Source organism: Sphingomonas sp. GW821-FHT04B01 (assembly GCF_059420425.1).
Window position 1 is genome coordinate 1 of the sequence record NZ_JBWKTR010000001.1, and the last position, 54,340, is coordinate 54,340.

The following is a 54,340-nucleotide window of genomic DNA, read 5'->3' on the forward strand; positions in this document are numbered from 1 at the left end:
CTTGAAACGCCGTAGACCGGAGCCGCCGCCCACATGTCCCTTCATCTGTTCAACAATGTCAAAGAGCCGACAAAAACCGACGCTTCGTCCAACCCTCTTTTTGGGAGGGCGACATCAGCGCCTTGATTTCGGTGACCGTAGAAGCGAACCGTGTGGTCCGTCGCTGCGGTGACGTCCCTCTAGGCGGGGTGTTCCGAGCCGTCAAACGCTTTTTGCATTTTTCCTGTCACAAATCTTCAAGCCTCGGATTTCCGGGGGTTTACGAGATGTGAAGAGCAAGGTCTGTACCGCCCCGTCATGGCGACCCCCCCCCCTCCCCGCACAGACGCCGCCGAATCGTTCGGTACGCAGGTGCGCCGTGCGGTGATCTGGCGCTCGGGAAGCCAGATCGGCGCGCAGATGGTGCAATGGGCGGCGACCTTCCTGGTGATCCGCATCCTCGATCCGCGCGACTACGGGCTTTACGCGATGACCGGGGTGATCCTCGTTTTTCTCAATATGCTCAACGGCTATGGGCTGGCGAGTGGATTGATCCAGCGGGACGACGTTTCGGCGCGGCAGGTGCGGCAATCGTTCGGGATGCTGATCGCGCTCAACCTCGTGCTGGCGATCGCGCAGGTCTCGATCGCGCCGCTCGCCGCGGCCTATTACCGGCAGCCGGAGGTCGCCGCGCTGCTGCGCGTCCAGGCGCTGATCTATCTCATCACCCCGTTCGCCGCGCTCCCTTATGCGCTGCTCAGCCGGGCGATGGAGTTCCGCAAGCAGGCGGCGGCCAATCTCGCCGCCTCGCTCGCCGGCGCGGGCGCGGCCTTGGGCGGCGCGCTGGCCGGATGGGGGGTGTGGACGCTCGTCTGGGCGCCGATCGCGCTCTACGCGGTGCGTGCGATCATGCTGACCTGGGCGGCGCGGTCGCTGATCTGGCCGAGCTTCGACTTCCGCGGCGCCGGTCATCTCGCGCGCTATGGCGGGATGATGGCGGCGGGACAGTTCTTCTGGTTCCTGCAGAGCCAGATCGACGTGTTCATCGCCGGCCGCCGGTTCGACCCGCACCAACTCGGCATCTACACCACAGCGCTGTTCCTCGCGCAGATCTTCGTCTCGAAGTTCGTGCCGCCGCTCAACGAGGTGGCGTTCAGCGCCTATGCGCGGATGCAGCATGACGAGGGCGCGGTCGCCCGCGCCTTCGTGCGCGCGGTGCGCGTCATCATGGTGCTCGCCTTGCCCTTCTACCTCGGTCTCGCGGCAACCGCCGAACCGCTGGTGCTGACGATGCTCGACGCCAAATGGGCGGAGGTGACGCCGGTCGTCCGGCTGATCGCGCTGGCGATGCCGTTCATGACGCTGCAAGTGCTCTATGCACCCGCCTGCGACGCGCGCGGCCGGCCGGGGATCGGCGCGCGCAACGGTGCGGTCGGCGCAATGCTGCTCGGATTCGCCTTCCTGATCGGCGTGCGTTGGGGACCGGTCGGGCTTGGCTGGAGCTGGATCGCCGCCTATCCGCTCTATCTGCTCGCAAGCAGCCGGCGGTCGTTGCCGGTGATCGGCGCGAGCGGTCGCGATCTCGTCGGCGCGATCGCGCCGTCGGCATGCGCCGCGATCGGCATGGCGCTGGTGGTGACGCTGGTCGACCGGCTGCTGCCGGCGCTGCCGCCGCCGCCCCGGCTGGCGGCGCTCGTCGCGGTCGGCGCCGCCACCTATGGTGCGTGGCTGGCGCTGTTCGCGCGCGGCACGATCCGCGAACTGATCGCCCTCGTCCGCAAACGGCCGCTGCCGGCGGCCTGATCAGCCGTGCTGGATATAGTCGCGCATCGCCGCGGCTTCCGCCTCGATCCGGTCGATGCGATATTTGACGAGATCGCCGATCGAGACGAAGCCGACCAGCCGCGCGCCCTCGACCACCGGCAGATGGCGGATGCGCCGCCGGGTCATCAGCGACAGGGCGCCGATCACCGGCTCGCCCGGCACGACCTGCTGCACCGGCTGCGTCATCACCTCGGCAAGCGCGAGATCGAGCGCCGCGACGCCATGCGCGGCGAGCGAATAGACGACGTCGCGTTCGGAGACGATGCCGACCACGCTGCCCGCGTCGATCACCGGCACCGCGCCGATCCGGCGTTCGGCGAGCAGCGCCACCGCCTGCCCCAAGGTCGCATCGCGCGGCAGCGAGACCACGTCGCCGCCCTTGTCGCGCAGGATTGCCGCGATCGTCATGCCATTCCTCTCCTTCGTTCCGACTCCGTACGATGCGAAGGCGGTTGCCGGCAGGAGACCACGTTTGCAGCGACTTGGCAAAGCGTCGGAAACGACGAAAGCCGGCTCCTCGCGGAACCGGCCTCCGGATCAGATCAGAACGATCCGCTCACTCCGCGGCGGGAACGTCCGCGGCGGGGGTGCGCACGCGGCGGCGACGCGGCTTGGGCGCCTCGTCCCCGGCGTCGTTGGCGGCGGAGATGTTGAGCGACGGCGGCAGACGATCGGCATCGACGCCATTGCTCTCCGGCGCCTCGGCGACCGGTGCGGCCGGCGCCTCGGGTGCGACAGCGGCCTCGGGCGCAACATCGGCCTGCGCGTCGCGGCGCGGACGGCCCCGACGCGGGCGCGGTGCGAGCACCGGCGAATCCGCCTCAAGCACCGCTTCGGTCCGCTCCTGCAGATTCTCGCCCTCGGCGAGCGGATCGGCACGGCGCTGGCCGGCGACTTCGACCGGCTGTTCGGCCGCCTCGAACCGGGGGCGGCGGACGCGATCCTCGCGCTGCGGGCGATCCTCGCGCTGCTGCTGCGGACGATCCTCTCGGGCCGAGCGCTCCTCGCGCTGCTGCGGGCGATCGTCGCGGCTGGCGTCGCGGCCGGAATCGCGATTGCCGTCGCGCTGGCCGCGGTCGTCGCGATTGCCGCGGTCCTCCCACTGACGTGCCTGGCGCTGCGGCCGGTCGTCGCGATTGCCGCGGTCGTCGCGCTGCTGGTCGCCGCGCGCCTGACCCTGCTGGTCACGCTGATCGTTGCCGTCCTGCTCGCCGGCGCGGATCGGTTCGCCCTCGTCGCCGTAATCGTCGTCGTCGTTGAGATCGAACGGCTGCTGGCGCTTGGGCTGGCTGTTGTCCTCGAACCGGCCGCGCTGGTCGGCGATCACGCGGAAATAATGATCCGCGAACTGGAGGTAATATTCGGTGGTGACGCGATCGCCCTGGCGCTGTGCCTCGCCGGCGAGGTTCTTGTACTTTTCGAACAACTGGTTCGCGTTGCCGCGTGCGCGGCTGTCGATGCGGTTGCCGTTGTCGGGCCGACCCTGGCCGCCCTGACGGGGACCGTTATTGCCACCATTGTTACCGCCACGACCGCGACGGCGGCCGTTCTGCTGCCGATTGTTGATCAAGCTACTGTCCCATGATCAGAGTATAAATGGTCCCTGGAAAACCAATCCGGTCGATCGCGGCCAATCCCGCATCGACCTGCCCGACCCGGCATCCGCCAGCCGAACAACGCGCCCTTCCGGGTCGCCGCGTGCCATAAGCGCCGCTCGAGCCTGCCACGGCCACCGATGGTCGGTGGCGACATGACGAAGGATGCGGGTCACCGCGTGCCGATCAACCTGCCAATGCTGATGCTGCGTGCCCCGGCCCGACCAATAGCTGGCGTGAGGCAGGTCCGACAAGCGAAATATGAGGGCCGGCCACGCTTCTTTCAACCCCGAGGCGCGAGCCGGACGAGCAGGCAGCGGTCGCGCCCGCCGAGATCGCGGTGGATCTGGCTGGTCAGCCCCTGGCGAGCGAACAAGGCGGCGACCGATTTTGCCTGGGTATGACCGATTTCCACGGCGGCGCAGCCACTTGGCGCGATCAGCCGCGGCAGTTGCCGGGCGAGGACGCGATAGTCGTCGAGGCCGTCGGCACCGGCGAACAAGGCGCTGGCGGGCTCGTGCGCGCGGACCTCGTCGGGGAGGGTTTCGCCGGTGCCGATATAGGGCGGATTGGCGAGGACGAGGTCGAAACGGGCGTCGAGCGCCGCCGCCCAATCGCCGCGGACGAAGCGCGCACGGTCCGCCATGCCGAGCCGCTCCGCATTGCGGCGGGCATAATCGAGCGCCACCGCCGAACGGTCGATGCCGAGGCCACGCGCCGGCCATTCGTCGAGCGCGGCGAGCAGCAGCGTGCCGGGGCCGGTGCCGAGATCGAGCACCGTCGTGGGCGCATCGCCGCCGAAATGGCCGGCGGCCGCGATCAGCAGCGTCTCGCTGTCGGGGCGCGGCACCAGCGCGCCGGGACCGACGGCGAGGTCGATCGTCCAAAAGCCGCGCGTGCCGGTGATATAGGCGACCGGCTCGTGCGCCGCGCGGCGGTCGACCAGCGCGGCGAAGCCGGGCGGAACGGCGCGCGCCATGTCGAGCAGCAGCCGGCTGCGCTCGATGCCGAGCGCGTGCGCCATCAGCAGCTCGGCGTCGAGGCGTGCGGTCGGAGAGAAAGCGAGGCGCGCGGTTGCTTCGGCGAGCGCGGCGCGCATGGCGGCGGGGTTGGGGGTGGTCACGCCGTCATGGCCCCTTCCTCAGTCATGTCGGAGCATGCCGGAGGACATGATTGCGGGCGACCGATGGCGCGCAGCCATGTGGACGACATCGCATCCATGGGTCCCGGCATGCACCGGGATGACGATCGGGGTGGGGTGAACGCACGGGCGGGACGAAAGGCGGAGTCGGCAGTACCCCTCCCCTCGTCATCCCCGCGCAGGCGGAGATCCATAAACGCTGACGGTATCGATAGATGCGCGGCGTCAGCGGGTATGGATCCCCGCCTGCGCGGGGATGACAGCGGAAGGTGGGGAGGCGCGCCATATGCGCGATACGTTGGCCGAGTAGTTGGCAGGGCGGTGAGCGGTGGACGAGGGCGGACGGCAGCGCTCATCCACGTGGACATCGCGTCCATGCGTGCCGGCTTCCGCCAGGATGACGAAGGGCATCCGCAGCGGTCCGCCCGCATCACCCGTCGAGCGAGGCCAGCCGCTCCGCCTCGTCCTGCGCGATCAGCGCGCCGATCAGTTCGTCCATCTCGCCTTCGAGGATCTCGGGCAGGCGGTGCAGCGTCAGGTTGATGCGGTGATCGGTCACCCGCCCCTGCGGAAAATTGTAGGTGCGGATCCGCTCCGACCGGTCGCCCGAGCCGACCATCGCGCGGCGCGTCCCCGACCGCTCGTTGGCGAGCCGCTCGCGCTCCGCCTCGTAGAGCCGGGTGCGCAGGACCTTCAGCGCCTTGGCCTTGTTCTTGTGCTGCGACTTCTCGTCCTGCTGGATGACGACGAGGCCCGTGGGCAGATGGGTGATGCGCACCGCGCTGTCGGTGGTGTTGACCGACTGGCCGCCGGGGCCGGACGAGCGATAGACGTCGATGCGCAGGTCCTTCGCCTCGTCGATACGGACGTCGACGTCCTCCGCCTCGGGCAGCACCGCGACCGTCGCCGCCGAGGTGTGGATGCGCCCGCCCGCCTCGGTGGCGGGGACGCGCTGGACGCGGTGGACGCCCGCCTCGAACTTGAGCTTCGCGAACACGCCGGTGCCGGTGACCGAGGCGACGACCTCCTTGAAGCCGCCCGCATCCGACGACGAGCCGCTGATCAGCTCGACGCGCCAGCCCTGCCGCTCGGCATAGCGCTGGTACATGCGGAACAGGTCGCCGGCGAACAGCGCCGCCTCGTCGCCGCCGGTGCCGGCGCGGATCTCGAGCATCGCGGCGCGCGCATCGGCGGCGTCGCGCGGCAGCAGCGCCAGCGCAAGCCGGCGGTCGGCGGCGTCGAGCGCGGTGCGATTGTCGCGCAGCTCCTCGGCCGCCATCAGCCGCAATTCCTCGTCGCCGGTGTCCTCCGCCATATAGGCTAGGCTGTCCGCTTCCTGGCGCAGGCGGCGCACCTCGCCGGCCGCCGCGGCGACGGGTTCGAGCTCGGCATATTCCTTCGACACCGCGACGAAGCGATCGGACGGCAGGTCGCCGGTCGCCATCAGCGCCTGCAATTCATCACGCCGCGCCTCGATCTGCGCGATTCGTTCGGGGGAGATGGTGGTCATCCGATCCTCCCCGACACCGGGAGGATTGCGAGCGCGCTCATCGCAGCGCCTCGGCGAGAGCGGCGAAGGCGACCTGCCGCTGATCGCCGCTGGCGAGCGTCTTCACGGTCGCGACGCCGGCGGCGAGTTCGTCGTCGCCGATGATGAGCGCATGACGGGCACCGAGCGCGTCCGCCTTGGCGAGCCGCTGCTTCATCTTGCCCTTATAGGCCATGTCGACCGCGACGCCGGCGCGGCGCAGCTCGGCGACGAGGCCGAGCACGCGCGCTTCCGCCGCCGCGCCCATCGGCACGACCACCGCGTCGATCGTCGGCGCCGCCGGCTCGTCCAGCAGCATCGCGAGCCGCTCGACCCCCGCCGCCCAGCCTACGCCCGGGGTCGGCGCGCCGCCGAGGCTCTCGACCAATCCGTCGTAGCGGCCGCCCGCCAGCACCGTCCCCTGCGCGCCGAGCCGGTCGGTGACGAATTCGAATGCGGTGTGGCGGTAATAATCGAGGCCGCGCACCAGCCGCGCGTTGCGCGTCCAGGCGACACCCGCCGCATCCAGTCCCGCCGTCACTGCATCGAAGAACGCGCGCGCCGCATCGGTCAGATAGGCGTCGATGTCCGGCGCAGCATCGGCGATCGGCCGGTCGCGCGGGTCCTTCGAATCGAGGATGCGCATCGGGTTCTTGTCGAGCCGGGTCAGGCTGTCCTCGGACAGTTCGCTCCGGTGCGCCTCGAAATGCGCGACCAGACCGGCGCGCCATGCCTCGCGCGTCTCGGCATCGCCCAAGGTGTTGAGCTGCAACGTCACGCCATCGGCGATGCCGAGCTCGCGCAGCAGCTGGTCCGCCATCACCAGCAATTCGACGTCCGCCGCCGGCTCCACCGCGCCGAGGATCTCGGCGTCGATCTGGTGGAACTGGCGGTATCGCCCCTTCTGCGGACGCTCGTAGCGAAACACCGCACCGCTCGTCGTGATCTTGAGCGGCGCATATTGCTGCCAGCCCTCGGTCAGGAAGGCGCGGGCGATCCCCGCGGTGAACTCCGGGCGCAGCGTCAGCGAATCGCCGCCGCGATCGGGGAAGGTGTACATCTCCTTCGACACGACGTCGGTGGTCTCGCCGATCGAGCGCGCGAACACCTCGGTCGCCTCGAAGACGGGCAGGTCGACGCGGCCGAAGCAATACAGATGCCGCACGCGCTCGAACGTCGCGAGCACATAAGCGAAGCGGCGCTGGTCGTCGCCGAAGATGTCCTGGGTTCCGCGCACCCGGCGCGGCGTTTCGATACGGGCCATATGCGGGCGCTATCTAGGCGAGCCCGCGGCCAAGCGCTAGCACCCCAACGATGACCGACCGTCAAGCCTATTGGGGAATCGGCAGCCGCATCGCGCCGCCGCGGTTCGCGCTGTTCGCGATCGTCTTCGTCGCGGGGCTGGCGGGGCTGATCCCCGTGCTGGGCCGCGGCCGCGGGCTGATGGCGGCGTTCGACATCGCCGCGATCGTCTTCCTCCTCGCCGTCTCGACGCTGTTCCGCCACGGCGAGGCGGCACGGATGCGGCGTTCGGCGCGCGACAACGACGCCAATCGCGCTGCGCTGCTGGCGGTCACCGCGGCGACGATGGTGGTGATCCTGGTCGCGGTCGCCGGCGAACTGAAGGGGCGCAACGACGCTTATGCGATCGTGCTGGTGATCGCGACGCTGGCGCTGGCGTGGCTGTTCGTCAACATGGTCTATGCGATGCATTACGCGCATCTGTTCTACAGCGCGGGCGAGGACGGGAAGGACGAGGGCGGACTCGACTTCCCCGACTGCAAGGAGCCCGATTACTGGGACTTCCTCTATTTCAGCGCGACGCTGGGCATGACGTTCCAGACGTCGGACGTGCAGATCGGCTCGCGGCGCATCCGGCGGGTGGTGCTGGGCCATACGCTCGCGGCGTTCGTGTTCAATCTCGGCGTGGTGGCGTTCACCGTCAACGTATTGGGCGGCGGCGGCGGGTAAAGGACTGGACGGGTGACCTTTCGGCCGCTTACACATTGCCGCAACATTCTTTCGTCGAAAGCCCTCCATGATCCGCAAGCTCGTCGTCGCGTCCCTCTTCCTGTCCGCCGCCGCGCCGGCGCTGGCGCAGGTCCCCGCCGGCAATAGCGCGCCGCAACCATCGCCCTTCGTCGACACGATCCCGGCGCCGCGCGACGTGCCCTATCCCGGCACGCTGAAGGTCGAGGTCGACGCGACCGACACCGAGCGCGGCATCTTCCGCGTGCATGAGACGATCCCCGTCGCCAAGGCGGGCGCGATGGCGCTGCTGTTCCCCAAATGGCTGCCCGGCGCGCATTCGCCGCGCGGCGAGATCGAGAAGCTCGCCGGTCTGGTGATCCGCGGCAACGGCCGCATCCTGCCGTGGACGCGCGATCCGGTCGACGTCTTCGCCTTCCACATCGACGTGCCCGCCGGCGTGCGCACGCTCGACGTCGAATTCCAGTTCCTGTCGGCCACCAAGCCCGACCAGGGCCGCATCGCGGTGACGCCCAACCTGATCAGCCTGCAGCCCAATTCGGTCAGCCTCTATCCGGCCGGCTATTTCACCCGCCAGATCCCGATCCAGATGACGGTCAAGTTCCCGACCGGCTGGACCGCGGCGGGCGCGGTGCCCGCCAAGGCGGTCGGCTCGACCTACGCCTATGACAAGACCAATTACGAGGTGCTGGTCGATTCGCCGATGCTCGCCGGCCGCTACGGCAAGACCTGGCCGCTCAGCGACCGGGTGAAGCTCAACGTCTTCGCCGATTCGCCCGAGTTGCTCGCCGCCAAGCCCGAACAGATCGACGCGCACAAGCGGCTCGTCGAACAGGCGGTGAAGACCTTCGGTGCGCAGCATTACGACCATTACGAATTCCTGCTGTCGCTCTCCGACCAGCTTGGCGGCATCGGCCTCGAACATCATCGCAGCTCGGAAAACGGCTCGCGGCCGACCTATTTCACCGAATGGGACAGCAACGTCGCCGCACGCAATCTGCTGCCGCACGAATTCACCCATAGCTGGGACGGCAAGTTCCGCCGCGGCGCCGATCTGTGGACGCCCGATTACCGTACGCCGATGCGCGGCTCGCTGCTCTGGGTCTACGAGGGACAGACGCAATTTTGGGGCTATGTTCTCCAGGCGCGCTCCGGGCTGGTCAGCAAGCAGGACACGCTCGACGCTTATGCCGGCATCGCCGGCCTCTACGATCTCGCGCCGGCACGCCAGTGGCGCGATCTGGTCGACACCACCAACGATCCGGTGATTTCGGCCCGCCGGCCCAAGGGCTGGACGAGCTGGCAGCGGTCGGAGGATTATTACAACGAAGGCCTGATGGTCTGGATGGAGGTCGACGCGATGCTCCGCCAGCAGTCGGGCGGAACCAAGTCGATCGACGATTTCGCCCGCGCCTTCTTCGGCGTGCGCGACGGCGACTGGGGCGAGCTGACCTATCGCTTCGAGGATGTCGCCGCGACGCTCAACGCGATCCAGCCCTATGACTGGGCGGGCTTCCTGCGCAAGCGGATCACCGAGACCGGCCAGCCCGCGCCGGTCAAGGGCTTCGCGATGAACGGCTATACACTCGTTTACGGTCCCGAGCCGACCAAGTATTTCACCAATGCCGAGAAGAGCGGCACGATCAACGTCACCTATTCGATCGGTCTGTCGATCGGCAAGGACGGCGAAGTCGGGCAGGTGATCTGGGATTCGCCGGCATTCAAGGCGGGACTCGATGTCGGCACCGTGATCCAGGCGGTGAACGACACCGCCTATAGCGGCGATGCCATGAAAGCAGCGATCGTCAATGCCCAGACGTCCAAGCAACCGATCCGATTATTGCTCAAGAATGGGCCACGGTACCGCGAAGTCGCCATCGACTATCACGGCGGCCCGCGGTATCCGCACTTGCAGAAGACCGGCACGGGCGAGACCGGGCTCGACAAGCTGTTGGCGCCGCGCTGAGGGGCGGCGGCCAAGAATTGTGAAGGACATGCATGCGTATTGATCTGATTCCGGTCGGCAAGAACCCGCCCGACGACCTCAACGTCATCATCGAGGTGCCGACCGGCGGCGAGCCGGTGAAGTACGAATTCGACAAGGCGTCGGGCGCGTTGTTCGTCGATCGCATCCTGCACACGCCGATGCGCTATCCGGCCAATTACGGCTTCGTGCCGCACACGCTGTCGCCCGACGGCGATCCGCTCGATGCGCTGGTGATCGCGCGCTCGCCGTTCATCCCCGGCTGCGTCGTCCGCGCCCGGCCGATCGCGGTGCTCAACCTCGAGGACGAGGCCGGCGGCGACGAGAAGCTCGTCTGCGTCCCCGTCGACGAGGTCTTCCCTTATTATTCGAACGTCGGCGGCCGCGCCGACGTGCCGGAGATCGTGTTCGAGCAGATCGAGCATTTCTTCACGCACTATAAGGACCTGGAGAAGAAGAAGTGGGTGCGCGTCGGCACCTGGGGCGACCGCGAAGAGGCGCGCCGCATCGTCCGCGAGGCGATCGAGCGCTACGACGACGCCAAGGCGCAGGGCGAAGAGCCGCACGAATATGAGGTTCCGGGCCGCGACTGAGCGACGCGGGGCGCGGCCGTCGGTCGCGCCCCGATCTGCCCCCTGAGAGACGACCCGTACCCCAACCGTTCGCCCTGAGCCTGTCGAAGGGCAGCTTGCGATCGGGACCATGGGCTTCGACAGGCTCAGCCCGAACGGTGGTGGCGACGGACGGGTCAATCGACACGCCGGCGGGGCGCCTCGCGTCAGCCGCCGCTTGCCGCCAGCCGCTTCAGCGCGTCGCCGCTGACCCGCTGGATCGTCCAGTCCTCCATCCCCACCGCGCCGATCCGGCGATAGACGGCGATGGCGTCGGCGTTCCAGTTGAGCACCGACCATTCGAACCGCGCACAGCCGCGCGCCACCGCCAGCGCGGCGAGATGGCGCAGCAAGGCGCCGCCGACGCCCTTTCCCCGCGCGTCGGGCGTCACGTACAGATCCTCCAGATACAGCCCGCGCCGTCCCGCCCAGGTCGAGAAATTGTGGAAAAACACCGCGAAGCCGAGCGGCCCGGTGTCGTCCTCGGCGATCACCGCCTCCGCGGCCGGCTGCGCGCCGAACAGCGCCTCGTGCAGCGTCGCCTCCGTCGCCTCGACCGCATCGGGTTCGCGCTCGAACGCAGCGAGCTCGCGGACGAAGCGCAGAATGACGGCGATGTCGGCAGGCGTGGCGGGGCGGATCATAAGGCGGCTTCCGTTTGCGGGCCCGGCGCGGGCTTGCGGATCGCGACGAGGCAGCCGGCGATGATGAACAGCGCACCGGCGACCGTATAGGGCGAGACGCGCTCGGCGAAGGCCAGCCAGCCGAACAGCGCCGACCAGACGAAGGCGGTATATTCGGTCGGCGCGAGCACCTGCGCCTCGGCACGGCCATAGGCCCAGGCGAGCGCGACCGCCGAGATCGAGCCGAGCAGCGCCGCACCGAACACGACGGGCAGTTGATCGGTCGTCGGCACGCTACCGAACCACGGCGCGGCGACCAGCAGGAGCACGCTCAGCACGACGCTGGTGAACAGCGCCACTTCGAGCGGATCGGCGGCCTGCGCCTGCTGACGCAGCAGGATCAGGCTGACCGCATAGATCACCGAGGCGGCGAGGATCGCGACGCTGCCCATCACCACCGCATCGGAGGCATGCGCCTGCACCTGCCCGGCGGCGATGATCAGCACGCCGAGGCTGGCGACGAGCGACCCGCCGATCGCGGCGCGGCGGATGCGCTCGCCCAGCGTTAGCCCGGCGAGGAACAAGGCGATCAGCGGCGCCAGGAATGTCAGCGCGACGCCCTGCGCCATCGGCACGCGTGCCAGCCCCCAGAAGAACAGCAGCACCGACGCCCCGCCGGTCGCGCCGCGCGCGACGTGCAATCGCAACGCCTTCGCCCCGGGCCAGCGCATCCGCCGCGCGAGGAAGACCGGCAAGAGCAAGGCGACCCCGGCGAGCGATCGCCAGAGCACCGCGGCATAGGCGCCGCTTGCGATCGACAGCCCCTTCATCAGCGTATCCATCGCCGAATAGACGGCGATGCCGGCCGCCGCGACGGCGAAGGCGGCAGGCGGCGAAACCTCGCGCTTCATCGAATCAAGCAGATGTCGAGATCCAGACCCAGCGCGCTCCACTTCGTGTCCGCGGTCAGTACCGCACCCCCTGTCGCCAGAGCGAGCGAAAGGCACGCGCGATCCGCAAAGGACGTATCGGTGCCGTGCAACCGCGGGTGCAAGGCAGCGGAGACCCGTGCCTGACCGGCATCGAACGGCACGACGATGATCTGCAATTTGGTCAGTTGCTCCTCGATCGCCGCTGGATCGAGTCCGCGGCGTGCGACCTTGTGCAGGATCTCATCGAGATTGACCGCGCTGAACAGCGCACCGCGACAGTGCGCCAATACCATCGCACTGCCGGGCTCTTCAAAGATCATGGCCAGCACCGCCGACGCATCGACGACCGTCACCGCTGGCGCGCCTGCCAAGCCTCGTCCCGGGCGGCCTCTCGGCGTGCCTCGTCGCGGCGATCGGCGATCAGCTCGTCGACCACGCTGCTGCTGCCCGCCCCGTCCCCACCGCGCATATCACGGAACCGCTGCTGTGCTTCGCGGGCAACCTGCGCATAGGTCTTCAAGACGATTGCACCTGCCGCATCACGCTCGACGACGAGCGAGTCGCCCCGCTTGATGTCGAGTTCGCGACGGATGTTCGCCGGGATGACGACCTTGCCGCCATCGATCACCTTGGCCTGTTGGGTCATGCCGAGTCTCCTGATACCCGGCCCGTACCACAGGACCTATTCCGCCGCCACGACCTGCGGCGCCTGCGCCGCCGCGTCCGCCGCCTCGATCTCCGCCGCCTTGGCCTCGACCAGCCGGACGATATGGTCGATCATCCCCTCGTCCTGGACGTGATGGTCGGTGACGCCCGACAGATAGACCATGTGCTTGCCGTTGCCGCCGCCGGTGATACCGATGTCGGTCTCGCGCGCCTCGCCGGGGCCGTTGACGACGCAGCCGAGCACCGACAGGCTCATCGGCGTGCGGATATGCTGGAGCCGCTCCTCCAGCGCCTGCACGGTGCGGATCACATCGAATCCCTGCCGCGAACAGCTCGGGCAGCTCACCACGCGCACACCGCGGTTGCGGATGCCGAGCGCCTTCAGCATCTCGAACCCGACGCGCACCTCGTCCTCGGGCTCGGCCGACAACGAGACGCGGATCGTGTCGCCGATCCCGTACCAGAGCAGGCTGCCGATGCCGATCGCCGACTTGACCGTGCCGCCGACGAAGCCGCCCGCTTCGGTGATGCCGAGGTGCAGCGGGCAATCCACCGCCTCGGCGAGCTGCTGATAGGCGGCGACCGCGAGGAACAGGTCGGACGCCTTCACCGCCACCTTGTATTCGTGGAAATCGTGGTCCTGGAGCAGCTTGATATGATCAAGCGCGCTTTCCACCAGCGCATCCGGGCACGGCTCGCCATATTTCTCGAGCAGATCCTTCTCGAGGCTGCCGCCGTTGACGCCGATGCGGATCGAACAGCCGTTCGCCTTGGCGGCGCGTACCACCTCGGCGACGCGCTCGCTGCTGCCGATATTGCCCGGGTTGATCCGCAGGCAGGCGGCGCCCGCGTCGGCGGCTTCCAGCGCGCGTTTGTAGTGGAAATGGATGTCGGCGACGATCGGCACGTTCGAGCCGCGCACGATCTGCTTCAGCGCGGCGGTCGAATCGACGTCGGGGCAGGAGACGCGGATGATGTCGACCCCCGCCTCCTCGCACCGCCGGATCTGGTCAAGCGTCGCGCGGATATCGGGCGTCGGCGTATTGGTCATCGTCTGCACGGTGACCGGGGCGTCGCCACCCACGGGAACGTTGCCGACCATGATCTGGCGGCTCGGACGGCGGACGATATCGCGCCACGGACGTAAGGACATGGGGCTTATATACAGCAGCCGGGTTGCGGTTCAAAGGCGCTGGTGTAGGGCGCTAACCACTTACGATGTCGCGCGTCCCGATCCCCCGCCATTACGGCCTCGACTGGCTGCGCGTCGCCGCCTTCGCCATATTGATCGTCTATCATGTCGGCATGGTCTTCGTCCCCTGGGGCTTCCACGCCAAGAGCGCGCACGGCGCCGCCTGGGCGGTGCTGCCGATGCTTGCGGTCAATGCGTGGCGATTGAGCCTGTTGTTCGTCGTCTCGGGCTATGCGAGTCGCGCGCTGCTGACCCGCGCGCCGGGGGTAAGCGGCTTCCTGCGCCAGCGTACGCTGCGGCTGCTGGTGCCGCTCGCCTTCGGCGTCGCTCTGGTGGTGCCGCCGCAATCCTGGGTCGAGCTGGTCACGCAACATGGCTATGCCGGCGGCTTCCTCACCTTCTGGACGCACGATTATTTCCGCTTCGGCACGCTCGGCGGGATCGTGCTGCCGGCGCTCAACCATCTGTGGTTCGTGCTGTATCTCTGGCTCTATACGGTCGTGCTCGCGCTGCTGGTGCCGCTGGTCCGCTGGCGCGGCGCGCAAGGGGCGTTCGACCGGCTGTTCGCCGGGCCGGCGCTGCCGATCGTGCCGACCGTATGGCTGGTGTGCGTCCACGGCTGGTGGTTCCCGATGGGCTATGAGACGCAGAATCCGTTCACCGACGCGATGGCGCATCTCATCTATCTGCCCGCCTTCCTGTTCGGCTTCGCGCTGGCGGGGTCGACGCCGGTGCTTGCCGCGTGCGTGCGCTGGCGCTGGGCCGGCGCAGCGATGGGCGTGCTCGGCTATGGCTTCATCCTCGCGGTCGAGCTGGGGCTGAACGGCGATGCGCCGCGCTGGCTCTACCCGATCTACGGCGCGGCGCATGCGGTGCAGCAATGGGGGACGATCCTCGCGCTGATCGGCTTTGCCGAACGGCATTGGAACCGCGATGCGCGCTGGCGGCCGCTGCTCACCGAGGCGGTATTCCCCTTCTACCTCGTCCATCAGACGATCATCGTCGTCGTCGCCTATTGGCTGATGCCGGTCGGCCTGTCCGGCGGCGTCGAATGCGCGCTGCTCATCGCCGCGACGATCCTCGGCTGCCTCAGCTTCTATCTGGTCGGCCGGCGGATCGCGCCGCTGCGGCCGCTGATCGGGCTGCGCCCCCTGCCCCATCCCACGCATAAGGCTGCATCATGACCGATACGCCAGACTGGTCGCTCGTCCTCCACGGCGGCGCCGGTTCGATCGAACGCCACCGCCTCACCCCGGCGCAGGACCACGGCGTCCGCGCGGCGCTCGCGCTGGCGCTCGACACCGGCGCCGCGATCCTGTCCGAGGGCGGGGGCGCGCTCGACGCGGTCGAGGCGGCGGTGCGCGTGCTCGAGGAGGATCCACATTTCAACGCCGGCCGCGGCGCCGCTTATACCCGCGAAGGCACGATCGAGCTCGACGCGGCGATCATGGACGGCCGCACCCGCGCCGCCGGGGCGGTGGCGGGCCTCACCGCGACGCGCTCGCCGGTCGGCCTCGCGCGCCGCGTGATGGAGGCGAGCCCGCACGTGCTGCTCAGCGGTGACGGCGCCGAACGCTTCGCCCGCGAACAGGGGATCGCGGCGCAGGACCCGGCCTGGTTCGCCACCGACGAGCGCCGCCGCCAGCTCGACGAACTGCTCGCGCGCAACGCCGACGCCTTCGACATCGACATGAAATACGGCACCGTCGGCGCGGTCGCGCGCGATGCCGCGGGGCATCTCGCCGCGGCGACCTCGACCGGCGGCGTCACCGGCAAGCGCTGGGGCCGAATCGGCGATTCACCGCTGATCGGCGCGGGCACCTATGCCGACGATCGTTCGGCGGCGATCTCCTGCACCGGCTCGGGCGAATTCTTCATCCGCGTCGGCGTCGGCCACGAGATCGGCGCGCGCATCCGCCTGTCGGGCGAGACGCCGCAGGCCGCCGCCGATGCGGTGATGGCGGAGGTGCGTGCGCTCGGCGGCACCGGCGGCGTCATCGTCGCCGCACCGGGCGGCGAGGCGGTGTGGAGCTTCACCACGCCCGGCATGTACCGCGCCCGCGCCACCACGGCGGGCCTGCGCGAAGTGGCGGTCTACGGCGACGAGTAAGCGTCACGATACTGCCACGATCCGCGATCAGCATCGCACGATGCTCCGCCGTCTTGCGCTCGCCGCCGCCGCTTTCCTCGCCACGGCGGAGGCTGCGCCGGCGCCACCACCGGTGCTTGCGCCTTATATGAGGGGCGAGACGTTCGATCCGGGTGATTATGGCTGGATGCGGGGCGGGTTTGACGGGGCGACGCCCGCGCAAGCAGCCGCATGGACCGGACTACAGAAATGGCTTGAGCAATGCCGCACGGTCAGTACCGCCTCCGTACGCGTCGAATTGATTGCCGCAGGGATCACCAATCCCGCGCTTCGTACTGGCGCCTATGGTGGAGCACTATGTGGCGCGGTCGCAATGGCCTTCCCCCAAGGCGACATGGGTAACGACTGGACGGTGTTTCAGAAAAAGTTGACGAGCGCCCACCGGATTGCGTCGACGCTCGTCTGGTCGGCTGCGTTGGCGCAGGCGGTCGGCGACGAGGCTGGCAACCTCCTGCCCGCGCAGCTGATCGCCCGCCCGATCACCGATCAGGTATTGCGTAATTCGCTGTCGTGGAACGCGGGCGAAACAAAGGGCGCGCCGCTGCTAGATTCAATGGAGGCAGGGATCGTGCGTGGTCTGACGTGGTCAGCGATCCGGGCGCGCGACCACGCCAATACCGCATGGATGAAGACCGTGGTGGCGCGGCACGGCTGGCCCACCATAACGATGGTCGGGGCGCAAGCCTCGAGCAGGGCTTGGATGCTGGTCCAGCATGCCGACGACGATCCCGTCTTCCAGTTGAAGATGCTGCGGCTGATGGAGCCGCTCGTCGCCACGGGGCAGGTCACCAAGCAGAATTTCGCGCTGCTCCATGACCGCGTGATGCTCAAGATAACGGGCAAGCAGCACTACGGCACGCAATGGAGCTGCGCGACCGGCGACTGGCAGCCGTTCCCATTGGAGGATCGCAAAAAAGTCGATGGCTGGCGCGCAGCGGTTGATCTTGGCACGCTGGCGGACAATGGCGCGCGGATCGCAAGGGAATATGGCCCCTGCCCAGCTGTATCGCATTGACACTAAGACGCTTCTAGGTGGCCACCTAGGCGGCTAAAGCACCGCCATGAAAATCCTCCGCTTTGTCGCTGCCGCCTTGCCGGCGTTCGGGTTCGCCGCGCCGGCGTCGGCCTATTGGGAGTTCGGGCATCAGACGGTCGCCCGCATCGCTTACGCCAATGTCGCGCCGCGCACGCAGGCGGCGATCCGCAAGCTGCTCGCCGAGACGCCGCGGCTCGACACGCCCGAATGCCCCGCGACGACGATCGAGGGCGCGAGCACCTGGGCGGATTGCGTCAAGCCGCTGAAGGGGCCGGACGGCAAGTCGCGCTTCGGCTATGCCTACAACTGGCACTTCCAGGACGTGAACATCTGCCAGCCGTTCACGCTCGAAGAGGCGTGCAAGGACGGCAATTGCGTCTCGGCGCAGATCACCCGCGACGTCGCGATCCTCAAGAACCGGCGCGCGCCCGCGAAGGAACGCGCGCAGGCCTTGGTATTCCTGATCCACTTCGTCGGCGATCTGCACCAGCCGCTTCACGCCGGCGAGAAGAACGACAAGGGCGGCAACGACGTCGCCGCCACCTATGGCAGCTACGGGCCGAAGCGGTTCAACCTGCATTCGATCTGGGACGGCACGCTCGCCGAGCGCGCGATCACCAGCGGGCCGTCGCTGGTGCGGCGCTATCCGGCGGCAGAGAAGCGGCGGATCGCGGCGGGGACGGTCACCGACTGGAGCCGCGAATCGTGGCAGGTCGCGCATGACGTCGTCTATGCGAGCGCGCTGAACGGCGATCCCTGCGCGCCCTCGCCAGCCAAGGTGACGCTCGACGAGGCGACGATCGAACGGATCGTGCCCGTCGCCCGCTTGGAAGTGGAGCGCGGCGGCCTGCGGCTGGCGAAGCTGCTCGACGAGGCGCTGGGGTGATCGACCGCGATGGGAACGGGCGCAGCATCGCCGACATCGGCTTCTAGACGCTTAACAGCCCGGCGTTGACCACGGGCTGCGTGTCCTGCTCGCTGCACAATACGACCAGCAGGTTGGAGACTAGGGCGGCGCGCCGGTCGTCGTCCAGATCGATGATCTTCTTCTCGGAAAGCTGGACCAGAGCCAGCTCCACCATCCCGACAGCCCCATCGACCAAGGCGGTTCTGGCGGCGACCACCGCCTGCGCCTGCTGCCGTCGCAGCATCGCCCCCGCGATCTCCTGCGCATAAGCGAGATGCGTGAAGCCGCATTCGTCGACGGTGATGCCGGCGACCTGCAAACGCGCAATCAGCTCGGTACGCAATTCGGCGCCGACCTGATCGTGGTTTGCGCGCAGCGTTACTTCGTGATGGTCGTGATCGTCATATGGGTAGCGCGAGCCGATCGCGCGGACGCCAGCTTCGATCTGGACCTCGACGAAATCGCGGAAATAATCGACGTCGAACAGCGCCTGGGCGGTATCGGTCACGCGCCAGACGACCTGTGCCGCGATCTCGATGGGATTGCCGCGAAGATCGTTGACCTTGATCTTATCGGAAATAATGTTGTTCGCGCGCAGCGAGATCTTGCGGCGGGTCGTCCAGGGCAACGCCCAGCGCAGCCCGGCGGCACGATCGGACCCGGTATAGTCGCCGAACAGGATGATCGCCGCAGCATGATTGGGCTGCAGCATGTAAAAGCCTTTGGCGATGAAGGCGATGCCGATGATGCAGGCGCCCACGATCCAGCCGTCGGCGACCGAGGCATCAGCCCGTGTATCCATTGTAGTGAAGAGGCCGATTATCACTAGGGCGAACGCGATCGCCAGCATGGCATAGCCGTTGGTCGTGCGCGCGCGCCGTTCGTGCGACCGTACCAGCATCACCCCGTCTCCGACTGCCTGTCATCCTTTATAGACGCCATGCAGCCGAGGCGGATCGTTCCCGACCGTCATCCCGGCGCAAGCCGGGATGACGGATGTGACCTAGTTCAGCACCACCGTCACCGAACGCCGGTTCTGCGCCCAGCTTGCCTCGTCCGAACCCAGCGCCACCGGACGTTCCTTGCCGTAGCTGATCGTCGTCAGCCGCGACGGATCGATGCCGCGCGCGACGAGATAGTTCTTCGCCGCATTCGCGCGGCGGTCGCCGAGCGCGAGATTGTATTCGCGCGTGCCGCGCTCGTCGGCATGGCCCTCGACCGTCGCGCGGATCTGCGGGAAGCGCTGCAGCCACGTCGCCTGGCTGTCGAGGATCGCGCGCGCCTCCGCATCGATATCGCTCTGGTCGAGCCCGAACAGCACGGTGTTCGAGCTGACCGAGCGGCGGAAGTCGGCGTCCGAGCCCGGCGTGATCGCACCGTCGCCGTTACCCGCGGTCGCCGGCGGCGGCGTGTTGAGTCCGGCGCTGTTGTCGACCGGCGGCGGCGGCAGCTGCTTGGGCTTGTGCGCGCAGGCGCCGAGCGAGGCGAGCGCGGCTGCGGTCAGCAGGGTGGTCGTCAGTCTGGCCATCGTCGTATCTCCCGTGAGTAAGTGCGTTTCGCCCCCGAAACCTTATAGTGCGTTACGGCCGTAGCGGTCCCCAGGCCGGGTCCGACCCGTCGAGCGGCGTCGGAATCCTGCGCTCGACCTGTCCGGTGAGGTCGACCATCCACAGATCGGCCTTGCCGCCGCTGCCCTGGCCGCTGCGGTAGAAGGTGATGACGCGACCGTTGGGCGACCAGCTCGGCCCCTCGTCCTGGCCGCCGGTGAGGATCTTCTCGCCACCGCCCGACGGCGACATCGTGCCGATGCGGAACGCGCCACCCAATTTGGTGAAGGCGATCAGGTCGCCGCGCGGGCTCCACACCGGCGTCGCATAGCGCCCGCCGCCGAAGCTGATCCGCTGCTGGCCCGAGCCGTCGGCGTTCATGACGTAGATCTGCTGGCCTCCCGAACGATCGCTCTCGAAGACGATGCGCGCGCCGTCGGGCGAATAGCTGCCGCCGGTGTCGATGCCCGGCGAGCTGGTCAGCCGCTGCGGCGTGCCGCCCTGTGACGAGACGCGATAGATGTCGGTATTGCCGCCCTGCGCCATCGAGAACAGGATCCAGCGGCCATCGGGCGAGAAGCGCGGCGCGAAGGTCAACGCGGCATTCTGCACGACACGCCGCGGCCGGCCCGAGCCGAGATCGTAGACGTAGATCGACGGCTTGTCGTTCTCGTAGCTCATATAGACGATCGACTGCTGGTTGGGCGCGAAGCGCGGCGTCAGCACGATCGATTGGCCGTTGGTCAGGAAGCGGTGGTTGGCGCCGTCCTGATCCATGATCGCGAGCCGCTTGACGCGCTTGCCCTTCGGCCCGGTTTCCGAGACGTAGACGACGCGGCTATCGAAATAGGGGCCTTCGCCGGTGAGCCGTGCGTAGACCATGTCGGCGCATTTATGTCCCGCGCGCCGCCAGTCGGACGGCGAGACGACGAAGCCCGAGCGGGTCAGCTCGACCTTCGAGGAGACGTCGTAGAGATAGCAGCCGATCGTGAGGTTGCCATCGCCGGTGGCACGGACGAAGCCCTGCACCAATGCCTGCGCGCCGGTGCCGCCCCAATAATCGAAGGCGGGGGCGTTGACCTCCTGAAAACCGACGGGGCGGAGCTGGCCCGCGCCGAGCGGCGTGAACAGGCCGGAGTTCTTGAGATCGTTGGCGATGATCTCGGCCATCTGGCGGCCGAGCACGTCGGTAGCGCCCGCCGGGGTCGACACGACCTGCGCGGTCGGCATCGCCGGAATCGCGATCGGCATCGGCGCCGAGACGCCGCCGGTCACCGACACTTCGAGCGGCGCGGCCTCCTGCCCCGCCGGGGTCGCCGGCTGCTGCTGCGGTGCTGGCGCGGGCGCGTCCTGCGCGAACGCCGGGACGGCGGTGGTGACGCTGAGCGCGATGAGCAACGACCGGATCATGACCTCAAACCCTTTTCGCGAGCGATATGGATGCCGCTTACCACAAACTTGCCGTCATCCCGGACTCGTTCCGGACCTCTCCGGACCAGCCCGGCACCCCGGCCTCGAGCCGGGGTCCCGCTGCCGCCCATCGACTGCGGGGAAAAGCGGGACCCCGGCTCGAGGCCGGGGTGACGGAGGGAAGCGAGACGAAACGCCCCACCCCACCGTTCGCCCTGAGTCCGTCGAAGGGCGCGTGCCACGAGGGGGCCGCTCCGGTGGCGGGCCCGTGCTTCGACAGGCTCAGCACGAACGGGGATACCCATCACTGCAGCTTCCACTGGAAGTTGATGTTGTTCCACCCACCCGACGGCGTCGAATAATATTCGGCCGGCAGCTTGAGCGGCGAACAGCCCTTGAACGCCGCCACGCCGAGATCGACGACGCGCTGCTTGTAGCGCTCGTTCTCGTCGGTGACGCCCGACTGGCGGACCATCCGCGGCGTCGCGGCGAGCGTGCCGTCCTCGTTGAGGCGCAGGTTGAGCGTCGTCACGATCTCATTGGCGCCCGGCCCCGGATTGACCTGCCGGTCGGCGCAGGGCTGGATCTGGCGCGCGATCGCCTGGACGATCGACGCCATCGCGCGGCCGTCGATCTTGGCGGCGCGCGGCGCGGTCGACTTGCTCGGCGACGGATCGCTGGTCAGCCCGGCGAGGAAGTCCGAGCCGAGGCGCGAGCCGCGCGGCTTGGCGGTCTTCGCGCTCTCGCGGCTGCCCGATCCCTTGGCAGCGGCGGGCTTGGCCGGTGCGGTCGACGGCTTGCCCGCAGTCTTGGCGGGAGCGGCAGGTGCCTTGGCGGCGGGCTTCTCCGGTGCGGCCTTTGCCGGCTTGGCCGGTTGCTTGGCAGGCGCGGGCTTTGGCGACGGCTTGGCCGGCGCCTCCGCCGCGGGCCTGGGCTTGGGCTGCGGCTTGACCGGGGCCGGCTTGGGCGCGGGTGCGGGCGCCGGTTTCGGCGGCGCGGGCTTGGGCGGAGCCGGTTTGGCGGGCGCCGGCTTCGGGGCGGGTGCGGGCGGCGCGGGTTCGGGCTCGGGTGCCGGCTCCGCAGCGGGCTCGGGCGGCGGCGCAGCGTCTTCCGGCTCGCCTTCCTCGGGCGCGATCGACTGCGCCGGCGGCGTCACCGCCTGTGGGGCAGTCGCCTCGAGCGCGACGTCCTTGACCAGGCTGACCTCCATCGGGGTCTGCTGCAACTTCTGCGGATTGGGCGTCGCAAGAAAGCCGACCGACAGCAGGCCGAAGAGCACGACATGCCCGACGACCGCAACGCCCAGTCCGATCTTCTCCGCCCGATCCATCAGCGCGCGCTTCCGCCTTCAACCGTCAGCAGCGAGACGCGGTTGAGCCCGGCGCGGTTGAGTTCGCCCATCACCCGCATCACCCGCCCGTAATCGAGCGCGCGATCGGCGCGCAGGAAGATCTGCGGCGGTTGTCCGCCGGCCTGGACCGCGGCGATCTGTTCCAGCCGCTGCGGCAGCGCCGCCTCGCCGATCTCCTCGTCGTCGAGGAACAGCTTGCCGCTCGCATCGAGCGAGAGCTGCACCGGCTTCTGGTCCTGATCGAGCGCCTTGGCGCGGCTGTCGGGCAAATTGACCGGCACGCCGGCGGTGAGCAGCGGCGCGGTCACCATGAAGATGATCAGCAGCACCAGCATCACGTCGACCAGCGGCGTGACGTTGATATCGGCAACCGGCGCCCGCCGCCCGCGCCCCCGGTTGGATGGGAGATTCATGCCCATCGGATCAGCGCCCGCTGTCCAGCTGGCGCGACAGCGTCGTGTGGAAGCCGTCGGCGAAGCGGTTGAGCGCCGCCTCGATGCGGTTCACGCCGTGGCTGAAGCGATTGTAGGCGATCACCGCGGGAATCGCCGCGAACAGGCCGATCGCGGTCGCGAACAGCGCCTCGGCGATGCCCGGCGCGACCACCGCCAGCGAGGAATTCTGCGCCTGCGCGATCCCCGTGAAGCTGCGCATGATCCCCCAGACGGTGCCGAACAGCCCGACGAACGGCGCCACCGAGCCGATCGTCGCGAGGATGTTGAGCCGGTCGGAGATCGTGTCGATCTCCAGCGCCGCCGCTGCGCCCATCGCGGTCGCGAGCCGCTCGCGCGTGCCGCCCTTGTCGATCGAGCCGCCCGCGGTCGAGCGGCGCCATTCCTTCACGCCGGCGACAAATACCCGCGCCGAGGGCAGGTCCTTGTCCGCCTCCGCCTTGTAGAAGGCGTCGATATCCTCCGCCTTCCAGAAGTCGCGTTCGAACCCGGCCATGCCCTTGCGGATGCGGCCCAGCCGCCGCCAGAAGGCGATGATCAGCGCCCAGGTCCAGATGCTGGCGAGCAGCAGCCCGGCCATCACGAACTTCACCACGAGATCGGCCTGGAGGAAGAGCGCGACGGGCGACAGCGTCGCCGCATCCATGTTGAACACCGGATTCATGAATTGGTCCCCTGCCAGATCAGGCTTTGGTAGATATCCGTCCAGGCGGCCGGCTGACGCTTCGGCCGCCCCGACGGCGCGACCAGCGCCACCGTGACCTCGGCCTCCGCCAAGACAAGCGAACCGCGCCTGACTGTGTGATGAATGACGACGCTGGCGGCGCGCACCGCGATCACGCGGCTGACGACGAGCAGCGCATCGTCGAGCCGCGCCGGTGCACGATAGCGGATGGCGAGATCGGCGACGGCATAGGCGCCCTCGCCCGCGTCATGCGTGGCGCGCTGGTCGATGCCGGCGAGGCGCAGCATGTCGGAGCGTGCACGCTCCATGTAGCGCAGGTAATTGGCGTGATAGACGACGCCCGACAGATCGGTGTCCTCGAAGTAGACGCGCACCGCGAAGCGATGCTCGGCTCCCAAGAAGCGTCCTGCCTGCGGCTGGTCCTCGTCCCTCATCACGGCCGGCGTTAACCGAACCTGCGCGCAGGGGGAACCCTGTTGACGGATGTAACTTATGGGTTACATGTCACCTGTAGGTTACAGGAGACTGAAATGAACACGATCGAACTGGCCGAACGCACCAGCCGCAGCTGGGCGCTGATGCTGTACCTCCTGGGAGGGATCCTCCTGCTGGCCGAGCTGGCCGGCATGACGCTCATGCGCCGCGACTTTGTCGACGGTTTGTGGCTGGGCATCGCGATGGTTTGCGCGTTGACGCTGCTGCCGTGGCGGCGGTGGCTGAAACCAAATAGCGTCCTCAACCGGATGCTGGAAGACGAAGCCGTGCGCGAACACCGCCGGATGAGCTGCACGGCAGGCTTTTGGGCGAGCCTCGTCGCGGCGCTGGCCGTTGCCCCGTTCGCGCATGACGCGATGATCGGCAGCTATGACGTCGCCCGCATCGTCGCAACCGCGGGCCTGTTCGCCGCGATGATCAGCTTCGCCACGCTCGAGCTGCGCGCCGCCCGGTGAGCGAGCTTCTCAATAGCCTGAAGGAGGAACGCGAGCGGATGGGCCTCACCCAGGCAGCGCTCGCCGAGCGTGTCGGGGTCAGCCGCAAGACGATCAATACCGTCGAGAACGGCGTGTTCATCCCCTCGACACTGCTGGCGCTCAAACTGGCTGCCGCGTTGGAACGGCCGGTGGAGTCGCTGTTCCGGATCAATGAGTAACGGTCGTCGCGCTTTCGGAGAAGACGCTCGGATCGAGCGTCAGCCGCGGGCGCGGCGCTGGTGCCGCAGCGGGAACCGCCTGTACCACCAATGCGCGCGGCGGCGCGGTGGTGGCCATCGCCATACGGGTCGCGGCGGCGCGTTCGGCGCGCCACGCGTCATAGGCGGCGTAGAAATCGGTGAACGGCTTCTCCAGCACCGCCAGCCGGCCTTGCGCGAAAGCGGGCAGATCGGCGGCGGTCACCGTCGCGCCATCGGCGAGCGTCGCCGCCGCGGCGTTGCAGAACGGCTCGCGCGCCTGGCTCTGCGAGAAGAAATTGTAGAGCCGCGTCATCTGGTCGTCGTAGCGATCCTGCCAGTCGCCGCCCGCCGCCTTATATTCGGCGGTGAGCCGCGTCTGTGCGCCGTTCAGGACGACCTTCTGCTGCGCGATCAGCGCATTGTAGCCGGCGATGATCGTCGCTTCGTCCGGCCCGCGACAGGCGAGCGCGGCGACGTTGAGCGCGGCGCGCAGATGCCAGACGGCCCCGTCGGCGGACAGGTTGCGATTGGGGGTGGCATAGCGACCGTCGCCCATCAGCGCCGGGATCTGCATCCCGACATAGGCGCCCTTCGGCATCGCAAGCGCGACCGGCGTGGGTGCTGCGGGTACCGGCGGCGGCGCGACCGCAACCACCTTCGGCCTGACCGCGCAACCGGCGAGCAGCGCCAGACCGACGCCGGTGAGAGCTATGATATGGCGCATCGCAGTCCTTCCCTGCCCCCCGGCCGGTCAGACTCTGCGTCAGAAATGGTTAACGCGTGGTAAGCGACAAACAATTCCTCCCCGGCACGGGGAGGGGGACCAGCGTAGCTGGTGGAGGGGGGCTTCCACGCACGTTGCGCTTGCGGAAGCCCCCCTCCGTCACCGCTTCGCGGCGCCACCTCCCCGTGCCGGGGAGGAATGGTTACCCCGCCCTTTTCTCCAGCGCCGCCGCCGCCTCGGCGACCAGCGCACCGATGATCTCGGCGATCGGTTCTTCCTTCGTCACCATGCCGACCGACTGGCCGGCCATCACCGAGCCATGCTCGACGTCGCCGTCGATTACCGCGCGGCGCAGCGCACCCGCCCAATAATGTTCGATCTGCAATTGCGCCTCGCCCATCGCGACCGCGCCCTCGTCGAGGCTCAGCGCCACTTCGCGCTGCTTGGCGGTGAACAATTCGCCGCCCGCATTCTTCAAAGCGCGCACCGGGATCACCGGCAGCCGCGGGTCGAGCTGCACGCTCGCCACCGCGTCGCGCGCCGAGGCGCGGATGAATGCCTTCTTGAAATTGGCGTGTGCGATCGATTCGGTCGCACAGACGAAGCGCGTGCCGAGCTGGACGCCCGCCGCGCCCATGTCGAGATAGCCGGCGATCGCCTCGCCGCGACCGATGCCGCCGGCGACGAACACCGGTACCGATTCGGCGATCTCGGGCAGCATTTCCTGCGCGAGCACGCTGGTCGAGACGGGGCCGATATGGCCGCCCGCCTCCATCCCCTCGATCACCAAAGCATCGACGCCCGAGCGGATCAGCTTCTTGGCGAGCGCCAGCGTCGGCGCGAAGCAGATCACCTTGGCGCCGCCCGCCTTGATCGCCTCGAGCGAGCCCTTGGGCGGCAGGCCGCCGGCGAGCACGACATGGCCGACCTCATGTCTGGTGCAGACCGCGATCAGGTCGAACAGCGCCGGATGCATGGTGATGAGGTTCACCCCGAACGGCTTGTCCGTCATCGCCTTCGTCGCGGCAATTTCGGTATCGAGCAGCTCGGGCGTCATCGCGCCGCAGGCGATCACGCCGAAGCCGCCGGCGTTCGACATCGCCGAGACGAGGTTGCGCTCCGACACCCACGACATGGCGCCCGCCATGATCGCGACGTCCGATCCGAGGAAGGCGGCGCCGCGCGCCATGCGGCGCTGCAGGCGCTCCTGTCCGACGGTCACGCGGCGGCGTCCGCGGCGTCGAGGCCGTAGGCGGTGTGCAGCATGCGGACGGCGAGTTCGGTCTCGTCCTCGTGGATCAGCACGCTGACCTTGATCTCGCTGGTCGAGATCGCCTGGATGTTGATGCCGCGCTTGCCGAGCGTGGTGAACATCGTGCTGGCGACGCCGGCATGGCTGCGCATGCCGACGCCGACCACCGAGACCTTGGCGACGCGCGTGTCGTGGACCAGCTCGGCGAAGCCGATCGCCTCGCGCGCCTGGTTGAGCGCCTCCAGCGACCGCGCGAGGTCGGCGGACGGCACGGTGAAGGTGACGTCGGTCGAACCGTGGTTGTGCGCGATATTCTGGATGATCATGTCGACGTTAATGTTCGCCGCCGCGAGCGGCTCGAAGATCGCCGACACCGCGCCCGGCTGGTCGGGAACGCTGGTCAGCGTGATCTTCGCCTCGTTCTTGTCGTGCGCGATACCCGTGATGAGCTGGCGTTCCACGTCGTCGATCTCCTCTTCGCCTACGATCATCGTTCCGGGCAATGTGTCCGCCATCGGCGCCTCGGGTCCGGTGAAGGACGAGAGCACCTGGACGCGGACCTGTTCCTTCATCGCGAGGCCGACCGAACGGGTCTGCAACACCTTCGCGCCAACGCTGGCGAGTTCCAGCATCTCTTCGTACGTCACCTTGTTAAGCTTGCGCGCGCGCGGCACGATGCGCGGGTCGGTGGTGTAGACGCCGTCGACATCGGTGTAGATGTCGCAGCGGTCGGCCTTCATCGCCGCCGCCACCGCCACCGCCGACGTGTCCGAGCCGCCGCGGCCGAGCGTGGTGACGCGGCCGTCGTCCGACAGGCCCTGAAAGCCGGGGATTACCGCAACCTCGCCCGCCGCCATGCTGGCGTTGAGCGCGTCGACCTCGATGCTGCCGATCCGCGCCTTGGCGTGCGCGTCGTCGGTATGGATCGACAATTGCCAGCCGAGCCACGAGCGCGCCGGCACGCCCGCCGCCTGCAACGCGATCGCGAGCAGCCCGCTGGTGATCTGTTCGCCCGCGGCGACGACGACGTCATATTCGCGCGGATCGTAGAGCGACGACGCCTCTCGGCAGAAGCCGACCAGCCGGTCGGTCTCGCCCGCCATCGCCGAGACGACCACCGCGACCTGATTGCCCGCCTCGACCTCGCGTTTGACGCGCGCGGCGACGCTCCTGATGCGCTCGATCCCGGCCATCGACGTGCCGCCGAACTTCATCACGATGCGTGCCATCTGCGTCGCCAAACTCCTTGGGGTAAAGGGGCCGCCCTGATAGGTAGCGGCCATGATGATGGCAAGCAGCACGATCGATCCGCGCGAGGCGCAACATTTCGGCGCGATGGCGAAGGACTGGTGGGACCCGAAGGGCTCTTCGGCGATGCTGCACAAGCTCAATCCGGTCCGGCTGCGCTATATTCGTGCCGCAGTCGATCTGCACTGGGACGGCGACGACACCAGCTTCACGCCGCTCGCCGGCAAGACCGCGCTCGACGTCGGCTGCGGCGCGGGGCTGCTGTGCGAGCCGCTCGCCCGGCTCGGCGCGGCGGTGACGGGGGTCGACGCGGCGGCGGAGAATATCGCGGTGGCGCAGGCGCATGCCGCGCAGGCGGGACTCGCGATCGATTATCGCGCGGTCGGCGTCGAGGCGATGACCGGCCGCTTCGACCTCGTCACCAGCCTCGAGGTGATCGAGCATGTCGCCGATCCTGCCGGCTTCGTCCGCGGGCTCGCGGAATCGCTCGCCGACGGCGGCCTGCTGGTGCTCTCGACCCCCAACCGCACGCCGCTGTCGCGCCTCGCGTTGATCACGCTGGCGGAGGGCACCGGCCGCATCCCGCGCGGCACGCACGACTGGGACAAGTTCCTCACCCCCGAGGACCTCACCGACCTGCTGGAGCGCGCCGGACTGACCGTCACCGACGTGCAGGGCCTCGGCTTCTCGCCGGCGACCGGGTTCGTGCTGAGCGGCTCGACGCAGCTCGACTATTTCGTGACGGCGAAACGCGTCTGACGGCAAATTCCTCGTCATGCCGGACTTGATCCGGCATCCCGCTTCGTCGCGCGATCCGAAGAAGCGGGACCCCGGCGCAAGGCCGTGGTGACGGAGCGGGTTTGGAAACACGTCCGGCTCCCAAATCGATCATAAGCGGTGGCCCCTCCTCGCCGGGGAGAGGAACCGGAGCCGCCTTCCCAATCCAGCCGGCCGCCGCTACCGCCCGGCGCGATGCCTCTCCTTGCCAACCCGCGGCTGCGCCTGCCGATCCTCCTGCTCGTCGCGATCGCCGCGCGGGCGCTGACCTTCGGCAATCCGCTCGTCCACGTCGACGAGGAATTCTATTTCGTCACCGCGCACCGGATGTGGCAGGGGGCGTTGCCCTTCGTCGACATCTGGGACCGCAAGCCGGTCGGGCTGTTCCTGCTCTACGCCGTCCCCGCCGCGCTCGGCTTCCCCGCCGGCATCTGGGGCTATCAGGCGCTCGCCCTCGCCAGCACCGTCGCCACCGCCTGGGGGATCGCCCGGCTCGCCGAGCGGCTCGGCTTCGGCGCAGGGGCGACCGCCGGCGCGCTCGCCTATATCCTCTGGCTCGACCTGTTGGGCGGGCAGAGCGGCCAATCGCCGGTCTTCTACAATCTGCTGATGCTCGCCGCCGCATCGCTCGCGCTGCGTCCGCCGCCGCATCGCGCCTCGCACGGCCTGCTGGTCATGGCGCTGGTCGGCGTCGCCTTGCAGATCAAATATTCGGTGGTGTTCGAAGGCATCTTCTTCGGCCTGTGGCTGCTCGCCGATCGCTGGCACGCGACGCGCCGGCCGCTGCGGGTGATCGGCTATGGCGTGGCGCTGATCGTCGTCGCTTTGCTGCCGACCGCGCTGGCCGCCGTATATTATGCGGCGATCGGCGAGTGGGACGCCTTCGTCTTCGCCAATTTCCTGTCGATCTTCCACCGCAATCCCGATCCCTTGTCGGAGCTGGCCGGCAATATCGGCGAGATGATCCTGATCGTCTCGCCGATCGCGGCGCTGGCGGTCCTCGCGCTCCGGCGCAGCCGCGGCGATCGCGCGCACGGGCGCGAGCGGCGGTTCGTCGCGCTGTGGCTGGCGGTGTCGATCGGCAGCGTCGCGATTTTCCGGCCGTGGTTCGATCATTACGCTTTGCCCGTCCTGCTCCCCGCCTGCGCCGCCGCGGCCTGCATGCTCGGCCGGCCCGACTGGCAACGCTGGCGCACCCCGGCGCTGCTGCTCACCGCCGCGCTCGCCGGCCAGATCGTGCTGATCCTGCAGCGTGCCGGTCGCGGCGACGCGGGCGAGCTCGCCGCGCTGGCGCAGGCGGTCGGGCGCGGTCCGGGGTGCCTGTACGTCTATTCGGGGACCGACATGCTCTACAGCGCGACCGGGCGCTGCGCGCTGTCGCGCTATCTGGTGCCCTCGCACCTGATCCGCTTCCGCGAGGCGGGGGCGACCGGGGTCGATCAGGACGCCGAGATTCGCCGCATCCTTGCCGCCCGGCCTGCGGTCGTCGTGATCCGCCCGCCCTATCGCGGCGAGCGCCCCGCCGCGCATGCGATCGTGACCGCGGCGATGGCGCGCGATTACCGGCTCACCGCCACGCTGCCGATGGGCAACGAGCATCTCCGCGTCTATCATCGCGCGCGATGAAACGCCTGTTCGCCTCCATCCACGACGTCTCGCCCCGGTTCGAGGGCGAGGTCGACCGCCTGCTCGACCATCTCGCGCCGCACGTCGGGCGGCGGCTGGCGATGCTCGTCGTCCCCGATCACTGGTCGAGCGCCCCGATCACCCCCGCCTTCGCCGCCCGGCTGCGCGGCTGGGCTGACGAGGGGGTCGAAATGTTCGTCCACGGCTGGACGCATCGCGACGACAGCGCCCATGCCGGTCGTGCCGCGGCGCTGAAGGCGAGGCACATGACCGCCGGCGAGGGCGAATTCCTCGGCCTCAGCCACGCCGAGGCGCTGGCGCGGATGCGGCGCGGCAAGGCATTGGTCGAGGAGATCACGGGGCGCGCGGCGACGGGCTTCATCGCGCCGGCGTGGCTCTATTCGGAAGGCGCGCGCGCGGCGCTGGCGGATGCGGGGTTCTCGCTCGCCGAGGATCATGCGCAGGTATGGCGGCCGGGCGGCGCCGTGGTCGCGCGCGGGCCGGTGATCACCTGGGCGAGCCGGACGCGGATGCGACAGCTGAGCTCGCTCGCCGCGGCGGGCGCGCTGCGCCACGTGTTGCAGCCGACGCGCAACGTGCGGATCGCGGTGCATCCGGGCGACACGACCGTGCCGGCGCTCCTGGAGAGCATCACGACGACCTTCGCGGCGTTCCGGCGGCATCGGCCGGCGGCCTATGCGGAGTTGGCGGGGTAGCCGGCGAATCACCCCGACACCGTTCGTGCTGAGCCTGTCGAAGCGCGGGCGCCACATACGGCGGTCCCGCTGGTGGCCACGCCCTTCGACAGGCTCAGGGCGAGCGGTTGGAAAACAGCGGCATAAGCGACTGCTGGAGCGCATCACGACAACCTTCGCGGCGTTCCGGCGGCATCGGCCGGCGGCCTATGCGGAGTTGGCGGGGTAGCCGGCGGATCGCCCGGACACCGTTCGTGCTGAGCCTGTCGAAGCACGGGTCGACACATACGGCGGTCTCGCTGGTGGCCACGCCCTTCGACAGGCTCAGGGCGAACGGTTGGAAGACAGCAGAATAAGCGACGGTTCGCTTCTGGCTTTTCGGCGGCCCCGAGGCTCATCTCGTCCGACGCGCTCGGCATGAACCGTCGATAGAAGCCCTTGAGGGGCCGTCACGCCCGCTTGCGCACCCCGTCGCGCGCCGCGATCGCCGCGGCGTAATGCGCCACCAGATCGGCGGCATGTTCCTCGTCGTTGCGGACCGTCGCCGACGCCACCCGCGCGGCGCGGCGCACGATCGCACGGTCGCGCGCGAGCATCCGCTGGATCGCATCGGCGCAGCTGTGCGCGTCGCGCTGCGCATAGACTTCGGCGAACAAGGGATCGGCGATCTCCGCGGTGCCGCCGCCGTCGGGCACGATCAGCGGCGTGCCGCTCGCCAGCGCCTCGGCGGGGACCAGCCCGAACGTCTCGGTGCCGCAGCCGTGGATATAGACGTCGGCGCTCGCCATGATCGTCGCCAGCCGCCGCCGATCATAGACCGGGCGGAACAGCCGGATGTGCGGATTGGCGCCGATATGCCGTTCGAGCGTCTTGGTATCCATCCCCTGGCCGAGGATGACGAGCCCGACCGGCGCCTGCGTCCCGATCCGCTGCACCGCGTCGATCACCGTCGGCCAGCGCTTCTCGGGATGATGGCGGCCGACGCCGAGCAGCAATTGCGCCTCCGGCGGCAGGCCGCATTGGCGCAGCAGCGCGGCGCGCAGCGTCTCGTCGCGCAGATCGGGGGAGAAATGCGCGCGCTCGATGCCGAGCGGCATCGTCGCATCGACGCGGATGCCGCGCGCCGCCAGTTGCTTGGTCAGCGACGGGCCGTTGGTGACCACCGTGTCATATTGCGCGAGGCAGTGGCTGAGATAGCGGTCGTACCAGGCGAAGGCGCGCTCGATCCGCGGGGCCGAGGCGACCGGCTTGAACCAGCGCTTGGGATAGGCCTCGAGATTGTCGTTGTGCATGAAATAGGAGCGCAGCGCGCGCCGCTTCCCGCCACCCTGCCATTGCGCGACGATCCACGCCGATTTCCACGGCGAGCAATTCTCGACCACGTCGGGGTCGAGCGCGTCGAGCCGGCGATGGATCGGCTCGGCATCCCAGAACAGGCCGTAATTGGCGTCGAACGGCATGCCCGGCGCCTTGATGTAATGGACCGCGCCGCCGCCGGGGCGCTCCTCGATCCGGTCCTCGCGACCGGGCGCGAGCACGATCAATTCGTGGCCCATGCTGGCCAGCACCTCGATCTTGCGATCGATATAGGTGCGCACGCCGCCGCCGGTCGGCGAATAGATCTCGTTGACGTCGACGATCCGCATCACTCGTCCCTGGTCGGCGAGAAGCCGCCGAGGCCGTGCAGATATTGCATCTGGACGGTGCGTTCGGCGGTGGCGGTGCCGACGTCGACCAGCGCGCGCTCGACCTTGGGCCGCGACATGCCGATCTTGCCGGGGCCGGGGAAGCCGGCGCCGTCGGCGAAGAAGTTGAACTTGTTCTTGCCGTCGCGGTCGTGCGTGACGAACAGCGCATAGCGGCCGGGGCGCGGCACGCGGATGCACACCTGCACCTGGCCGCTCGCCGGGATCGCCGTCCACACCCGGCGGAAGGTCTTGCCCGCGGCGAGCAGCACCGAATCGTCGGCGAGGAAGTCGGTCTCGTTGGCGGGATACAGTTCGAGCTTGATCCGGCCCTTGCGATCCTTGAGCCCGGCGATCTGCGCGAGGATCGCCGGGCCGCCGCCGGGATTGCACGCCGCCGCGTCGCTGCCGAGCACCTGCGCCGCGGCGGGCGCGGCGAGCAGCAGCGCCGCGGGCAGCAGAACGGCAAGGATCGCCGACGGGGTCATGACGGCTTCCTCGTCAGCAGGTGATGGATGCCGAAGGCGACGATCAGCAGCGCGTGGATCAGCAGCACCGCCGCCGCGGTGAAGGCGATCAGCTCGGACAGCGCCTGGTCCTCGCCGATCATCAGGATCGCGAAATTGGCGAACAGCAGGTCCTTGTTGGGCAGCAGCGGCAGGCGCGAGAACAGCATGCGCCCCGCCGACAGGAACAGCCACGTCCCGATCGCGACGCTCGGCATCGCCAGCGCCCAGGCGAGCGCGAGGAAGAAGCCGCCGAGGATCAGGCGCAGGCAATGGATGCCGAAGATCGCCCACAGCTCGCCCCGCGGCAGCGAGAACACCTTGCGCGAGAAGATCAGGAACGGCAGCGAGGTGCCGAAGATCACCGCCAGCGAGCCGTAGACGTAGCGCATCATCTCGGGCGGGATGAGATTGCGGCCGACCGGCAGCGCCACCGCGATCATCGCCAGCGTCACCGCATTGCCGGCGATCGCCGACAGGATCGACACGTCCTTGACCGCGCCGAACGGCGCCGCGACGAGCTGCGCGCGGGCGCGCGCCCAGGCGTAGAAATAGGCCTCGCCCGAATAGCCCATGACGACGTCGTTCGCGATCCGCTTCTTGATCAGCGCGACGAGCCCGCCGGGCGGGATGTGCCACAGCCGCCGGAAGATCCAGTAATCGGCCAGCGGCGGCACGAAATAGAGCGCGGCGAAGGCGATGTAGAACAACGGATTGCGCGGCGTCGCCCGGTCCAGTCCGGCAAGCCCCGAGCTCAGCAGCTCGTGCGCGAGGCCGGCCAGCATCGCCAACGTCACCAAGGCGCCGATGATCGCAGGCCAGCGGCTCTTGATGGTTTTCAAGGGTTGGAGTCCCGCGATGTCGGGGGAGGGCGGCACGATCTCGACGAGGGGACGGCCGGCACTGTGATCGATCTGCACCCGTTGATCCGAACGATGACGATGGGGGGTCGCTTAGCCCTATCGCCCCTGTGTTGCACATGAATTTCGTTTCACTGTCGCGTCACGATGCTCTGTGGCACAGCGGTCCGCGATCATGTCTGCCGACCATATCCTTACCTTTGCACAAGATTTATCGGGTGGCGGCGTCGAGCGCGCGCAATTGCGGCTGGCGGCGCAATGGCTGGGCGCGGGGCGGCGGGTAACGCTGGCGATCGGCGACGCCGGCGGCCCGCTCGCCGCCGATCTGCCCGCGGGGCTGGGACTCGAACCGCTCGGCCACCGACGCTACGTCGCGCAGCGCCGGCTGGCGGCGATCACGCTGCGGCTGCGCCCCGATCTCATCTTCTGCCCCGGCAACCATTATACCCTGGTGGCCGCGTGGCTGCGCTGGCGGCTCGGCGACGCCTGCCCGCCGATCGTCGCCAAATTGTCCAACGCGATCGATCGCGCCGATCATGGCCGGATCATGGGCGCCGGGCACCGGCTGTGGCTGGCGCAGCACGGCCGCTTCCTCGACCACCTCGTCGCGATGACGCCGGCGACCGCGGCGCTGGCGGCGCGGGCGATGCGGATGGAGCGGCGGACCAGCGTCATCCCCAATCCGCCAGCACCGCGCGCGACGGATGTCGGCGCGGGCGGCGCGGCGCTGCCGCCCGGCCGCATCGTGCTCGGCGTCGGCCGGCTGGTGCCGCAGAAGCGCTGGGACCGGCTGATCGCCGCGATCCCGGCGCTGCCCGACGACGTCGGCGTGGTGATCCTCGGCGAGGGCGAGCTGCGCCCCGCCTTGGAGCGGCAGGTCGCCGCGGCGGGGCTTGCCGGGCGCGTCCACTTGCCCGGCCATGTCGGCGATCCGCTGCCGGCGATGGCGGCGGCGGCGGTGCTGGCGCTGCCCTCCGATTACGAGGGCGTGCCGGGGGTGCTGCGCGAGGCGCTGTCGGTGGGAACGCCGGTGGTCGCCACCGCATCGAGCCCGGCGGTGCGCGAGATCGTGGGTGATCCGCGCCTCGGCAGCGTCGTCGCGCCGGAGGATGCCGCCGGCCTCGCCGCCGCGCTCAACCATTGGCTCGTCGCGCCCCGCCCCGCCCCGGTGCCGCAGCCCGGCGGCGATTCGGCGGCGCGCTACCTACGCCTGTTCGACACCCTCGTCTGAGCCGTCGCGCTCGGCCTCGCGTTCCGAGCTGCGCTCCAGCGCGGTCTTGATCATCGCGGTCATCGGATCGGCGAGCGCGAGGCCGAGGATGCCGAACAGCGCGCTCGCCATGATCTGCGCGCCCAGCGTCAGCGCCGGCGGCAGGTCGACCGTCTTCTTGGCGACGATCGGCAGCAGCACGTACCCGTCGAACCCCTGGACGATGACATAGGTGCCGACCGCCCAGAAGCCGATGTGCGTGCCCGCCGAGAAGCCGACCGCGATCATCAGCGCACCGCTGATGAACGCGCCGATATTGGGAATGAAGGCGAGCAGTCCGGTGAGGATGCCGAGGATCATCGCCATCGGCACGCCGCCGATCGACAGCGCGATGCCGGTCAATATCCCCTCCGCGAGCATGCCGAGCAGGCGCCCCGCGAGCAGCCGGCGCAGGATCTTGCCCATCCGGTCGAGCACCGTCGCGAATTCGGCGCGATTGCGCCGTGGCGCCATCCATTCCAGGCCGCGCTGGTACGTGCCGGGGTCCATCGCGACGAACAGGCCGATGACGATGATCATGAACATCGTCGTCAGCGCCCCGAACGCGGTGCCGACCCAGGAGGTGATCCGCCCGACCGAACTCAGCGCCTGGCGCGCGATGCCACTGACGTCGGAGGCGCCGGGCATCAGCCCCTGCCCGCTCAGCCAGCGCGCCAGCCGGTTGGCCTGCGTCTCCAGCGTCGCGCGCAATTGCGAGAACTGGTCGGCGACCTGCACGCCGGTGAGGTAGAAGGTGCCGGCGAGGAAGGCGATCGTCAGCAGCACGACGATCAGCAGCCGCCAGCCGCGCCCGATCGGCAGCACCTTGCCGAGCAGCCGCACGCCGCCGTCGAGCAGCGCCGCGAAGACGAGGCCCGCGAAGATGATCAGCAGCGGCTGGACCAGGATCACCGCCAGCGCCATCGCCGCGGCGAGGCCGAGCCAGACCGCCGCGCGCTTCAGCTCGCGCCGGACGAGGGGATCGCGCAGCTCGTTGGGGCTGGGGTCCTGGGTCGCCGGCGTCTCGCTCACGTCATTGTCCCGTGGCTGGGTGGAGGGACAGTCCGGCGCGACCCGACCGCAGCGACCCCCACCAGGTCAGCGGGTTGAGCGTCGCGTCGCCGTCGAGGCTGAAGGTCAGGAATTCGGCACGTCCACCGAGATTCTCATACGGCACCGGCCCGCCTAGGCCGAGCTGCGCGAGCGGGAAACGGCTGTCCGCCGACCGGTCGCGATTGTCGCCCATCAGGAAGACGTGATTGGCCGGGATGGTGACCTGCGGATAATTGTCGCCGGGGCTGTCGGGTTCGAGGTCGACGGTGTCGTAATGGCGGCCACCGGGCAGCGTCTCGGTGACGAGCGGCAGATGGCAGACATAGCCGCCACCCGCGGCCGGCCGGCGCGCGCCGAAATAGTCGCGGTCGCTGCACGGGCTGTTGGTGTCGACCGGCAGGTCGACGTAATGCAGCGGCCCGCGCGGGATCGGCTTGCCGTTGAGGATCACGACGCCGCCCCGCACCGCCAGCGTGTCGCCGGGCAGGCCGATGACGCGCTTGATATAGTCGTTGCGGGTGCCCGGCGGGGTGACGATCACGACGTCGCCGCGCTGCGGCAGGCTGCCGAACAGCCGGCCGTGGATGAACGGCAGGCCGACGCTCCAGCTTTCCTCGGGCTGACGCATCACCACGCCCTTGAAGATCGCGACCGGATTGGGGATCGTCGGCGAGACGAACGACCAGCCGTAGGCGAATTTGGACACCACCAGCCGGTCGCCGATGCGCAGGCCGGGCAGCATCGATTCGGACGGGATGTAGAACGGCTTGGCGATGAAGCTGTGGAAGCCGAGCACGATCAGGATCAGCCAGAAGATGCCCTTGATCTCGCCCCACCAATCGGTCTTCTTGCGTGCGGCGGCCGGTGGCGCGGGCGCGGGGACCGCTGCCTCGCTGGGGTTGCTGCCGTCCAACACCGCTTCCTTCATGCCTTGGGGTCCGGGATCGCCTCGATGATCACGAAGGCCTGGGCCCAGGGATGATCGTCGGTCAAAGTCAAATGTATGCGAGCGACGTGGCCCTCGGGGATCATGGCGTCAAGCCGTTCCTTCGCGCCGCCGGTCAGCGCCAGCGTCGGCGCGCCCGAGGGCGCGTTTACGACGCCGATGTCCTTCATGAACACGCCCGCCTTGAAGCCGGTGCCGACCGCCTTCGAAAACGCCTCCTTGGCGGCGAAGCGCTTGGCGAGCGTACCCGCCTTGGTGAACGGCCGCCGCGCGGCGCGTGCGCGCTCGGCATCGGTGAACACACGCGCCTCGAACCGCGCGCCGAACCGGTCGAGCGAGGCGGCGATCCGCTCGATATTGCACAGGTCAGAGCCGAGCCCGACGATCATAAATCCTCCCTCGCGCAGCGGGGGAGGAATAGCCATTACCCACGGGCGGCATCCATCTCCTCGCGCATCCGGCGCACCGCGTCGCCCAGCCCGACGAACAGCGCCTCGCCGACGAGGAAATGGCCGATGTTGAGCTCGCGCACCTGCGGGATCGCGGCGATCGGCCTGACGTTGTCGAAGGTCAGGCCATGGCCGGCATGCACCTCGATGCCGTTCTTCGCCGCCAGCGCCGCCGCATCCGACAGCCGGCGCAGCTCGGCGGTGCGCGCCTCGCCGTCCAGCTCGGCATAACGGCCGGTGTGCAGTTCGACCACCGGCGCGCCGAGCCGGATCGCCGCCTCGATCTGGCGCGGATCGGGTTCGATGAACAGCGACACGCGGATCCGCGCCGCGGCCAGCGCGCCGACCAGCGGCGCGAGCCGGTTGTGCTGCCCCGCCGCGTCCAGCCCGCCCTCGGTGGTGAGCTCCTCGCGCTTTTCCGGCACGATGCACGCGGCATGCGGCTGGTGGCGCAGCGCGATCGCGAGCATCTCGTCGGTCGCCGCCATTTCGAGGTTGAGCGGGATGGTCAGCTCTGCCGACAGGCGCGCGATATCGTCGTCGGTGATGTGCCGCCGGTCCTCGCGCAGATGTGCGGTGATCCCGTCCGCCCCCGCCTCGGCCGCGAGCAGCCCGGCGCGCACCGGATCGGGATAGCCCGCGCCGCGCGCGTTGCGCACCGTCGCGACGTGATCGATGTTGACCCCCAGCCGCAGCGTCCGGGTCACGCCGCGCGGCTCCCCGGCTTGATCGCGGGGATCGCGGTCAGTTCGGGCGGTAGCGCATCGGCCGCATAGGTCGGCACGTCGAGGCGGATCAGCGGGAAGAACGGCACGCCGAGATCGACGGTGCCGCCCGAGCGGTCGACCAGCGCGGCGCCGGCGATCACCTTGCCGCCCGCCGCCTCGATCGCCTTGATCGCCTCGCGCGAGCTCAATCCGGTGGTGACGACGTCCTCCATCATCAGCACCTCCTGCCCGGGTGCGAGGCGGAAGCCGCGGCGCAGCTCGAACGTGCCGGTCGGCCGCTCGACGAACATCGCCTCGACGCCGAGCGCGCGCGCCATTTCGTGGCCGGCGATGACGCCGCCCATCGCCGGCGCGACGACCGCGGCGATCCGCCCGCGGATCTCGGCGGGGATGCGCGCCGCCAGCGCCTCGGCGAGGCGCGCGCCGCGGCGCGGGTCCATCAGTACGCGCGCGCATTGCAGGTAGCGCGGGCTGCGCAGGCCGGACGAGAGGATGAAATGCCCCTCGAGCAGGGCATCGGCGGCACGGAATTCGGCCAGCACGTCGTCGTCGGTCATCGGCGGTCCCGGATAAGTCGGTCGGATGCGGTCGCTCATAGGAAGTCGCCGCGCCGCCGCCAAGCGGGCGCAAGCGATAAACATGGGTCAGGTGCTTGAGGCCGGGACGGCGCCCGCGTATAGGCCATGGCAAAAGGGGCGTAGTCATACGCCATAACGGCCCGTTCGCCGGGCAGGCGAGGGAATCTGGACGGGGTGACGAAACGCATGCGCAAGAGGTTCAAGGGGTTAGCACTCGCCGCCGGGGTCGCCCTCGCCGGTCTGAGCGCGGCATCGCAGGCCGCGCCGCAGGGTGCCGCCGCGCCTGCCGGCGTCTCCAACATCGCGCCGACCGCCGCCAACGCCACCGCGCCGGCGGCCCCCGCCTCGCCGCTGCTGGCGCAGGACGGCGCGCCCGCGACGACGATCGAGCCCGGTATCGGCCATCCCGTCGCCGGTCGCATCGGCATCCAGCCGCAGGTGACGACCAATGGCCAGTTCGCCCACTGGTTCCACGATTCGATCCTGGTGCCGCTGATCGTCGCGATCTGCGTGTTCGTGCTGCTGCTGCTGCTCTGGGTCGTCTTCCGCTTCCGCAAGGCGGCGAACCCGATCCCGTCGAAGACCAGCCACAATACCGCGATCGAAATCGTCTGGACGCTGGCGCCGGTCGTCATCCTGGTGCTGATCGCGGTGCCGTCGATCGGCCTGCTGCAGGCGCAGTTCAAGCCCGCGCCAGCCGGCGCGGTGACGCTGAAGGCGATCGGCAACCAATGGTATTGGAGCTATCAATATCCCGATAACGGCGGCTTCGAAGTCACTGCCAACATGCTTAAGGAAAAGGATCAGGTCGCCAAGGGCGAGCGGTTCCGCACCGATGCCGACGGCCCCCGCCTGCTCGCCGCCGACAATCGCATCGTGCTGCCGGTCGGCGTGCCGATCCGCCTGATCACCACCTCGCAGGACGTGATCCACAGCTGGGCGGTTCCCGCCTTCTGGATCAAGCTCGACGCGGTCCCCGGTCGCCTCAACGAGACGAGCTTCACGATCAAGCAGCCCGGCCTCTATTTCGGCCAGTGTTCGGAGCTGTGCGGCGCGCGCCACGCCTTCATGCCGATCGCGGTCGAAGCGGTGCCGCCGGCACAATTCGCCGCCTGGGTCCGCGCCAAGGGCGGCACGATGCCGACCCCGGGCAAGGCCAGCGACAAGGTCGTCCCGCAGCCCGGCGCCGAGGGCTCGGCCGCCAAGCAGGCGGAAGGCAATGCCGCCGATGCCGCCACCGGCCCGGTCGAGAACGTGACGACGACCGCCCCCACCTCCAGCCAGGGTGCGACCGGCAATCCGGCCACCGGCAACGCGGGACAGTAAGATGACCGACACCGCCCTCCACCCCTCCGCGTTCGTCGCGCACGACGATCACGCGCACAGCGATGCGGACCACAAGCCCGGCTTCTTCGCCCGCTGGTTCATGTCGACCAACCACAAGGACATCGGGACGCTCTACCTGATCTTCGCGATCATCGCGGGGATCATCGGCGGCGCGATCTCGGGGCTGATGCGCGCCGAACTGGCGCAGCCGGGCATCCAGTATCTCGTCGGCTGGGCGAACTTCCTGCCCGGCGGCGACGGCGGCCTTGATCATGCGCTCCACCTGTGGAACGTGCTGATCACTGCGCACGGCCTCATCATGGTCTTCTTCATGGTGATGCCGGCGATGATCGGCGGCTTCGGCAACTGGTTCGTGCCGATCATGATCGGCGCGCCCGACATGGCCTTCCCGCGGATGAACAACGTCAGCTTCTGGCTGCTCATCCCGGCGTTCACGCTGCTGCTCGCCTCGCCGTTCTTCGGCGGTGCCGGCACCGGCTGGACGGTCTATGCGCCGCTGTCGACCTATGGCGAGCCCGGACCGTCGGTGGATATGGCGATCCTGTCGCTCCACCTCGCCGGCGCCTCGTCGATCCTCGGCGCGATCAACTTCATCACCACCATCTTCAACATGCGCGCGCCGGGCATGACGCTGCACAAGATGCCGCTGTTCGTCTGGTCGGTGCTGGTCACCGCCTTCCTGCTGCTGCTCGCGCTGCCGGTGCTCGCCGCGGCGATCACGATGCTGCTCACCGACCGCAATTTCGGCACCACCTTCTTCGATCCGGCCGGCGGCGGCGATCCGATCCTGTACCAGCATCTGTTCTGGTTCTTCGGTCACCCCGAAGTCTACATCATGATCCTGCCGGGCTTCGGCATCGTCAGCCAGATCATCGCGACGTTCAGCCGCAAGCCCGTCTTCGGCTATCTCGGCATGGCCTATGCCATGGTCGCGATCGGCGTCGTCGGCTTCGTCGTCTGGGCGCACCATATGTTCGTCACCGGCCTGTCGGTGAACGTGAAGATGTACTTCACCGCCGCGACGATGGTCATCGCGGTGCCGACCGGCATCAAGATCTTCTCGTGGATCGCGACGATGTGGGGCGGTTCGCTGACCTTCAAGACGCCGATGGTCTGGGCGATCGGCTTCATCTTCATGTTCACGGTCGGCGGCGTCACCGGCGTCGTGCTCGCCAACGGCGGCATCGACGATTACATGCAGGACACCTATTACGTCGTCGCGCACTTCCACTACGTGCTGTCGCTCGGCGCGGTGTTCGGCCTGTTCGCCGGCTTCTATTACTGGTTCCCGAAGATGTTCGGGAAGATGTACAACGAATTCCTCGGCCAGGCGCACTTCTGGGTGTTTTTCGTCGGCGTGAACCTGCTGTTCTTCCCGATGCACTTCCTCGGGCTGCAGGGCATGCCGCGCCGCTACCCGGATTATCCGGACGCCTATGCGACGTGGAACGCGCTGGCGAGCCACGGTTACGAGATCATGGCCGCGGGCATGGTGATCTTCTTCGTCAACGTGATCTATTCGCTGATCGCCGGGCCGAAGGCGCCCGACAATCCCTGGGGCGAGGGCGCGACGACGCTGGAGTGGACCTTGTCCTCGCCGCCGCCTTATCACCAGTTCGAGACGCTGCCGAAGATCGACTGAGGCACCAAGGACCCCGGGGGAAACCCCGGGGTTTTTGTTTGCAGGTGCGCCACAAAAACGCTTCGTTAAGACCGTAACGGCTAGGTTTCCGTCGCATACGCGGCGCTTGCGGGAAGCGCTCCGGCGTATCGGGGTCGGGGATCAAATCAGTGCTGGACGAAGACCGGGCGGACGCGGGGGCGTGCGTCGATCTGGACGAGGCGGGCGGCATCGCCCCGCCGCTCAAGGCCGGGGGTGTCATCGCACCCGCGCTGTTGCTCGCCGCCTGCGGTGGCGGCAGCAGCGGCGGCGGCACCGCCAGCGCACCGCCGACGTCGAGCGCACCGGTCGTCGTCGTCCCCGCCGCGATCACCGCGACGCAGGCGAGCCGCTTCCTCGCGCAGGCGAGCATGGGCGGCACCCGCACGATGATCGAGAGCATCGTCGCCCGCCGCTACGAAGGCTGGATCGACGACCAGTTCGCGCTGCCGCGCGCCACCTCGCACTGGGACTGGCTGGTCGCCCGGGGCTATAACGTCGCCGCCAACATCAACAGCGAGACGGGTTTCGACGCCACGCTGTGGCGGCAGATGATCGTCGAGCCCGATCAGCTGCGCCAGCGGATCGGGATGGCGCTGCTCGACTTGCTCGTCGTCGGCATCGGCGGCGTCAATCTCAACTGGAAGCAATTCGCCACCGCCGCCTATGTCGACGTGCTGCTCGACAACGCCTTCGGCAATTACCGCACGCTCCTCGACGCGATCACCACCAATGCGGCGATGGGGTCGTTCCTCACCTTCCTCGGCAATCGCAAGGCGAATGCCAAGACCGGCGCGCAGCCCGACGAGAATTACGCGCGCGAGCTGATGCAGCTCTTCACGCTCGGCCTCTACCAGCTCAACATGGACGGCAGCGTCAGGACGAGCGGCGGCGTGCCGCTCGAAACCTACGGCCCGGCCGACGTCTCGGGCCTCGCCCGCGTCTTCACCGGATTGAGCCTCGCGACCACCGACAACACCACCCCCGATCGCTATCGCCAGCCGCTGGTGATGAACGCGTCGCTCAACGAGACCGGCGCGGCGAGCTTCCTCGGCGCCTCGACCAGCGGCGGCGGCATGGCGGCGGTCAAGGTCGCGCTCGACACGATCTTCGCCCACCCGAACCTGCCGCCCTTCGTCTCGAAACAGCTCATCCAGCGGCTCGTCACCAGCAACCCGAGCGCCAGCTATGTCGGCCGCGTCGCCGCGACCTTCGCCAACAACGGATCGGGCGTGCGCGGCGACATGAAGGCGGTGATCAAGTCGATCCTGCTCGACACCGAGGCGCGTAGCGACGACGCGCTCGCCAGCACGACCGCGGGCAAGCTGCGCGAGCCGGTGATGCGGCTGACCGCGTGGGCGCGACTCGCCAAGGTCGATTCGCCATCCAACGCCTGGGGCTTCGGCGACACGTCGAGCCAGTCCAACCGGCTCGGCCAGTCGATGGGACGCAGCCAGACCGTCTTCAACTTCTTCCGCCCCGCCTACACGCCGCCGGCGAGCGCGATCGGCAATGCCGGGCTCGTCGCGCCCGAATTCCAGATCACCAACGAACAAAGCGTCGTCGCCTACGTCAATTACATGCAGTCTCTCGTCGCCAACGGCGCCGGCGACGCCAAGCCCGATTATGGCGACCTCGTCGCCAAGGCGGGCGACAGTGCGGCGCTGGTCGACGAGATCAACGTCGTGCTCGCCGCCGGCCAGCTCGGCAGCGCGACCGTCACGGCGATCCGCGCCGCGGTCGACAGCGTCGCGACGACCGCGACCAACGCGGCGATCAACCGCGTCGGCATCGCGCTGCTGCTGACGCTCGCCTCCCCCGACTTCCTGACGCTGCGGTGACCATCATGGACTTTACCCGGGATTCCTCGCGCCGCGCCTTCCTCAAACGCTCCGCCGCCCTGGGCGTGGCGGGGGTGGCGACGCCTTTCGTCACCAGCCTCGCCGCGATCGGCGAGGCCGCGGCGGCGACCGCGACCGACTATAAGGCGATGGTCTGCATCTTCCTCTACGGTGGCAACGATTACGCCAACACCGTCGCGGCATACGATCAGGCGAGCTATGCCGCCTATCTCGCCGCGCGGTCGAACATCGCGCTGACCCGCGAATCGCTCGCCGCCACCGTGCTCAACCCGACCGCGGGCCTGCCCGGCGGCCGCCAATATGCGCTCGCGCCGACGATGGGGTCGCTCCTGCCGCTGTTCGATCAGGGCAAGCTCGCGGTGACGCTCAACGTCGGTACGCTCGTCCAGCCGACCACCAAGGCGCAATTCCAGCAGAACGCTGTCAAGCTGCCGCCTAAATTGTTCAGCCACAACGACCAGCAGAGCTATTTCCAGGCGTCCAACCCGGAGGGCGCGACCTCGGGCTGGGGCGGGCGGATCGGCGACCTGTTCCAGTCGGGCAATGGCGCGTCGACGCTGACCTGCATCAATGCGAGCGGCAATGCGGTCTACCTCACCGGCAAATCGGCGGTGCAATATGCGATCGGCACCGGCGGCCCGATCGCGCTCAGCGGCGGCACGACGCTCTACGGGTCGAGCACCGCGGCGGCGACCTTGCGCAGCCTGATGACCGGCGGCAGCGCGCATCTGCTCGGCGACGAGCACGCCCGCGTCAGCAAGCGCGCGCTCGATACCTATGCGCAGGTCAGCGGCGCGCTCTCCTCCGCCCCGGCGAGCGGCTTCACGCTGTTCCCGACCGGCAACCAGCTTGCCGACCAGCTCAAGATGGTCGCGCGGCTGATCTCGGTCTCGTCACAACTGGGTGCCAAGCGACAGGTGTTCTTCGTGTCGATCGGCGGCTTCGACCTGCACGACAATCTCGTCGCGGTGCAGCCGGGGCTGATCGGCAAGGTCGCCGATGCGATGCGCGCCTTCTACGACACCACCGTCGCGCTCGGCGTCGCCGACAAGGTGACGAGCTTCACCGCCTCCGACTTCGGCCGGACGCTCCAGTCGAACGACGACGGCTCGGATCACGGCTGGGGCAGCCATCATCTGGTGATGGGTGGCGCGGTGCGGGGCAGAAGCTTCTACGGCATTGCGCCCCAGGTCGGCAACGGCACCCCCGACGACGTCGGCCAGGGCCGGCTGCTGCCGACGATCGCGGTCGAACAATATGCCGCGACGCTGGCGAGCTGGTTCGGGGTCAGCAATGGCGACCTGACGACGGTGTTGCCCAATATGGGCAATTACAATGCGTCAAACTGGAACCTGGGCTTCGTGTGATCCACCGAATTCCTCCGCCGCCAGGGGGAGGGCTATCGCATATGGCTGTGATGATGAGGCTCGACTGGTTTCCTCATCAGATTCGTCACCCCGGACTCGTTCCGGGGTCCACGGGGCCACAGGAGAAGGGTGTCGAATCAAGCCTTTCTCCTCGCCGCGGAGTGGACCCCGGAACGAGTCCGGGGTGACGAGGTGGGTTTTGATGACGGTGAACTGACACAAATCTTCATATGCGATAGCCTTCCCCCTTGCGGGGGAGGACTTGGAGTCACCCCATCAACACGCCGCGATACGCCTCGAAACAGCGTTCGCCACAGCGCAGCCGAATCAGCGCGCCCTCGGCCATCGCGGTCGCGCGGCGCGGATCCTCTTCCACCGCCGGCCGGATCGCCTCGCGGTTCCAATCCTCGCTATGTTTGATGTCGAGCACCGCATGCAGGTCGAAATAGCGCCGCTCCTTGTCGGAGAAGCCATGCCGGCGCAGCCCCTTGGCCGTCGCCGCCGAGCGATCCGGCGCGGTCAGCTCGATCACGCCGAGTGCGCCGACCGAATGCCACGCATAGCGGCGGCTCGTCGCCATCGCGGTCATCGCATTGGCGAGGCAGAGGCTCTGCCACAGCGTATTTTCGATCACCGGGTTGACCGCCAGCGTCTCGACCAAGGCGTCGAGCATCGGCCCGTGCATGCCCTTGGCATTGCCACGGCCCATCTCGTCCCAATAATTGCGTGCGAGTTCCAGCTTGGGATAGGTCGGCAGCTTGACCTGCGTCATCGCGACGAGATCGTCGAACCCCGCCTCGCCCGCAGCCTCCTGCTCGAAGAACCAACGCAGCTGGTCGAGGTCAGCCGCTTCGGCAAGCCACGGGAACAGCGGATCATGCTGGCCGGGGCCGCTCTGCTTCAGTTCCTCGAACCAGGCGATGAAGCCCTCGACGTCGGTCGGCGCGGCGGCGGCCTCCGCGGCCACCTCTTCGCGCAATTCCTCGATGAAGCCTCCTTCGAGCCGCTGCATGCGGACGTCGCGGTCGAGCATTCGCTGCCAGTCGGCGGTGGGGAACGTCGGTTCCAGCCGCTCCCGGTTCCAATGGGCCAGCCCGCGCTGGAAGCTGTCGGTGAGGAATTGTGACGCGCGTAGGTCGGCGTCAACGATGCGGGTAGCCATTCGAATCTCCTAGTGGGCTGGCCAACCGCTTGATCGATCGTTCGTTCCTTGCGCCTTCGAGTCGCTTGACATGGATCAGGACGATCGTGATCCGGCCCCCGCGCCGCTTCCCCAAGCCCCCCGCCGCGCGTATAGCCGGTCGATGATGACGGTCGCGACGCCCCTGCTGCCCCCCGCCGACTGGCGCGACTTCCTTGCGCTGACCAAGCCGCGGGTGATGACGCTCGTCGTCTTCACCGGCCTGTGCGGGATGCTCGCGGCGCCGGTCGGCATCCACCCGGTGCTCGGCTTCACCGCCATCCTGTGCATCGCGCTCGGTGCGGGCGCCGCGGGCGCACTCAACCAATGGTATGAAGCGGATATCGACGCCAAGATGCGGCGGACGCAGAAACGCCCGCTGCCCGATGGCCGGATGGACCGCGAATCGGCGCTGCACTTCGGCGTCGGGCTCGCCGCCTTCTCGGTCATCCTGATGTATTTCGCGGTGAATTTCGCCGCGGCGGCGATCCTGACCGTCTCGATCCTGTTCTACGTCCTCATCTACACCGTGTGGCTGAAGCGCCGCACACCGCAGAATATCGTCATCGGCGGCGCCGCCGGCGCCTTTCCGCCGCTGATCGGCTGGGCGGCGGCGACGGGCGAGGTGGCGCTGCTGCCGCTGCTGCTGTTCGGCCTCGTCTTCCTGTGGACGCCGCCGCATTTCTGGGCGCTCGCGCTGTTCGTGAAGACCGATTACGCCAATGCCGGCGTGCCGATGCTGCCTGTCGTCGCCGGCGAGCGGGTGACGCGCCGCCAGATCGGCCTCTACACCATCCCGATGGCGCTGGTCGCGGTCCTGCCCTGGCCGCTTGGCCTGACGGGGCCGCTCTATGGCGGCGTCGCCACCGTCACCACCGCGATCTTCGCCGCGCTCGCGCTCGTCGTCGCGACCCGCACCACCCGCCCCGACGATACGATGAAGCCGGAGAAGCGCTTGTTCAGCTATTCGATCCTCTACCTCTTCGTCGTGTTCGGCGCGCTCGTCGTCGACCGCTGGGTGTTCGCATGACCCCCGACGAACAGGATCTGATCCGCCAGCGCCAGCGGTCTCGCGCGCGGGTGATGGCGCTGCTGCTCGGCGCCTTCGTCATCCTGATCTTCGCGATCGCCATCACCAAGATTCGCCAGGGGATGATATGAGCGCGCCGGCGCAGGCCGATAGCGCCGCGACGAAGCGCCAGTTGCGCACCGCGCTGCTTGCGGTGCTCGGCATCTGCTTCATGACCGGCGTCGCCTGGGCGAGCATCCCGCTCTACCGCCTGTTCTGTCAGGTCACCGGCCTCAACGGCACGACGCAACGCGGGCTGGAAGCGCCCGGCGCGGTCAACAAGCTGATCCGCATCGATTTCGACAGCAACGTCGCGCCCGGGATGAAATGGCGCTTCCGTCCCGAGGCGGGGTCGGAGACGGTCAAGATCGGCGCGCGCGACATGGCGTTCTTCACCGCGACCAACACCGACAGCAAGCCGATCACCGGCACCGCGACGTTCAACGTCACCCCCAGCCAAGCGGGCAAATATTTCACCAAGATCCAGTGTTTCTGCTTCACCCAGCAGACGCTGCAGCCCGGCGAGACGCAGCGCATGCCGGTGATCTTCTTCGTCGACCCGAAGATCATGGACGACCCCGATGCGCGCGACGTCGAGACGATCACGCTCTCCTATACGTTTTACCCGGTGGATTCCGCGAAATCCGCGGGCTAAGCGTTGACCCAAGAGGATTAGAGAACAGGGAAACGACCATGGCCGGCGCCAAGAACCACGATTACCATATCCTGCCCCCCAGCATCTGGCCCCTGTTCGGATCGCTGTCGGCGCTGGTGATGGCGTCGGGCGCGATCATGTGGATGCACGGCGGCCACCTCGCCGCCGACAAGGCCAATGGCGGCGGCTGGATCTTCCTCGCCGGTCTCGCGGGCGTGCTGTTCACCATGTACAGCTGGTGGGCCGAGGTGGTGCGCGAGGCGCATCACGGCGACCATACTCCGGTCGTCCAGCTCCACTTCCGCTACGGCATGATCCTGTTCATCGCCTCCGAGGTCATGTTCTTCGTCGGCTGGTTCTGGGCCTTCTTCGACTTCGCGCTGTTCCCGACCGCGATGAGCTTCGTCGACGGCCAGGTCGAGCGCGCCGCCGAAGGGGCCGCGGCGATCGCCGCGCAATGGCCGCCCAAGGGGCTGGAGGTCATCAACGCCTTCGAACTGCCGTTGCTCAACACGCTGATCCTGCTCACCAGCGGCACCACCGTCACCTGGGCGCATCACGCGCTGATCCACAACCAGCGCGGTGGCGAGAAGACCGGCCTGTGGGGCATGCTCGGCGTCGGCGACCGCGACGGCGTGCTCAAGGGCCTGTGGCTGACGGTCGCGCTCGGCGTGCTGTTCAGCTCGATCCAAGCGTATGAATACATGCACGCGCCCTTCCCCTTCAAGGGGCTGAACTATGGCGCCGCCTTCTTCATGGCGACCGGTTTCCACGGCTTCCACGTGCTGATCGGCACGATCTTCCTCGCCGTCTGCCTGATCCGCGCCTATAAGGGCGACTTCACGCCGCGCCAGCATTTCGGTTTCGAGGCGGCGGCCTGGTATTGGCATTTCGTCGACGTGGTGTGGCTGTTCCTGTTCGTCACCATCTACGTCTGGGGTGGCTGGGGCGCGCCGGTCCACGGCGGCTGATCGCATGAGGGGCGTCGCCTATGACTGATCCGACGCCCCTGCCGCCGACCGAGGCCATGCCCTCGGTCGTTCAGGCCGGCCTGCGCGGCCTCTGCCCGCGCTGCGGCAAGCCCACTTTGTTCGCCAAGGCGATCAAATTCGCCGATCGCTGTTCGGCCTGCGGGCTCGACTTCACGCAGTTCAACGTCGGCGACGGGCCGGCCGCCTTCCTGACGCTGATCCTCGGCACGATCGTGGTGATCGGCGCGATCATGCTCGAACTGACGCTGCACCCGCCGCTCTGGCTGCACATGCTGATCTGGATCCCGGTGACGCTCGCCGGCGTGATTTGGTCGCTGCGCCTCGCCAAGGGCGCGCTGATGTCCGCCGAATTCCGCAACGCCGCGCGCGAAGGGCGCATCGACCCGCGACTATGAGGCGCGTGCCGCTGATCCCGACCCTCGTCGTCGCACTCGCGGTGGCGGCGATGATCGCGCTGGGCCTGTGGCAATTGCTCGACCGTGCGCCGAAGAAAGAGGCGTATCTCGCGCAGCTTGCCGCCAATCCGGCGAAACTGCCGATCGCCTTTCCGGCGACGCCAGACGACCGGCTGCTGTTCCGTCGCACGACCGCGACATGCGCGCGTCCGGTCGCGCAGCGGCTCGCCGGTGCCGGGGCGGCGGGCTTCCGCCTGATCGCCGATTGCGGCAACGGACTGGTCGTCCAGCTCGGTACGACCCCCGACCCGATGTTCAAGTCGCGCTGGTCCGGCGGCGCGGTGAGCGGCTATATCAGCCACGCCCCCGACGGCCGCTCGCTGATCGGGTCGCTGTTCGACCATAGCCCGCAGCGGCTGCTGCTCGTCGCCGACGCGCCGCCGCTCGGCCTCGCGGCAAACGGCAAGCCGGATCTCTCCTCCGTCCCGAACAACCATCTGTCCTATGCGGTGCAATGGTTCTTCTTCGCCGCGATCGCTGCGGTGATCTACGTGCTGGCGTTGCGGCGGCGAAACATACCCTAATCCTCTCCCGTGCAGCGGGAGTGCAAGGTTGGATTGTCCCCGGCATGACCTCGAACAGCCGGGAACTGTTCGGCCCGGCCCGAGGGAGCCTTCCGATAGCCCCAAAGCCATCGCCCCCAAGCAAACCCGGCGTTGCCCCTCGCGCATCGGCCCGCTACCCAGCCGCGATGCGTTATGTCAGCACCCGCGGCGCCGCGCCCGCGCTCGATTTCCGCGACGTCACCCTCGCCGGGCTGGCCTCCGACGGCGGCCTCTATCTGCCCGAGCGCTGGCCCAGCCTCACCCGCGAGCAGATCGCCGGTTTCGCCAACCTCTCCTATGTCGATACCGCAGTCGCGGTGATGACGCCCTTCGTCGGCGACGCGCTCACGCCCGACGAGCTGAAGGACCTCTGCACCCGCGCCTATGGCCGGTTTAGCCATGCCGCGGTGACACCGCTCGTGCAGCTCGACCACGATCAATGGCTGCTCGAGCTGTTCCACGGCCCGACGCTGGCGTTCAAGGACGTCGCGCTGCAACTCCTCGGCCTGCTGTTCGAGCGGTTCCTGAATGGCAGCGACCGGCATCTCACCGTCGTCGGCGCGACCAGCGGCGATACCGGTTCGGCGGCGATCGACGCGCTCGCCGGCCGCGCCGGGGTCGACGTGTTCATGCTCCATCCCGCCGGCCGGGTGTCGGACGTGCAGCGCCGCCAGATGACGACGGTGCTCGCCCCCAACGTTCACAATATCGCGATCGACGGCGACTTCGACACCGCGCAGGCGCTGGTGAAGCAGATGTTCAACGATCCCGGCTTCTCGGGGACGTTCGCGCTGTCCGCGGTCAATTCGATCAACTGGGCGCGGCTGATGGCGCAGGTGGTCTATTATTTCTACGCCGCGGTCCGCCTCGGCGCGCCCGAGCGCAGCGTCGCCTTTTCGGTGCCGACCGGCAATTTCGGCGACGTCTTCGCCGGCTATGTCGCCGCGCAGATGGGTCTGCCGGTCGCCAAGCTGATCGTCGCGACCAACGTCAACGACATCCTCCATCGCGCCATCTCGGCGGGCGATTACAGCAAGGGAATCGTCCAGCAGACGCCGACGCCGTCGATGGACATCCAGGTCAGCTCGAATTTCGAGCGGCTGCTGTTCGATCTCGGCGCCCGCGACGGCGCCGCGCTCAGCGCGCAGATGAAGGGCTTCGAATCGTCGGGCGCGATGCGCCTCACCAATGCGCAGCATACCGGCGCGGCGCTGTTCGCCAGCGACCGCGTCGATCTCGACGACATGACGCTGGCGATGCGCTGGGCGCACGAACATGCCGGGCAGGTGATCGACCCGCATACCGCGATCGCGCTCGCCGCCGCGCGCCGTCATCCCAGCGACGTGCCGGTGGTGACGCTCGCTACCGCGCATCCCGCCAAGTTCCGCGACGCGGTCGAACGCGCCACCGGCCAGCGCCCGACCCTGCCCGGCCGGATCGGCGACCTGTTCGAGCGCGAGGAGCGCTACGCCACCCTCCCCGGCACGTTCGACGCGGTCACCGCCTATATCGCCGAGCGCGCGGTGCCGAAGCCATGAAGCTCGACACGCTGATTGGCGAGCCCTGGGCGGATTATGGCCTCGTCGATTCGGGCAACGGCCGCAAGCTCGAACGCTACGGCCGCTACCGCTTCATCCGCCCCGAGCCGCAGGCGATGTGGGCGCCCGCGACCGAAAACTGGCGCGCGCAGGGTGAGTTCGTGCCGGCGAGCGACGAGGATGGCGGCGGCCGCTGGGTCTTCGCCGAGCCGGTGCCGCGCGAGGGTTGGCCGCTGAAATGGAACGAGGTGCGCTTCACCGCGCAGCCGACGCCGTTCCGCCATCTCGGCTTCTTCTCCGACATGGCGCCAGTGTGGAGCTGGATGCGCGAACAGGTCGCCGATCTCGACCAGCCCGAATGCCTCAACCTGTTCGGTTATACCGGTGTCGGCACGTTGGCGATGGCGACCGCGGGCGCCAAGATGGTCCATGTCGACGCCTCGAAGAAATCGGTCGAGGCGGCGCGCGGCAATGCCGTCCTGTCCGGCATGACCGAGGCGCCGATCCGCTGGATCGTCGACGATGCGGTCAAGTTCGTCGCGCGCGAGGTGCGTCGCAAGCGTCGCTACGACGGCATCCTGCTCGACCCGCCCAAATATGGCCGCGGGCCGGAGGGCGAATTGTGGCGGCTGGAGGAAGATCTGCCGCGGTTGATCGCCGATTGCCGCAAGCTGATCGACGCCGACAGCCGCTTCCTGTTCCTCACCGTCTATGCGGTGCGCATGTCGGCGCTCGCGATCGGCGAGCTGGTCCGCCAGCTCTTCGGCGACCTGCCCGGCAAGGTCGAGGCGGGCGAACTCGGCGTGCGCGAGGAGGCACGCGGCCTGACGCTGCCGACCGCGATCTGGGCCCGGTGGAGCCGCTGACGCGGCGGTTGGTGCAGCGCAGCAAACAAACGTTACGGAACGCTCGTCGATCAGAAGGCTTTTCTGCCTATATCGGTAGATCAGCACATGGAGGCATGATGATGCGACCCAATGACGATCTCGCCAAAACGACGCATGACGATGCCGAGCCCAATCCGCTGTGGGGCCGGCTGGCGCTGCTGATGTTCGGCCTGACCGTGCTCGCGTTTCTTACTGCGATCGACCGTCCCGAATGGTTTCATTTGAAACCGGCGACCGGCACGGCCGCGGCGATGGTCTATGCTTCGGATCACGGATCGAAGTCGTAACCGTAATTTAATCCATCCCGCTCCGGATCGCCGCTGCGGCGATCCACGGCGCGCCGGCGGTCAGTACCAGGCTGACCGCGGCGAGCAGCTTCACCGCCCCCGCCCCTGCCTCGCCATCGAGCGATCCCGCGCCGAAGATGAGCAGCGGGATCGCCAGCGGCAGCATCACCAGCCCCGCCACTGCGCCACTGCCGCGCAGGCCCGCGACCAGCGCCGCGGTGGCGACGCCGAGCGCGGCCAGCCCCGGCGTCCCGATCAGCAGCCCCAGCTCGATACGCACCAGCGTCGTCGCCGACAGGTCGAACAGCCCCGCCGCGATCACCGCCGCCAGCATCAGCGGCGGCGCGAAGCCGAGCCAGTGCGCGACGATCTTGGCGAAGGCGACCAGCGTCAGCGGGACCTCGCGCACCGCATATTGATCGATGACCCCCGCCTCGACGTCGGGTGCCACCAGCCGCTCGACCGGCAGCAGCGCGGCGAGCAGCGCGGCGGCCCATATCACCCCGCCACCGATCCGCGCCAGCAACGCCGTGTCGGGGCCGACGGCGAACGGAAAGAGGATGGCGGTGAGGAGGAAGAAGGCGACCGGCCACAAGGCGCCGCCACCCGCCCAGGCGCGGCGCAGATCGCGCCAGACGATGCCGCCGATCCGCATCAGTGCAGCGTCACGCGAACCGCGCCGGGCAAGGCGACCGGCTGATGCGTCGCGACGATGGCGATCCCGCCGGCGGCGCGATGCGCGGCGATCAGCGTCTCGATCTGCGTCACTCCGTCGGCGTCGAGCCCGTTGGCCGGCTCGTCGAGCAGCCAGATCGGCGCATCGGCGCCGACCACCCGCGCCAGTCCGGCGCGGCGGCGCTGCCCGGTCGACAGCACCCGCACCGGCACCGCGGCGAGATGCGCCAGCCCGACCGCCGCCATCGCCGCCTCGGTTCGCCCGCCGATCCAGAAGGCCAACGCCCGCGCCAGCGGCAATTCGGAATCGAGCGCATGCGCCTCGCCGAGCAGCGCCACCGCGCCGTCACGCGTCACCGTACCTTCGACCGGACGGAGCAACCCGGCGGCGATGCGGATCAGGCTCGACTTGCCGACGCCATTGGGGCCGCTGACCAGCGCCGCGTCGCCAGCGCCGAGCGCGACGCTCACGCCCGCAAACAGCATCCGGCCGCCACGCATGCAGGCGACATCCGCCAGTGCGAGCCCGGTCAATCGACCACCGCGTCTTCCAGCGCGTGCATATCGTCGTCGGACAGGCCGAAATGATGGCCGATTTCATGGATGGTGACGTGGCGGACGAGATCGTCGAGCCGCACCCCCGTCTCCACCCATTCGACGAGGATCGCCTGCC

59 protein-coding genes and 1 pseudogene (1 of these 60 cut by a window edge) are annotated in these 54,340 nt (G+C 68.6%); 27 read left to right on the top strand and 33 right to left on the bottom strand.

The genetic code is table 11. The features are described 5' to 3' along the window. Positions 1-297 precede the first annotated feature (297 nt). A complete protein-coding gene (locus tag AC07UH_RS00005) occupies positions 298-1,782 on the top strand; it encodes a lipopolysaccharide biosynthesis protein (protein WP_495179778.1) in 1,485 nt (494 codons plus the stop codon). Here the strand turns inward: AC07UH_RS00005 and AC07UH_RS00010 are convergent, their stop codons facing one another. The 6 genes and pseudogenes from AC07UH_RS00010 to AC07UH_RS00035 form a co-directional block, all read right to left on the bottom strand. After that, complete coding sequence (locus AC07UH_RS00010) at positions 1,783-2,211, bottom strand: CBS domain-containing protein (protein WP_495179777.1); 429 nt, start codon at positions 2,209-2,211, stop codon at positions 1,783-1,785. Between the two features lie 148 nt (positions 2,212-2,359). Next, positions 2,360-3,373 (bottom strand): DUF4167 domain-containing protein, encoded by a 1,014-nt coding sequence (locus tag AC07UH_RS00015; protein WP_495179776.1) that lies wholly within the window; start codon positions 3,371-3,373, stop codon positions 2,360-2,362. A gap of 308 nt (positions 3,374-3,681) precedes the next feature. Beyond that, positions 3,682-4,497 carry a peptide chain release factor N(5)-glutamine methyltransferase gene (prmC, locus tag AC07UH_RS00020; RefSeq protein WP_495179817.1) on the bottom strand — a complete coding sequence of 272 codons (816 nt, stop codon included), beginning with the start codon at positions 4,495-4,497 and terminating at the stop codon, positions 3,682-3,684. A gap of 472 nt (positions 4,498-4,969) precedes the next feature. Next, a complete protein-coding gene (prfA, locus tag AC07UH_RS00025) occupies positions 4,970-6,049 on the bottom strand; it encodes a peptide chain release factor 1 (RefSeq protein ID WP_495179775.1) in 1,080 nt (359 codons plus the stop codon). Positions 6,050-6,086: 37 nt separating this feature from the next. Continuing rightward, entirely contained in the window at positions 6,087-7,331 is a 1,245-nt protein-coding gene (gene hisS, locus AC07UH_RS00030; RefSeq protein WP_495179774.1) for a histidine--tRNA ligase, read from the bottom strand. 36 nt (positions 7,332-7,367) lie between these two features. After that, a pseudogene (locus tag AC07UH_RS00035) lies at positions 7,368-7,484 on the bottom strand (hypothetical protein); the annotation flags it as partial. Here AC07UH_RS00035 and AC07UH_RS00040 point away from each other — a divergent pair. The 3 genes from AC07UH_RS00040 to ppa all read left to right on the top strand — a co-directional run bounded on the left by AC07UH_RS00040 (position 7,451) and on the right by ppa (position 10,633). Beyond that, positions 7,451-8,038: a DUF1345 domain-containing protein gene (locus tag AC07UH_RS00040; protein ID WP_495193940.1), complete on the top strand. Its 588-nt coding sequence runs from the start codon at positions 7,451-7,453 to the stop codon at positions 8,036-8,038. The pseudogene AC07UH_RS00035 and the gene AC07UH_RS00040 overlap by 34 nt on opposite strands. Before the next feature lie 67 nt (positions 8,039-8,105). Then, positions 8,106-10,022: a M61 family metallopeptidase gene (locus tag AC07UH_RS00045; protein WP_038665108.1), complete on the top strand. Its 1,917-nt coding sequence runs from the start codon at positions 8,106-8,108 to the stop codon at positions 10,020-10,022. A 32-nt stretch (positions 10,023-10,054) separates the two neighbouring features. After that, positions 10,055-10,633, top strand: coding sequence for an inorganic diphosphatase (ppa, locus tag AC07UH_RS00050; protein WP_495179773.1), 579 nt, complete (start codon positions 10,055-10,057; stop codon positions 10,631-10,633). A 185-nt stretch (positions 10,634-10,818) separates the two neighbouring features. Here the strand turns inward: ppa and AC07UH_RS00055 are convergent, their stop codons facing one another. From AC07UH_RS00055 to ispG, 5 genes are read right to left on the bottom strand one after another with little or no spacing between them, the layout of a single operon-like run. Continuing rightward, complete coding sequence (locus tag AC07UH_RS00055) at positions 10,819-11,295, bottom strand: GNAT family N-acetyltransferase (RefSeq protein ID WP_495179772.1); 477 nt, start codon at positions 11,293-11,295, stop codon at positions 10,819-10,821. Continuing rightward, positions 11,292-12,185, bottom strand: coding sequence for a DMT family transporter (locus AC07UH_RS00060; RefSeq protein WP_495179771.1), 894 nt, complete (start codon positions 12,183-12,185; stop codon positions 11,292-11,294). The genes AC07UH_RS00055 and AC07UH_RS00060 overlap by 4 nt, the downstream gene beginning before the upstream one ends. Further along, positions 12,182-12,559, bottom strand: coding sequence for a type II toxin-antitoxin system VapC family toxin (locus AC07UH_RS00065; protein WP_249340739.1), 378 nt, complete (start codon positions 12,557-12,559; stop codon positions 12,182-12,184). Before AC07UH_RS00065 ends, AC07UH_RS00060 begins: the two co-directional genes overlap by 4 nt. Then, positions 12,556-12,852, bottom strand: a complete 297-nt coding sequence (locus AC07UH_RS00070) for an AbrB/MazE/SpoVT family DNA-binding domain-containing protein (protein WP_495179770.1) — start codon at positions 12,850-12,852, stop codon at positions 12,556-12,558. The genes AC07UH_RS00065 and AC07UH_RS00070 overlap by 4 nt, the downstream gene beginning before the upstream one ends. A gap of 36 nt (positions 12,853-12,888) precedes the next feature. Further along, positions 12,889-14,025, bottom strand: coding sequence for a flavodoxin-dependent (E)-4-hydroxy-3-methylbut-2-enyl-diphosphate synthase (gene ispG / locus AC07UH_RS00075; protein WP_495179769.1), 1,137 nt, complete (start codon positions 14,023-14,025; stop codon positions 12,889-12,891). Positions 14,026-14,090: 65 nt separating this feature from the next. On the opposite strand from ispG, the gene AC07UH_RS00080 reads away from it, so the two are divergent. The 4 genes from AC07UH_RS00080 to AC07UH_RS00095 are packed head-to-tail and all read left to right on the top strand — an operon-like array spanning position 14,091 to position 18,135. After that, positions 14,091-15,248 carry an acyltransferase family protein gene (locus AC07UH_RS00080; protein WP_495179768.1) on the top strand — a complete coding sequence of 386 codons (1,158 nt, stop codon included), beginning with the start codon at positions 14,091-14,093 and terminating at the stop codon, positions 15,246-15,248. Continuing rightward, positions 15,245-16,174, top strand: a complete 930-nt coding sequence (locus AC07UH_RS00085) for an isoaspartyl peptidase/L-asparaginase family protein (protein ID WP_495179767.1) — start codon at positions 15,245-15,247, stop codon at positions 16,172-16,174. Before AC07UH_RS00080 ends, AC07UH_RS00085 begins: the two co-directional genes overlap by 4 nt. 40 nt (positions 16,175-16,214) lie before the next feature. Continuing rightward, positions 16,215-17,228: a DUF6624 domain-containing protein gene (locus AC07UH_RS00090; protein ID WP_495179766.1), complete on the top strand. Its 1,014-nt coding sequence runs from the start codon at positions 16,215-16,217 to the stop codon at positions 17,226-17,228. 46 nt (positions 17,229-17,274) lie between these two features. Next, positions 17,275-18,135 carry a S1/P1 nuclease gene (locus tag AC07UH_RS00095; protein ID WP_495179765.1) on the top strand — a complete coding sequence of 287 codons (861 nt, stop codon included), beginning with the start codon at positions 17,275-17,277 and terminating at the stop codon, positions 18,133-18,135. Between the two features lie 43 nt (positions 18,136-18,178). Here the strand turns inward: AC07UH_RS00095 and AC07UH_RS00100 are convergent, their stop codons facing one another. From AC07UH_RS00100 to AC07UH_RS00130, 7 genes are all read right to left on the bottom strand, one after another. Further along, complete coding sequence (locus AC07UH_RS00100; protein WP_495179764.1) at positions 18,179-19,006, bottom strand: SPFH domain-containing protein; 828 nt, start codon at positions 19,004-19,006, stop codon at positions 18,179-18,181. 153 nt (positions 19,007-19,159) lie between these two features. Beyond that, positions 19,160-19,684, bottom strand: coding sequence for a peptidoglycan-associated lipoprotein Pal (gene pal / locus AC07UH_RS00105; RefSeq protein ID WP_495179763.1), 525 nt, complete (start codon positions 19,682-19,684; stop codon positions 19,160-19,162). Between the two features lie 52 nt (positions 19,685-19,736). Further along, positions 19,737-21,113: a Tol-Pal system beta propeller repeat protein TolB gene (tolB, locus tag AC07UH_RS00110; protein WP_495179762.1), complete on the bottom strand. Its 1,377-nt coding sequence runs from the start codon at positions 21,111-21,113 to the stop codon at positions 19,737-19,739. Positions 21,114-21,417: 304 nt separating this feature from the next. Continuing rightward, positions 21,418-22,443 carry a cell envelope integrity protein TolA gene (gene tolA / locus AC07UH_RS00115; protein ID WP_495179761.1) on the bottom strand — a complete coding sequence of 342 codons (1,026 nt, stop codon included), beginning with the start codon at positions 22,441-22,443 and terminating at the stop codon, positions 21,418-21,420. Next, entirely contained in the window at positions 22,443-22,883 is a 441-nt protein-coding gene (gene tolR, locus AC07UH_RS00120; RefSeq protein WP_038665073.1) for a protein TolR, read from the bottom strand. Before tolR ends, tolA begins: the two co-directional genes overlap by 1 nt. A gap of 4 nt (positions 22,884-22,887) precedes the next feature. Further along, on the bottom strand, positions 22,888-23,580 hold the full coding sequence (gene tolQ, locus AC07UH_RS00125; RefSeq protein WP_038665070.1) for a protein TolQ: 693 nt from the start codon (positions 23,578-23,580) through the stop codon (positions 22,888-22,890). Beyond that, entirely contained in the window at positions 23,577-24,035 is a 459-nt protein-coding gene (locus tag AC07UH_RS00130; RefSeq protein WP_038665067.1) for a YbgC/FadM family acyl-CoA thioesterase, read from the bottom strand. The genes tolQ and AC07UH_RS00130 overlap by 4 nt, the downstream gene beginning before the upstream one ends. Positions 24,036-24,131: 96 nt before the next feature. On the opposite strand from AC07UH_RS00130, the gene AC07UH_RS00135 reads away from it, so the two are divergent. Both AC07UH_RS00135 and AC07UH_RS00140 read left to right on the top strand, forming a co-directional pair. Continuing rightward, positions 24,132-24,551 carry a hypothetical protein gene (locus AC07UH_RS00135; RefSeq protein ID WP_495179760.1) on the top strand — a complete coding sequence of 140 codons (420 nt, stop codon included), beginning with the start codon at positions 24,132-24,134 and terminating at the stop codon, positions 24,549-24,551. Next, on the top strand, positions 24,548-24,751 hold the full coding sequence (locus AC07UH_RS00140) for a helix-turn-helix transcriptional regulator (protein WP_495179759.1): 204 nt from the start codon (positions 24,548-24,550) through the stop codon (positions 24,749-24,751). Before AC07UH_RS00135 ends, AC07UH_RS00140 begins: the two co-directional genes overlap by 4 nt. Here the strand turns inward: AC07UH_RS00140 and AC07UH_RS00145 are convergent. From AC07UH_RS00145 to AC07UH_RS00155, 3 genes are all read right to left on the bottom strand, one after another. Then, entirely contained in the window at positions 24,741-25,496 is a 756-nt protein-coding gene (locus tag AC07UH_RS00145; RefSeq protein WP_495179758.1) for a hypothetical protein, read from the bottom strand. The genes AC07UH_RS00140 and AC07UH_RS00145 overlap by 11 nt on opposite strands. A gap of 202 nt (positions 25,497-25,698) precedes the next feature. Beyond that, positions 25,699-26,685 (bottom strand): NAD(P)H-dependent flavin oxidoreductase, encoded by a 987-nt coding sequence (locus tag AC07UH_RS00150; RefSeq protein ID WP_495179815.1) that lies wholly within the window; start codon positions 26,683-26,685, stop codon positions 25,699-25,701. A 29-nt stretch (positions 26,686-26,714) separates the two neighbouring features. After that, positions 26,715-27,977 carry an aspartate kinase gene (locus tag AC07UH_RS00155; RefSeq protein WP_495179757.1) on the bottom strand — a complete coding sequence of 421 codons (1,263 nt, stop codon included), beginning with the start codon at positions 27,975-27,977 and terminating at the stop codon, positions 26,715-26,717. A gap of 52 nt (positions 27,978-28,029) precedes the next feature. On the opposite strand from AC07UH_RS00155, the gene ubiG reads away from it, so the two are divergent. The 3 genes from ubiG to AC07UH_RS00170 all read left to right on the top strand — a co-directional run bounded on the left by ubiG (position 28,030) and on the right by AC07UH_RS00170 (position 31,115). Continuing rightward, the gene (gene ubiG, locus AC07UH_RS00160) at positions 28,030-28,755 is read left to right on the top strand and encodes a bifunctional 2-polyprenyl-6-hydroxyphenol methylase/3-demethylubiquinol 3-O-methyltransferase UbiG (RefSeq protein ID WP_495179756.1); all 726 of its coding nucleotides are present in this window, start codon (positions 28,030-28,032) and stop codon (positions 28,753-28,755) included. A 213-nt stretch (positions 28,756-28,968) separates the two neighbouring features. After that, positions 28,969-30,399: a hypothetical protein gene (locus AC07UH_RS00165; protein WP_495179755.1), complete on the top strand. Its 1,431-nt coding sequence runs from the start codon at positions 28,969-28,971 to the stop codon at positions 30,397-30,399. After that, a complete protein-coding gene (locus tag AC07UH_RS00170) occupies positions 30,396-31,115 on the top strand; it encodes a DUF2334 domain-containing protein (protein ID WP_495179754.1) in 720 nt (239 codons plus the stop codon). Before AC07UH_RS00165 ends, AC07UH_RS00170 begins: the two co-directional genes overlap by 4 nt. 428 nt (positions 31,116-31,543) lie before the next feature. Here the strand turns inward: AC07UH_RS00170 and AC07UH_RS00175 are convergent, their stop codons facing one another. The 3 genes from AC07UH_RS00175 to AC07UH_RS00185 are packed head-to-tail and all read right to left on the bottom strand — an operon-like array spanning position 31,544 to position 34,127. Next, positions 31,544-32,740 (bottom strand): glycosyltransferase, encoded by a 1,197-nt coding sequence (locus AC07UH_RS00175; protein ID WP_495179753.1) that lies wholly within the window; start codon positions 32,738-32,740, stop codon positions 31,544-31,546. Continuing rightward, positions 32,740-33,267: a DUF2141 domain-containing protein gene (locus AC07UH_RS00180; RefSeq protein ID WP_495179752.1), complete on the bottom strand. Its 528-nt coding sequence runs from the start codon at positions 33,265-33,267 to the stop codon at positions 32,740-32,742. Before AC07UH_RS00180 ends, AC07UH_RS00175 begins: the two co-directional genes overlap by 1 nt. After that, entirely contained in the window at positions 33,264-34,127 is an 864-nt protein-coding gene (locus tag AC07UH_RS00185; RefSeq protein ID WP_495179751.1) for a hypothetical protein, read from the bottom strand. The genes AC07UH_RS00180 and AC07UH_RS00185 overlap by 4 nt, the downstream gene beginning before the upstream one ends. A gap of 193 nt (positions 34,128-34,320) precedes the next feature. On the opposite strand from AC07UH_RS00185, the gene AC07UH_RS00190 reads away from it, so the two are divergent. Further along, positions 34,321-35,376 (top strand): glycosyltransferase, encoded by a 1,056-nt coding sequence (locus tag AC07UH_RS00190; protein ID WP_495193936.1) that lies wholly within the window; start codon positions 34,321-34,323, stop codon positions 35,374-35,376. Here AC07UH_RS00190 and AC07UH_RS00195 read toward each other — a convergent pair. The 5 genes from AC07UH_RS00195 to pyrE are packed head-to-tail and all read right to left on the bottom strand — an operon-like array spanning position 35,350 to position 39,127. Beyond that, positions 35,350-36,426, bottom strand: coding sequence for an AI-2E family transporter (locus AC07UH_RS00195; RefSeq protein WP_495179749.1), 1,077 nt, complete (start codon positions 36,424-36,426; stop codon positions 35,350-35,352). The two genes, AC07UH_RS00190 and AC07UH_RS00195, sit on opposite strands and share 27 nt — an antisense overlap. A 1-nt stretch (position 36,427) precedes the next feature. After that, complete coding sequence (gene lepB, locus AC07UH_RS00200; protein WP_495179748.1) at positions 36,428-37,375, bottom strand: signal peptidase I; 948 nt, start codon at positions 37,373-37,375, stop codon at positions 36,428-36,430. Then, the gene (gene acpS, locus AC07UH_RS00205; RefSeq protein WP_495179814.1) at positions 37,372-37,782 is read right to left on the bottom strand and encodes a holo-ACP synthase; all 411 of its coding nucleotides are present in this window, start codon (positions 37,780-37,782) and stop codon (positions 37,372-37,374) included. The genes lepB and acpS overlap by 4 nt, the downstream gene beginning before the upstream one ends. Before the next feature lie 35 nt (positions 37,783-37,817). Further along, positions 37,818-38,549 carry a pyridoxine 5'-phosphate synthase gene (locus AC07UH_RS00210; protein ID WP_495179747.1) on the bottom strand — a complete coding sequence of 244 codons (732 nt, stop codon included), beginning with the start codon at positions 38,547-38,549 and terminating at the stop codon, positions 37,818-37,820. Then, positions 38,546-39,127 (bottom strand): orotate phosphoribosyltransferase, encoded by a 582-nt coding sequence (gene pyrE / locus AC07UH_RS00215; protein WP_495179746.1) that lies wholly within the window; start codon positions 39,125-39,127, stop codon positions 38,546-38,548. The genes AC07UH_RS00210 and pyrE overlap by 4 nt, the downstream gene beginning before the upstream one ends. Before the next feature lie 207 nt (positions 39,128-39,334). Between pyrE and coxB the strand changes: the two genes are divergently transcribed. The 4 genes from coxB (at position 39,335) to AC07UH_RS00235 (ending at position 45,384) form a co-directional block, all read left to right on the top strand. After that, positions 39,335-40,474, top strand: a complete 1,140-nt coding sequence (gene coxB, locus AC07UH_RS00220) for a cytochrome c oxidase subunit II (RefSeq protein WP_495179745.1) — start codon at positions 39,335-39,337, stop codon at positions 40,472-40,474. Position 40,475: 1 nt separating this feature from the next. Beyond that, positions 40,476-42,137, top strand: coding sequence for a cytochrome c oxidase subunit I (gene ctaD / locus AC07UH_RS00225; protein WP_038665022.1), 1,662 nt, complete (start codon positions 40,476-40,478; stop codon positions 42,135-42,137). Between the two features lie 149 nt (positions 42,138-42,286). Then, complete coding sequence (locus AC07UH_RS00230) at positions 42,287-43,996, top strand: DUF1800 domain-containing protein (RefSeq protein ID WP_495179744.1); 1,710 nt, start codon at positions 42,287-42,289, stop codon at positions 43,994-43,996. Positions 43,997-44,001: 5 nt separating this feature from the next. After that, positions 44,002-45,384: a DUF1501 domain-containing protein gene (locus tag AC07UH_RS00235; RefSeq protein ID WP_495179743.1), complete on the top strand. Its 1,383-nt coding sequence runs from the start codon at positions 44,002-44,004 to the stop codon at positions 45,382-45,384. Between the two features lie 268 nt (positions 45,385-45,652). On the opposite strand, the gene AC07UH_RS00240 is transcribed toward AC07UH_RS00235, so the two are convergent. Next, entirely contained in the window at positions 45,653-46,546 is an 894-nt protein-coding gene (locus AC07UH_RS00240; RefSeq protein WP_495179742.1) for an iron-containing redox enzyme family protein, read from the bottom strand. A 145-nt stretch (positions 46,547-46,691) separates the two neighbouring features. Here AC07UH_RS00240 and AC07UH_RS00245 point away from each other — a divergent pair, with 145 nt between their 5' ends. From AC07UH_RS00245 to AC07UH_RS00285, 9 genes are all read left to right on the top strand, one after another. Continuing rightward, positions 46,692-47,594 (top strand): heme o synthase, encoded by a 903-nt coding sequence (locus AC07UH_RS00245; protein ID WP_495179813.1) that lies wholly within the window; start codon positions 46,692-46,694, stop codon positions 47,592-47,594. Then, positions 47,591-47,725, top strand: a complete 135-nt coding sequence (locus AC07UH_RS00250; protein ID WP_281177470.1) for a cytochrome c oxidase system small membrane protein — start codon at positions 47,591-47,593, stop codon at positions 47,723-47,725. The genes AC07UH_RS00245 and AC07UH_RS00250 overlap by 4 nt, the downstream gene beginning before the upstream one ends. Then, a complete protein-coding gene (locus AC07UH_RS00255; RefSeq protein ID WP_495179741.1) occupies positions 47,722-48,288 on the top strand; it encodes a cytochrome c oxidase assembly protein in 567 nt (188 codons plus the stop codon). Before AC07UH_RS00250 ends, AC07UH_RS00255 begins: the two co-directional genes overlap by 4 nt. A 38-nt stretch (positions 48,289-48,326) precedes the next feature. Next, entirely contained in the window at positions 48,327-49,259 is a 933-nt protein-coding gene (locus tag AC07UH_RS00260) for a cytochrome c oxidase subunit 3 (RefSeq protein WP_038665006.1), read from the top strand. A gap of 20 nt (positions 49,260-49,279) precedes the next feature. Further along, a complete protein-coding gene (locus AC07UH_RS00265) occupies positions 49,280-49,675 on the top strand; it encodes a DUF983 domain-containing protein (RefSeq protein WP_495179740.1) in 396 nt (131 codons plus the stop codon). Next, positions 49,672-50,259: an SURF1 family cytochrome oxidase biogenesis protein gene (locus AC07UH_RS00270; RefSeq protein ID WP_495179739.1), complete on the top strand. Its 588-nt coding sequence runs from the start codon at positions 49,672-49,674 to the stop codon at positions 50,257-50,259. The genes AC07UH_RS00265 and AC07UH_RS00270 overlap by 4 nt, the downstream gene beginning before the upstream one ends. Before the next feature lie 167 nt (positions 50,260-50,426). Further along, positions 50,427-51,818: a threonine synthase gene (gene thrC, locus AC07UH_RS00275; protein WP_495179738.1), complete on the top strand. Its 1,392-nt coding sequence runs from the start codon at positions 50,427-50,429 to the stop codon at positions 51,816-51,818. Continuing rightward, positions 51,815-52,684: a class I SAM-dependent methyltransferase gene (locus tag AC07UH_RS00280; RefSeq protein WP_179506905.1), complete on the top strand. Its 870-nt coding sequence runs from the start codon at positions 51,815-51,817 to the stop codon at positions 52,682-52,684. Before thrC ends, AC07UH_RS00280 begins: the two co-directional genes overlap by 4 nt. Positions 52,685-52,779: 95 nt before the next feature. After that, a complete protein-coding gene (locus AC07UH_RS00285) occupies positions 52,780-52,992 on the top strand; it encodes a hypothetical protein (RefSeq protein ID WP_495189941.1) in 213 nt (70 codons plus the stop codon). 7 nt (positions 52,993-52,999) lie between these two features. Here the strand turns inward: AC07UH_RS00285 and AC07UH_RS00290 are convergent, their stop codons facing one another. The 3 genes in view from AC07UH_RS00290 to AC07UH_RS00300 are tightly spaced (each overlapping or abutting the next) and all read right to left on the bottom strand, a layout consistent with a single transcriptional unit that may run on beyond the window. Next, the gene (locus AC07UH_RS00290) at positions 53,000-53,647 is read right to left on the bottom strand and encodes a heme exporter protein CcmB (protein ID WP_495179737.1); all 648 of its coding nucleotides are present in this window, start codon (positions 53,645-53,647) and stop codon (positions 53,000-53,002) included. Continuing rightward, positions 53,647-54,201, bottom strand: a complete 555-nt coding sequence (gene ccmA, locus AC07UH_RS00295) for a heme ABC exporter ATP-binding protein CcmA (RefSeq protein ID WP_495179736.1) — start codon at positions 54,199-54,201, stop codon at positions 53,647-53,649. The genes AC07UH_RS00290 and ccmA overlap by 1 nt, the downstream gene beginning before the upstream one ends. Beyond that, positions 54,198-54,340: the 3' end of a metallopeptidase family protein gene (locus AC07UH_RS00300; protein ID WP_495179735.1), read on the bottom strand. 268 nt of this gene lie beyond the right edge of the window; 143 of the gene's 411 nt are visible here — the last part of the coding sequence; its start codon lies beyond the right edge, outside the window; it ends in the stop codon at positions 54,198-54,200. Before AC07UH_RS00300 ends, ccmA begins: the two co-directional genes overlap by 4 nt.

Bases quoted from the DNA above. Each gene is read 5' to 3' on its own strand.
- AC07UH_RS00005 (WP_495179778.1), top strand. From the start codon at position 298: ATGGCGACCCCCCCCCCTCCCCGCACAGACGCCGCCGAATCGTTCGGT.
- AC07UH_RS00010 (WP_495179777.1), bottom strand. From the start codon at position 2,211: ATGACGATCGCGGCAATCCTGCGCGACAAGGGCGGCGACGTGGTCTCG.
- prmC (WP_495179817.1), bottom strand. From the start codon at position 4,497: ATGCGCGCCGCGCTCGCCGAAGCAACCGCGCGCCTCGCTTTCTCTCCG.
- prfA (WP_495179775.1), bottom strand. From the start codon at position 6,049: ATGACCACCATCTCCCCCGAACGAATCGCGCAGATCGAGGCGCGGCGT.
- hisS (WP_495179774.1), bottom strand. From the start codon at position 7,331: ATGGCCCGTATCGAAACGCCGCGCCGGGTGCGCGGAACCCAGGACATC.
- AC07UH_RS00045 (WP_038665108.1), top strand. From the start codon at position 8,106: ATGATCCGCAAGCTCGTCGTCGCGTCCCTCTTCCTGTCCGCCGCCGCG.
- ppa (WP_495179773.1), top strand. From the start codon at position 10,055: ATGCGTATTGATCTGATTCCGGTCGGCAAGAACCCGCCCGACGACCTC.
- AC07UH_RS00055 (WP_495179772.1), bottom strand. From the start codon at position 11,295: ATGATCCGCCCCGCCACGCCTGCCGACATCGCCGTCATTCTGCGCTTC.
- AC07UH_RS00060 (WP_495179771.1), bottom strand. From the start codon at position 12,185: ATGAAGCGCGAGGTTTCGCCGCCTGCCGCCTTCGCCGTCGCGGCGGCC.
- AC07UH_RS00070 (WP_495179770.1), bottom strand. From the start codon at position 12,852: ATGACCCAACAGGCCAAGGTGATCGATGGCGGCAAGGTCGTCATCCCG.
- ispG (WP_495179769.1), bottom strand. From the start codon at position 14,025: ATGTCCTTACGTCCGTGGCGCGATATCGTCCGCCGTCCGAGCCGCCAG.
- AC07UH_RS00080 (WP_495179768.1), top strand. From the start codon at position 14,091: ATGTCGCGCGTCCCGATCCCCCGCCATTACGGCCTCGACTGGCTGCGC.
- AC07UH_RS00085 (WP_495179767.1), top strand. From the start codon at position 15,245: ATGACCGATACGCCAGACTGGTCGCTCGTCCTCCACGGCGGCGCCGGT.
- AC07UH_RS00090 (WP_495179766.1), top strand. From the start codon at position 16,215: ATGCTCCGCCGTCTTGCGCTCGCCGCCGCCGCTTTCCTCGCCACGGCG.
- AC07UH_RS00095 (WP_495179765.1), top strand. From the start codon at position 17,275: ATGAAAATCCTCCGCTTTGTCGCTGCCGCCTTGCCGGCGTTCGGGTTC.
- AC07UH_RS00100 (WP_495179764.1), bottom strand. From the start codon at position 19,006: ATGCTGGCGATCGCGTTCGCCCTAGTGATAATCGGCCTCTTCACTACA.
- pal (WP_495179763.1), bottom strand. From the start codon at position 19,684: ATGGCCAGACTGACGACCACCCTGCTGACCGCAGCCGCGCTCGCCTCG.
- tolB (WP_495179762.1), bottom strand. From the start codon at position 21,113: ATGATCCGGTCGTTGCTCATCGCGCTCAGCGTCACCACCGCCGTCCCG.
- tolA (WP_495179761.1), bottom strand. From the start codon at position 22,443: ATGGATCGGGCGGAGAAGATCGGACTGGGCGTTGCGGTCGTCGGGCAT.
- tolR (WP_038665073.1), bottom strand. From the start codon at position 22,883: ATGGGCATGAATCTCCCATCCAACCGGGGGCGCGGGCGGCGGGCGCCG.
- tolQ (WP_038665070.1), bottom strand. From the start codon at position 23,580: ATGAATCCGGTGTTCAACATGGATGCGGCGACGCTGTCGCCCGTCGCG.
- AC07UH_RS00130 (WP_038665067.1), bottom strand. From the start codon at position 24,035: ATGAGGGACGAGGACCAGCCGCAGGCAGGACGCTTCTTGGGAGCCGAG.
- AC07UH_RS00135 (WP_495179760.1), top strand. From the start codon at position 24,132: ATGAACACGATCGAACTGGCCGAACGCACCAGCCGCAGCTGGGCGCTG.
- AC07UH_RS00145 (WP_495179758.1), bottom strand. From the start codon at position 25,496: ATGCGCCATATCATAGCTCTCACCGGCGTCGGTCTGGCGCTGCTCGCC.
- AC07UH_RS00150 (WP_495179815.1), bottom strand. From the start codon at position 26,685: ATGGCGCGCGGCGCCGCCTTCCTCGGATCGGACGTCGCGATCATGGCG.
- AC07UH_RS00155 (WP_495179757.1), bottom strand. From the start codon at position 27,977: ATGGCACGCATCGTGATGAAGTTCGGCGGCACGTCGATGGCCGGGATC.
- ubiG (WP_495179756.1), top strand. From the start codon at position 28,030: ATGATGATGGCAAGCAGCACGATCGATCCGCGCGAGGCGCAACATTTC.
- AC07UH_RS00165 (WP_495179755.1), top strand. From the start codon at position 28,969: ATGCCTCTCCTTGCCAACCCGCGGCTGCGCCTGCCGATCCTCCTGCTC.
- AC07UH_RS00170 (WP_495179754.1), top strand. From the start codon at position 30,396: ATGAAACGCCTGTTCGCCTCCATCCACGACGTCTCGCCCCGGTTCGAG.
- AC07UH_RS00175 (WP_495179753.1), bottom strand. From the start codon at position 32,740: ATGCGGATCGTCGACGTCAACGAGATCTATTCGCCGACCGGCGGCGGC.
- AC07UH_RS00180 (WP_495179752.1), bottom strand. From the start codon at position 33,267: ATGACCCCGTCGGCGATCCTTGCCGTTCTGCTGCCCGCGGCGCTGCTG.
- AC07UH_RS00190 (WP_495193936.1), top strand. From the start codon at position 34,321: ATGTCTGCCGACCATATCCTTACCTTTGCACAAGATTTATCGGGTGGC.
- lepB (WP_495179748.1), bottom strand. From the start codon at position 37,375: ATGAAGGAAGCGGTGTTGGACGGCAGCAACCCCAGCGAGGCAGCGGTC.
- acpS (WP_495179814.1), bottom strand. From the start codon at position 37,782: ATGATCGTCGGGCTCGGCTCTGACCTGTGCAATATCGAGCGGATCGCC.
- pyrE (WP_495179746.1), bottom strand. From the start codon at position 39,127: ATGACCGACGACGACGTGCTGGCCGAATTCCGTGCCGCCGATGCCCTG.
- coxB (WP_495179745.1), top strand. From the start codon at position 39,335: ATGCGCAAGAGGTTCAAGGGGTTAGCACTCGCCGCCGGGGTCGCCCTC.
- ctaD (WP_038665022.1), top strand. From the start codon at position 40,476: ATGACCGACACCGCCCTCCACCCCTCCGCGTTCGTCGCGCACGACGAT.
- AC07UH_RS00235 (WP_495179743.1), top strand. From the start codon at position 44,002: ATGGACTTTACCCGGGATTCCTCGCGCCGCGCCTTCCTCAAACGCTCC.
- AC07UH_RS00240 (WP_495179742.1), bottom strand. From the start codon at position 46,546: ATGGCTACCCGCATCGTTGACGCCGACCTACGCGCGTCACAATTCCTC.
- AC07UH_RS00245 (WP_495179813.1), top strand. From the start codon at position 46,692: ATGACGGTCGCGACGCCCCTGCTGCCCCCCGCCGACTGGCGCGACTTC.
- AC07UH_RS00250 (WP_281177470.1), top strand. From the start codon at position 47,591: ATGACCCCCGACGAACAGGATCTGATCCGCCAGCGCCAGCGGTCTCGC.
- AC07UH_RS00255 (WP_495179741.1), top strand. From the start codon at position 47,722: ATGAGCGCGCCGGCGCAGGCCGATAGCGCCGCGACGAAGCGCCAGTTG.
- AC07UH_RS00260 (WP_038665006.1), top strand. From the start codon at position 48,327: ATGGCCGGCGCCAAGAACCACGATTACCATATCCTGCCCCCCAGCATC.
- AC07UH_RS00265 (WP_495179740.1), top strand. From the start codon at position 49,280: ATGACTGATCCGACGCCCCTGCCGCCGACCGAGGCCATGCCCTCGGTC.
- AC07UH_RS00270 (WP_495179739.1), top strand. From the start codon at position 49,672: ATGAGGCGCGTGCCGCTGATCCCGACCCTCGTCGTCGCACTCGCGGTG.
- thrC (WP_495179738.1), top strand. From the start codon at position 50,427: ATGCGTTATGTCAGCACCCGCGGCGCCGCGCCCGCGCTCGATTTCCGC.
- AC07UH_RS00280 (WP_179506905.1), top strand. From the start codon at position 51,815: ATGAAGCTCGACACGCTGATTGGCGAGCCCTGGGCGGATTATGGCCTC.
- AC07UH_RS00285 (WP_495189941.1), top strand. From the start codon at position 52,780: ATGATGATGCGACCCAATGACGATCTCGCCAAAACGACGCATGACGAT.
- AC07UH_RS00290 (WP_495179737.1), bottom strand. From the start codon at position 53,647: ATGCGGATCGGCGGCATCGTCTGGCGCGATCTGCGCCGCGCCTGGGCG.